At 54.8% G+C, this 57,671-nt stretch carries 53 protein-coding genes and 1 tRNA gene (1 of these 54 running past the window's edge); 30 read left to right on the top strand and 24 right to left on the bottom strand.

Annotated features, from left to right (window positions below; all coding sequences use genetic code 11):
* Positions 1-243, top strand: the end of a protein-coding gene (locus PGR91_RS10915; RefSeq protein WP_257937104.1) for a DUF5723 family protein. 1,149 nt of this gene lie to the left of the window's left edge; only the last 243 of its 1,392 coding nucleotides appear in the window; its start codon lies beyond the left edge, outside the window; the stop codon is at positions 241-243.
* A gap of 112 nt (positions 244-355) precedes the next feature.
* Positions 356-427, top strand: a tRNA-Thr gene (locus PGR91_RS10910).
* Positions 428-527: 100 nt separating this feature from the next.
* Here PGR91_RS10910 and PGR91_RS10905 read toward each other — a convergent pair.
* The gene (locus tag PGR91_RS10905) at positions 528-680 is read right to left on the bottom strand and encodes a hypothetical protein (protein ID WP_180951570.1); all 153 of its coding nucleotides are present in this window, start codon (positions 678-680) and stop codon (positions 528-530) included.
* A 474-nt stretch (positions 681-1,154) separates the two neighbouring features.
* Here PGR91_RS10905 and PGR91_RS10900 point away from each other — a divergent pair, with 474 nt between their 5' ends.
* Positions 1,155-3,425, top strand: a complete 2,271-nt coding sequence (locus PGR91_RS10900; RefSeq protein ID WP_259336737.1) for a GH92 family glycosyl hydrolase — start codon at positions 1,155-1,157, stop codon at positions 3,423-3,425.
* A gap of 473 nt (positions 3,426-3,898) precedes the next feature.
* A complete protein-coding gene (locus PGR91_RS10895) occupies positions 3,899-4,171 on the top strand; it encodes a hypothetical protein (protein ID WP_101573241.1) in 273 nt (90 codons plus the stop codon).
* A 25-nt stretch (positions 4,172-4,196) separates the two neighbouring features.
* Here the strand turns inward: PGR91_RS10895 and PGR91_RS10890 are convergent, their stop codons facing one another.
* A complete protein-coding gene (locus tag PGR91_RS10890) occupies positions 4,197-5,039 on the bottom strand; it encodes a S1 RNA-binding domain-containing protein (protein WP_118457262.1) in 843 nt (280 codons plus the stop codon).
* A gap of 167 nt (positions 5,040-5,206) precedes the next feature.
* Between PGR91_RS10890 and PGR91_RS10885 the strand changes: the two genes are divergently transcribed.
* Together PGR91_RS10885 and uvrA are read left to right on the top strand one after the other, a co-directional pair.
* Positions 5,207-6,109 (top strand): lytic transglycosylase domain-containing protein, encoded by a 903-nt coding sequence (locus PGR91_RS10885; RefSeq protein ID WP_101573237.1) that lies wholly within the window; start codon positions 5,207-5,209, stop codon positions 6,107-6,109.
* A 28-nt stretch (positions 6,110-6,137) separates the two neighbouring features.
* Positions 6,138-8,963 (top strand): excinuclease ABC subunit UvrA, encoded by a 2,826-nt coding sequence (gene uvrA / locus PGR91_RS10880; RefSeq protein WP_118656878.1) that lies wholly within the window; start codon positions 6,138-6,140, stop codon positions 8,961-8,963.
* Positions 8,964-9,147: 184 nt separating this feature from the next.
* Here the strand turns inward: uvrA and PGR91_RS10875 are convergent, their stop codons facing one another.
* The 5 genes from PGR91_RS10875 to PGR91_RS10855 form a co-directional block, all read right to left on the bottom strand.
* Positions 9,148-9,960, bottom strand: a complete 813-nt coding sequence (locus PGR91_RS10875) for an SDR family oxidoreductase (RefSeq protein WP_118656876.1) — start codon at positions 9,958-9,960, stop codon at positions 9,148-9,150.
* Between the two features lie 57 nt (positions 9,961-10,017).
* Positions 10,018-12,129: a B12-binding domain-containing radical SAM protein gene (locus PGR91_RS10870; RefSeq protein WP_118656874.1), complete on the bottom strand. Its 2,112-nt coding sequence runs from the start codon at positions 12,127-12,129 to the stop codon at positions 10,018-10,020.
* 4 nt (positions 12,130-12,133) lie between these two features.
* Complete coding sequence (locus PGR91_RS10865) at positions 12,134-12,907, bottom strand: MBL fold metallo-hydrolase (protein ID WP_153498401.1); 774 nt, start codon at positions 12,905-12,907, stop codon at positions 12,134-12,136.
* A gap of 127 nt (positions 12,908-13,034) precedes the next feature.
* Positions 13,035-14,345, bottom strand: coding sequence for an acetylxylan esterase (locus tag PGR91_RS10860; RefSeq protein ID WP_180951569.1), 1,311 nt, complete (start codon positions 14,343-14,345; stop codon positions 13,035-13,037).
* A 43-nt stretch (positions 14,346-14,388) separates the two neighbouring features.
* Entirely contained in the window at positions 14,389-15,912 is a 1,524-nt protein-coding gene (locus PGR91_RS10855) for a peptide MFS transporter (protein WP_055206335.1), read from the bottom strand.
* Positions 15,913-16,058: 146 nt separating this feature from the next.
* Between PGR91_RS10855 and PGR91_RS10850 the strand changes: the two genes are divergently transcribed.
* Genes PGR91_RS10850 through PGR91_RS10840 form a run of 3 tightly spaced genes read left to right on the top strand, consistent with a single transcriptional unit; the run spans position 16,059 to position 18,909 of the window.
* A complete protein-coding gene (locus tag PGR91_RS10850; protein ID WP_118457271.1) occupies positions 16,059-18,101 on the top strand; it encodes an alpha-amylase family glycosyl hydrolase in 2,043 nt (680 codons plus the stop codon).
* Between the two features lie 13 nt (positions 18,102-18,114).
* Positions 18,115-18,438, top strand: a complete 324-nt coding sequence (locus tag PGR91_RS10845) for a cupin domain-containing protein (RefSeq protein ID WP_101573225.1) — start codon at positions 18,115-18,117, stop codon at positions 18,436-18,438.
* An 18-nt stretch (positions 18,439-18,456) separates the two neighbouring features.
* The gene (locus PGR91_RS10840) at positions 18,457-18,909 is read left to right on the top strand and encodes a GNAT family N-acetyltransferase (protein ID WP_101573223.1); all 453 of its coding nucleotides are present in this window, start codon (positions 18,457-18,459) and stop codon (positions 18,907-18,909) included.
* A 59-nt stretch (positions 18,910-18,968) separates the two neighbouring features.
* Here the strand turns inward: PGR91_RS10840 and PGR91_RS10835 are convergent, their stop codons facing one another.
* From PGR91_RS10835 to PGR91_RS10825, 3 genes are all read right to left on the bottom strand, one after another.
* Positions 18,969-20,825, bottom strand: a complete 1,857-nt coding sequence (locus tag PGR91_RS10835) for a heparinase II/III domain-containing protein (RefSeq protein WP_118656872.1) — start codon at positions 20,823-20,825, stop codon at positions 18,969-18,971.
* Between the two features lie 18 nt (positions 20,826-20,843).
* Entirely contained in the window at positions 20,844-21,275 is a 432-nt protein-coding gene (locus PGR91_RS10830) for a hypothetical protein (protein WP_101573219.1), read from the bottom strand.
* A gap of 149 nt (positions 21,276-21,424) precedes the next feature.
* On the bottom strand, positions 21,425-22,654 hold the full coding sequence (locus PGR91_RS10825) for a glycoside hydrolase family 88 protein (RefSeq protein WP_118656870.1): 1,230 nt from the start codon (positions 22,652-22,654) through the stop codon (positions 21,425-21,427).
* 180 nt (positions 22,655-22,834) lie between these two features.
* Between PGR91_RS10825 and PGR91_RS10820 the strand changes: the two genes are divergently transcribed.
* The 5 genes from PGR91_RS10820 to PGR91_RS10800 all read left to right on the top strand — a co-directional run bounded on the left by PGR91_RS10820 (position 22,835) and on the right by PGR91_RS10800 (position 28,050).
* Positions 22,835-23,905 (top strand): LacI family DNA-binding transcriptional regulator, encoded by a 1,071-nt coding sequence (locus PGR91_RS10820; RefSeq protein ID WP_228385776.1) that lies wholly within the window; start codon positions 22,835-22,837, stop codon positions 23,903-23,905.
* Between the two features lie 24 nt (positions 23,906-23,929).
* Complete coding sequence (gene kduI, locus PGR91_RS10815) at positions 23,930-24,766, top strand: 5-dehydro-4-deoxy-D-glucuronate isomerase (RefSeq protein ID WP_055206364.1); 837 nt, start codon at positions 23,930-23,932, stop codon at positions 24,764-24,766.
* 7 nt (positions 24,767-24,773) lie between these two features.
* A complete protein-coding gene (locus tag PGR91_RS10810) occupies positions 24,774-25,568 on the top strand; it encodes a gluconate 5-dehydrogenase (RefSeq protein WP_101573215.1) in 795 nt (264 codons plus the stop codon).
* Positions 25,569-25,581: 13 nt separating this feature from the next.
* Entirely contained in the window at positions 25,582-26,679 is a 1,098-nt protein-coding gene (locus tag PGR91_RS10805; protein WP_172970814.1) for a DUF4861 family protein, read from the top strand.
* A gap of 135 nt (positions 26,680-26,814) precedes the next feature.
* Complete coding sequence (locus tag PGR91_RS10800) at positions 26,815-28,050, top strand: cellulase family glycosylhydrolase (RefSeq protein ID WP_118457276.1); 1,236 nt, start codon at positions 26,815-26,817, stop codon at positions 28,048-28,050.
* 71 nt (positions 28,051-28,121) lie between these two features.
* Here the strand turns inward: PGR91_RS10800 and PGR91_RS10795 are convergent, their stop codons facing one another.
* On the bottom strand, positions 28,122-28,559 hold the full coding sequence (locus PGR91_RS10795; RefSeq protein WP_101573208.1) for a DUF5606 domain-containing protein: 438 nt from the start codon (positions 28,557-28,559) through the stop codon (positions 28,122-28,124).
* Positions 28,560-28,965: 406 nt separating this feature from the next.
* Between PGR91_RS10795 and thrA the strand changes: the two genes are divergently transcribed.
* From thrA to thrC, 6 genes are read left to right on the top strand one after another with little or no spacing between them, the layout of a single operon-like run.
* Positions 28,966-31,401, top strand: a complete 2,436-nt coding sequence (thrA, locus tag PGR91_RS10790) for a bifunctional aspartate kinase/homoserine dehydrogenase I (RefSeq protein ID WP_055206317.1) — start codon at positions 28,966-28,968, stop codon at positions 31,399-31,401.
* 12 nt (positions 31,402-31,413) lie between these two features.
* Positions 31,414-32,709, top strand: coding sequence for a hypothetical protein (locus PGR91_RS10785; protein ID WP_118656866.1), 1,296 nt, complete (start codon positions 31,414-31,416; stop codon positions 32,707-32,709).
* 16 nt (positions 32,710-32,725) lie between these two features.
* On the top strand, positions 32,726-33,574 hold the full coding sequence (rhaD, locus tag PGR91_RS10780) for a rhamnulose-1-phosphate aldolase (protein WP_118656864.1): 849 nt from the start codon (positions 32,726-32,728) through the stop codon (positions 33,572-33,574).
* 26 nt (positions 33,575-33,600) lie between these two features.
* Positions 33,601-34,848: an alpha/beta hydrolase family protein gene (locus PGR91_RS10775; RefSeq protein ID WP_118656863.1), complete on the top strand. Its 1,248-nt coding sequence runs from the start codon at positions 33,601-33,603 to the stop codon at positions 34,846-34,848.
* Positions 34,849-34,871: 23 nt separating this feature from the next.
* Positions 34,872-36,083: a cofactor-independent phosphoglycerate mutase gene (locus PGR91_RS10770; RefSeq protein ID WP_101573200.1), complete on the top strand. Its 1,212-nt coding sequence runs from the start codon at positions 34,872-34,874 to the stop codon at positions 36,081-36,083.
* A 43-nt stretch (positions 36,084-36,126) separates the two neighbouring features.
* The gene (gene thrC / locus PGR91_RS10765) at positions 36,127-37,428 is read left to right on the top strand and encodes a threonine synthase (RefSeq protein WP_118656861.1); all 1,302 of its coding nucleotides are present in this window, start codon (positions 36,127-36,129) and stop codon (positions 37,426-37,428) included.
* A 135-nt stretch (positions 37,429-37,563) separates the two neighbouring features.
* Here thrC and secA read toward each other — a convergent pair whose 3' ends face one another.
* The 7 genes from secA to PGR91_RS10730 all read right to left on the bottom strand — a co-directional run bounded on the left by secA (position 37,564) and on the right by PGR91_RS10730 (position 45,994).
* A complete protein-coding gene (gene secA / locus PGR91_RS10760; RefSeq protein ID WP_055206305.1) occupies positions 37,564-40,860 on the bottom strand; it encodes a preprotein translocase subunit SecA in 3,297 nt (1,098 codons plus the stop codon).
* Between the two features lie 54 nt (positions 40,861-40,914).
* Entirely contained in the window at positions 40,915-42,189 is a 1,275-nt protein-coding gene (locus tag PGR91_RS10755; protein ID WP_118656859.1) for a DUF2851 family protein, read from the bottom strand.
* A 9-nt stretch (positions 42,190-42,198) separates the two neighbouring features.
* Complete coding sequence (locus PGR91_RS10750) at positions 42,199-42,522, bottom strand: iron-sulfur cluster assembly protein (RefSeq protein WP_055206301.1); 324 nt, start codon at positions 42,520-42,522, stop codon at positions 42,199-42,201.
* A 10-nt stretch (positions 42,523-42,532) separates the two neighbouring features.
* Positions 42,533-42,955: a SufE family protein gene (locus tag PGR91_RS10745; RefSeq protein ID WP_055206299.1), complete on the bottom strand. Its 423-nt coding sequence runs from the start codon at positions 42,953-42,955 to the stop codon at positions 42,533-42,535.
* Between the two features lie 9 nt (positions 42,956-42,964).
* Positions 42,965-44,593, bottom strand: coding sequence for an alkaline phosphatase family protein (locus PGR91_RS10740; protein ID WP_101573192.1), 1,629 nt, complete (start codon positions 44,591-44,593; stop codon positions 42,965-42,967).
* Between the two features lie 79 nt (positions 44,594-44,672).
* Complete coding sequence (locus PGR91_RS10735) at positions 44,673-45,032, bottom strand: hypothetical protein (RefSeq protein WP_055206295.1); 360 nt, start codon at positions 45,030-45,032, stop codon at positions 44,673-44,675.
* Entirely contained in the window at positions 45,029-45,994 is a 966-nt protein-coding gene (locus PGR91_RS10730; RefSeq protein WP_101573190.1) for a GSCFA domain-containing protein, read from the bottom strand. The genes PGR91_RS10735 and PGR91_RS10730 overlap by 4 nt, the downstream gene beginning before the upstream one ends.
* A 107-nt stretch (positions 45,995-46,101) precedes the next feature.
* On the opposite strand from PGR91_RS10730, the gene ispE reads away from it, so the two are divergent.
* The 3 genes from ispE (at position 46,102) to PGR91_RS10715 (ending at position 48,920) form a co-directional block, all read left to right on the top strand.
* Entirely contained in the window at positions 46,102-46,920 is an 819-nt protein-coding gene (ispE, locus tag PGR91_RS10725) for a 4-(cytidine 5'-diphospho)-2-C-methyl-D-erythritol kinase (RefSeq protein ID WP_101573188.1), read from the top strand.
* A 125-nt stretch (positions 46,921-47,045) separates the two neighbouring features.
* Entirely contained in the window at positions 47,046-48,593 is a 1,548-nt protein-coding gene (locus tag PGR91_RS10720; protein WP_055206289.1) for an acyl-CoA carboxylase subunit beta, read from the top strand.
* A 12-nt stretch (positions 48,594-48,605) separates the two neighbouring features.
* The gene (locus tag PGR91_RS10715; RefSeq protein ID WP_055206287.1) at positions 48,606-48,920 is read left to right on the top strand and encodes a biotin/lipoyl-containing protein; all 315 of its coding nucleotides are present in this window, start codon (positions 48,606-48,608) and stop codon (positions 48,918-48,920) included.
* Positions 48,921-49,098: 178 nt separating this feature from the next.
* Here the strand turns inward: PGR91_RS10715 and yajC are convergent, their stop codons facing one another.
* From yajC to PGR91_RS10700, 3 genes are all read right to left on the bottom strand, one after another.
* On the bottom strand, positions 49,099-49,419 hold the full coding sequence (gene yajC, locus PGR91_RS10710) for a preprotein translocase subunit YajC (protein WP_055206285.1): 321 nt from the start codon (positions 49,417-49,419) through the stop codon (positions 49,099-49,101).
* Between the two features lie 95 nt (positions 49,420-49,514).
* Positions 49,515-49,904 carry a DUF1573 domain-containing protein gene (locus PGR91_RS10705; protein ID WP_182424252.1) on the bottom strand — a complete coding sequence of 130 codons (390 nt, stop codon included), beginning with the start codon at positions 49,902-49,904 and terminating at the stop codon, positions 49,515-49,517.
* A gap of 73 nt (positions 49,905-49,977) precedes the next feature.
* Positions 49,978-50,922 carry a transcription antitermination protein NusB gene (locus tag PGR91_RS10700; protein WP_118457288.1) on the bottom strand — a complete coding sequence of 315 codons (945 nt, stop codon included), beginning with the start codon at positions 50,920-50,922 and terminating at the stop codon, positions 49,978-49,980.
* Positions 50,923-51,002: 80 nt separating this feature from the next.
* Here PGR91_RS10700 and PGR91_RS10695 point away from each other — a divergent pair, with 80 nt between their 5' ends.
* From PGR91_RS10695 to PGR91_RS10680, 4 genes are read left to right on the top strand one after another with little or no spacing between them, the layout of a single operon-like run.
* Positions 51,003-52,277 (top strand): NAD(P)/FAD-dependent oxidoreductase, encoded by a 1,275-nt coding sequence (locus PGR91_RS10695; RefSeq protein ID WP_118656926.1) that lies wholly within the window; start codon positions 51,003-51,005, stop codon positions 52,275-52,277.
* A gap of 5 nt (positions 52,278-52,282) precedes the next feature.
* On the top strand, positions 52,283-52,816 hold the full coding sequence (locus PGR91_RS10690) for a histidine kinase (RefSeq protein ID WP_101573184.1): 534 nt from the start codon (positions 52,283-52,285) through the stop codon (positions 52,814-52,816).
* 20 nt (positions 52,817-52,836) lie between these two features.
* On the top strand, positions 52,837-53,394 hold the full coding sequence (locus PGR91_RS10685; RefSeq protein WP_101573182.1) for a cob(I)yrinic acid a,c-diamide adenosyltransferase: 558 nt from the start codon (positions 52,837-52,839) through the stop codon (positions 53,392-53,394).
* Positions 53,395-53,452: 58 nt separating this feature from the next.
* Positions 53,453-53,674, top strand: coding sequence for a DUF2795 domain-containing protein (locus PGR91_RS10680; RefSeq protein ID WP_055206276.1), 222 nt, complete (start codon positions 53,453-53,455; stop codon positions 53,672-53,674).
* A 76-nt stretch (positions 53,675-53,750) separates the two neighbouring features.
* Here the strand turns inward: PGR91_RS10680 and PGR91_RS10675 are convergent, their stop codons facing one another.
* Genes PGR91_RS10675 through PGR91_RS10665 form a run of 3 tightly spaced genes read right to left on the bottom strand, consistent with a single transcriptional unit; the run spans position 53,751 to position 55,431 of the window.
* The gene (locus PGR91_RS10675) at positions 53,751-53,969 is read right to left on the bottom strand and encodes a hypothetical protein (RefSeq protein WP_270399345.1); all 219 of its coding nucleotides are present in this window, start codon (positions 53,967-53,969) and stop codon (positions 53,751-53,753) included.
* A 20-nt stretch (positions 53,970-53,989) separates the two neighbouring features.
* The gene (locus tag PGR91_RS10670) at positions 53,990-54,484 is read right to left on the bottom strand and encodes a response regulator transcription factor (protein WP_270399343.1); all 495 of its coding nucleotides are present in this window, start codon (positions 54,482-54,484) and stop codon (positions 53,990-53,992) included.
* A 5-nt stretch (positions 54,485-54,489) separates the two neighbouring features.
* Entirely contained in the window at positions 54,490-55,431 is a 942-nt protein-coding gene (locus PGR91_RS10665; protein ID WP_180951568.1) for a sensor histidine kinase, read from the bottom strand.
* Between the two features lie 536 nt (positions 55,432-55,967).
* Between PGR91_RS10665 and PGR91_RS13610 the strand changes: the two genes are divergently transcribed.
* The 3 genes from PGR91_RS13610 to PGR91_RS10655 all read left to right on the top strand — a co-directional run.
* Positions 55,968-56,210, top strand: coding sequence for an NVEALA domain-containing protein (locus PGR91_RS13610; protein WP_118656853.1), 243 nt, complete (start codon positions 55,968-55,970; stop codon positions 56,208-56,210).
* Between the two features lie 107 nt (positions 56,211-56,317).
* Complete coding sequence (locus tag PGR91_RS10660; RefSeq protein WP_182424251.1) at positions 56,318-57,250, top strand: BF3164 family lipoprotein; 933 nt, start codon at positions 56,318-56,320, stop codon at positions 57,248-57,250.
* Positions 57,251-57,435: 185 nt separating this feature from the next.
* The coding region (locus PGR91_RS10655; RefSeq protein WP_147387407.1) for a hypothetical protein at positions 57,436-57,671 on the top strand (236 nt) is incomplete at its 3' end.

Raw genomic sequence — 57,671 nt, 5'->3', positions numbered from 1 at the left:
TCGGTCAATTATCGTCCGATCGACTGGTTCGCCGCGACGGTCAGCTATTCGTTCGTTCACAGCGCTTTCAAGACGTTCGGTTTCGCGCTTAACTTCAGCCCGTCGTGGATCAACTTCTTTGTCGGCAGCGATTATATGTTTACCAAGGTGAATCCGCAGTTCATTCCGATCAAAGCTTCCGCGGCCAATCTGTACTTCGGGCTCAGCGTTCCGCTCCGGAAAGAACGGCAATGTCGGCGGTAATCGAATTTCTTCGTACATAATTCGGGCTAAGTTTTGGTATTTTAAAAATAAATATTACTTTTGTCCCCGCAAAACCAAAGGTGCCGCACCCGAGGTTTCGATATGAAATATTGCTGTTTTAGCTCAGTGGTAGAGCACTTCCTTGGTAAGGAAGAGGTCACGAGTTCAAGTCTCGTAAACAGCTCACGGTCATAAAAAGGACGCTTTTCAGCGTCCTTTTTACGTATTCCGTTCGACGGACGATTTTAGATTCGCTTCGTTTGCGAAAGGGCGATTCGGTAACATTATTTTTCAATCGACCGTTCCAGTTTTTTCGCCGGAACCGCCCAGGCGGTCGCTACGACGACGTAGCAGCCGATCGAGACCGCGATATGGACGAAGATCGCCGCGATACTGAGTTGGTAGAGCGCTTTTTTCCTGCCGTTGTTCAGCGTCACGGCGACCGGATCAGGGCGCGTTCCCGCATCCGGAAGGCAACGGCGCTCGCAAACAGCACCCCGCCGCTAAACGCTTCCTGTCTTCCTTTTTGCATCGAGTCGTTTTCGGTACGCCTGTGCAAATTATGTTCCGTACCGGCCGAATCCGCGATCCGTTTTCGTTTTTAAAGGGCGTAAAACGAGCCGTTCCGTAAAAAGGCAGAAAGATTTCGAACGACAGTCGGCCGTGTTCGATTGTGTTATTTCGGAAAAATATCCTATATTTGATACCGGCAGCAGACCGGAGTACGTAGCGCTCCGGTACGAAAAAGAAACTATCGTGCGCGAAGCGAATGCCGACGGCGTATTCAAAGACGAGATTGATGAGCCGGACGGACTGCGCCACGGCGACGTTTTCCGTGCCGGACAAAAAGTAATAACGATATGAAGATAACGAAGATATTGTGCCTCACGGCGACGGCCGTGCTTGTTACGATGCACACCCGTGGCGAGGAGCGCGCTTTCGATCCGGTAGAATACGCCAATCCGCTGATCGGAACGCAGTCTACTTACGAACTGTCGACCGGCAATACCTATCCGGCGATCGCCAGGCCGTGGGGCATGAACTTCTGGACGCCCCAGACCGGCAAAATGGGAAACGGCTGGATTTATGTTTACACGGCCGATAAGATCCGGGGATTCAAACAGACGCACCAGCCCAGTCCGTGGATCAACGATTACGGACAGTTCTCGCTGATGCCCCTGACCGGCCGCCCCGAATTCGATGAGAACAAACGGGCAAGCTGGTTTTCGCACAAAGCCGAAACGGCCAAGCCGTACTATTATAGCGTTTATCTGGCGGATTACGACGTAACGACGGAAATCACCCCGACCGACCGGGCCGCCATGTTCCGTTTTACGTTTCCGAAAGGGGACTCGTACGTAGTCGTCGATGCTTTCGACCGGGGTTCCTTCGTGCGCGTCATTCCCGAGGAGAACAAGATCATCGGCTATACGACCCGCAACAGCGGCGGCGTTCCGAAAAATTTCAAGAACTACTTTGTTATCGTTTTCGACAAGCCTTTCACGTTCTGCAAAACGGTCGTCAACGGTTCGATGACCGATGCTTCGGAGCAAACCGGTGATCATACGGGAGCCGTCATCGGATTCGGCACCCGGCGCGGAGAGGTCGTGCATGCGCGGGTAGCCTCTTCTTTTATCAGTTTCGAGCAAGCGCAGCTGAACCTGCAGGAACTCGGCCGTAACTCGTTCGACCGGATCGTCGCGCAGGGGAAATCGGCCTGGAACGAAGCGATGAGCCGCATATACGTAGAGGGCGGCAGCGACGACCAACTGAGCACGTTCTATTCCTGCCTGTACCGGTCGCTGCTGTTTCCGCGGAAATTTTACGAGATCGACGCGCGGGGAACGGTCGTTCATTACAGTCCGTACAACGGGAAGGTGTTGCCCGGCTACCTGTACACGGATACCGGTTTTTGGGATACGTTCCGCAGCCTGTTTCCGCTGCTGAACCTGATGTATCCGTCGCAGAGCCGGGAGATGCAGGAAGGATTGCTGAACACCTACCGCGAGAGCGGTTTTTTCCCGGAGTGGGCGAGTCCCGGTCACCGCGGCTGCATGGTGGGGAACAATTCGGCTTCCGTACTAACGGACGCTTACCTCAAAGGCGTGAAGGTCGGGGATGCGGAAATGCTGTACGAAGGGTTGGTGCATGGCACGCAGGCCGTTCATCCGAAAGTGTCTTCTACCGGACGCCTCGGATACGAATATTACAACCGCCTGGGATACGTTCCCTACGATGTCAAAATCAATGAAAGCGCCGCGCGCACGCTTGAATATGCTTACGACGACTGGTGCATTTCGCGACTGGCCGCAGCATTGGGAAAGCCCCGGTCAGAAGTCGAGTTGTACGAGAAGCGGGCGATGAATTACCGGAACCTGTTCGATCCGGAGACCCGTCTGATGCGCGGCCGCAACCGCAACGGGGCGTTTATGAGCCCGTTCTCGCCGCTGAAGTGGGGCGACGCTTTCACGGAAGGGAACAGTTGGCACTATACCTGGAGCGTTTTTCACGACCCGCAGGGGTTGGTCGATCTGATGGGCGGTCCGGACGGTTTCGTGCAGATGCTGGATTCGGTATTCAACGTTCCGCCGCTGTTCGACGACAGCTATTACGGCGGAATTATCCACGAGATCCGGGAGATGCAGGTGATGAATATGGGAAACTACGCTCACGGCAATCAGCCGGTGCAGCACATGATCTACCTGTACGATTATGCCGGCCAGCCGTGGAAGGCGCAGTACTGGCTCCGCGAGGTGATGAACCGTTTGTACAACAGCCGGGCGGACGGCTACTGCGGAGACGAGGATAACGGGCAAACTTCGGCTTGGTATGTCTTTTCCGCCCTCGGTTTTTATCCGGTCTGTCCGGGTACCGACCAGTATGTAATGGGAGCGCCGTTGTTCCGCAAGGCGGTGCTCCGATTCGAAAACGGGAAGTTGTTCACGATCGAGGCGCCGGAGAACGGCCCCGGGAACCGTTACATCCGTTCCGCGTCGCTGAACGGAGAAAAATATACGAAAAATCACCTTACCCACGGCAATCTGCTGCGGGGAGGTAAATTGCAGGTGAAGATGGATCGCGTTCCGAATAAAAAGCGGGGAATCGCCCCGGAAGATTTTCCGTATTCGTTTTCGACGGAAAGGAAGCATCCGGTATCGCCCGGGCAACCGGCTGACAAATAATACAATGAGGCCGTTGACTGGCGGGAAGAGCCGTTTCGGGAAAATCGAGGATTCAGTTTAACAAAATATCGGACAATATTTATTTAATTTACAATGATCTTATAAATATAAAATAGCGGATTTTTCGAAAGATTGTGCTATTTTTATTATAGCAACAGCCCAAAAAAAGGAATTTTGCACGGAGTGTTTGAAAAAAATGTTAATTTTGTCTCGTTGCTTTCGGGCGACGAGCTTGTTTGAACACGGAAAGTGTTAGGCTTTATTCTCGTTGATAGAATCTGGTAAATTCAAAAGAATGGAGAATAAGCAAAATTCTCTCACGTCCTATACTGTTAAGTATAGCGTGGGCTGTTGCTTATTTAACATTCGCAGGTTTGCCAGAACCTTATCAGCTTGAATAAGTCTACAGGCCCACGCTTTTCTTTTGTTGCAAAAAACCGGAGGGGCGCCGGTTGTAAATCGGTTTTGCGGTTATGGAAAGATATGTCATTTTGGAAATTTATCATTTGCCGTCCGGTAATGACATGGCGAGCGCCGTTATAGTCCGGGATGACGATCGCACGCTGAAGTACAACGTACTGCTGCAGTCTAAGCCGAATCCCGGAAACGACGGAAAAAAGCCTGTTATGGTGTGCAAATTCAACAAGGCGTGCAACAGCATCGAGACCCAGTTCATTTGTCATGCCTCCGACAATTCCGAATTATCCAAATGGACTAAAAATACCGTTATAATTAACGATTTTTAAAATAGATTTATTGTAAACCCGCCCGTCAGTCGGATTCGGTCAGACGGATCTGTTGTCCGTCCATGGCGATCTTCCCCTGTTTCATCAGGTAACCGGCGCTGCGCTTGAACGTTTTTTTGCTCATCTGAGTAAGTTGCCGGATCTTTTCGGGTTTACTGTCGTCATTCACCGGCAGCGCATTTCCGTTTTTACGCAGGATCTCCAACAGCCGCTCGGCCGATTTTTTAACTTCGTCGTACCCCTGGCCCTGCAAGGCGAGGTCAACCCGATTGTCGTCGGTAATGCGAACGATGTAAGCTTTCATTCGATCGCCGACCGCTACGGGCTGGAAAATCTGGTTGCGGTAGATCATACCCCAATGCCGGTCGTTGATCACGACGCGGAATCCGATCGGAGTCTCGGTGGCTATCAGGATATCGACTTCCTCGCGCGGGGATACCGTCAGCTCGACGTTGTTGATAAATCCTTTCAGGTAAGTCGTCGCAACGACGCGTCCGGTAATGTTGTCCGTATAGAGGTAGACCGGATACTTTTTCCCGATATCCAGGCGCGACGACTGATTCCGGTTGGGCAGGAACAGGTCTTTGGCCGGGAGCCCCCAGTCCAGAAATGCTCCGTGAACCGTTTTATCGACCACTTTCAGGCAGGCCGTCTGGCCGACCGTCGCCAGCGGGCGTTCGGTCGTAGCCACCAACCGGTCTTCCGAATCGTGGTAAACGAAAACTTCCAGCGAAATCCCGGGTTTGTAATCGACGGATACGTAACGATTCGGCAACAGCACTTCGTTCCCGTCTTCGTCCGCGAGATAGAGTCCGTAGTCCGAAATCCGATTGACTTTGAGCGTATAATAATGACCTGCTACCAACATGATGGAAATTATTTTTCGTAAAAATAAGTTATTTCCGGCACATATCATCTTTTTTAGCTCAATAAACTTGCCGGCGTTACCGTTAAATCGGGATTGCGCGGCTTCGCCGGGGCTTCCGGTAGCGAATATTTTCGTATCTTTGTACATTAATCAGAAATCGAACACCTATGAAATACGTTATCTGTACGCTCCTGCTGACGGTTTCCGTCGCGGCTTGCGCCCAACCTCCGCTGATGCCTGCGACGACCGATCCGTGCGCTCCGGTCGTCGTTCCGTCGCTTCCCCGCGAATTGAATTTTGCCGGCGAGCCGGTGCCGCTCGGAAATTACGATACCCGTGAGAGCCTGCTGCGCGAAGTGCTGACGACGATGTACCTGCACTCGCGGACGACGCAAACGCTGCTGGCGACGACGCGCTACTTTCCGGTGATCGAACCGATCCTGAAAAAATACGGTATCCCGGACGATTTCAAATACCTCTGCATGGCCGAAAGCGGACTGGATCCGGATGTCCGTTCCGGAGCCGGGGCCGCCGGACTGTGGCAATTGATGCCTCCTTATGCCAAATCGGCCGGACTGTTCATGTCCGGCGGCGTCGACGAACGTTACCATATCGAACGGGCGACCGAAGCCGCCTGCAAGTATTTGGCGGATGCGAAAGCCCGTCTCGGCAGTTGGACGCTGGCGGCGGCATCGTTCAACGCGGGGATAGCCGGCGTCTCCAGGCGTCTCGAAAAACAGGGCGTGAATTCCTATTACGACCTGTTTCTGCCCGACGAGACCATGCGGTATGTTTTCCGGGTACTCGCTTTCAAACTGATCGCTTCCGACCCGGAAACCTACGGATACCGGATCGCACGGGAGGACTATTATCAACCGTTGACCGATTACCACGAGGTCACCGTGGACAATGCGGCCATCGACTGGTCCGCCGTAGCGCGCAGCAACGGGACGACCTACAAGATGTTGCGGGAACTGAACCACTGGATACGCGATTACGATTACGATAATAAAGCGCGCCGCAGTTTCGTTATCAAGGTGCCCAACGGAGGATTCCGTACCGACGATTAATCCGGACGCGGGGCGTGAAGAAAATACAATGTCTGAGAACAATACGATAAAAATATACGGAGCGCGGGTACACAACCTGAAAAACGTGGATGTGGAGATTCCCCGCGATTCGCTGACCGTCATAACGGGGCTTTCGGGCTCAGGGAAATCGTCGCTGGCTTTCGATACGATCTATGCCGAAGGACAGCGCCGCTATCTGGAAACGCTGTCGACCTATGCGCGGCAGTTCGTCGGAACGATGGAGCGTCCCGATGTGGACAAGATCACCGGGCTGAGTCCCGTGATCTCCATCGAGCAAAAGACTACGAACAAAAATCCGCGTTCGACGGTCGGAACGGTAACCGAAATCAACGACTTCCTACGGCTGCTGTTCGCCCGCGCGTCGGATGCCTATTCTCCGGTAACGGGCGAAAAGATGGTACACCATACCGACGATCAGATCGGCAATCTGATCCTTCGGAACTTCGACGGTCGGAAAATCGCCTTGTTGACTCCGCTGGTGCGCGGTCGCAAAGGACATTACCGGGAATTGTTCGAAGGATTGGCTAAAAAAGGCTATCTGTATGCCCGGGTCGACGGCGAAATCCGAGAAATTTTCGCGGGGTTGCGACTCGATCGTTATAAGATCCACTACGTTGAACTGGTCGTCGACCGGCTCGTCGTGAAACCGGATGTCCGCAGCCGTTTGCTGAAAAGCTTGCAGGAGGCGATGCGGCAAGGGAAGGGCACGATGATGGTGTACGATTACGACGACGACAACGTCCGGTTTTACAGCCGGCACCTGATGTGCCCCACCAGCGGAATCGCGTTCAACGAGCCGGCTCCGCACTCTTTTTCGTTCAATTCGCCGCAAGGGGCCTGCCCGCACTGCAACGGGCTGGGCGAAGAGGCCGTGTTCGATATGGAGCGGATCGTTCCCGACGGCGGCAAATCGATCCGCGACGGCGGGGTCGAACCGTTGGGGCGCTACCGCAACAACCTGCTTTTCGCCGAATTGGAAGCCCTGGGACGGAAATACGACTTTACGATCGACGATCCGATCGAATCGCTGAACGAGGAGGCGTTGAATGCCGTGTTGTACGGAGACAGCGAACCGTTGCGAATCGATGCGCGCGAATTGGGCGGTACGGGCAATTACATGGTTTCGTGGGAAGGCGTAGCGGATTATATAGAGAAGCAGCGCGACGATTCTGCGTCCAGCAAAGGGGACAAATGGAAGGAACAATTCGTCGTCCGGCGCGTATGCAGCGTCTGCGGAGGCAGCCGGCTACGCAAGGAAGCGCTCTATTTCAAAATCGACGGAAAAAACATCGCCGAATTGTCGGCGCTCAGTATCGAGGAATTCGCCCTCTGGATGGAAGGCATCGAAAAACGCCTTTCGAAAAAACAGGAGCAGATCGCACACGAAATTCTGAAAGAGATCCGCGAACGACTTCGTTTTCTGCTGGACGTCGGACTGGGCTACCTGTCGCTGAACCGCAGCTCGCGTTCGCTGTCCGGCGGGGAGAGCCAGCGGATCCGGCTGGCGACTCAGATCGGGTCGAAACTGGTCAACGTGCTTTATATCCTCGACGAACCGAGCATCGGATTGCATCAGCGCGACAATATCAAACTGATCAACAGTCTGAAGGCATTGCGCGACGCGGGGAATTCGGTAATTGTCGTGGAACACGACGAAGACATGATCCGCAATGCCGACTGGGTCGTGGACGTAGGGCCGCGAGCCGGTGTCCGCGGCGGAGAGGTCGTGGTATCCGGAACGTTGCAACAGGTTATGGAGTCCGGCGGAATCACGGCCGATTACCTGACCGGCCGCCGGCGGATCGAACTGCCCGAAAAACGCCGCACGGGGAATGGAAAACACATCGTGGTACACGGGGCGAGGGGAAATAACCTGAAAAATATAACCGTCGATTTTCCGCTCGGCGAGATGATCTGCGTGACGGGGGTCAGCGGCAGCGGCAAATCCTCGCTGGTAAACGCCACGCTGCGGTATGCCATTGCCCGTGAACTCTACAACTCCTATGAACAGCCGCTCGAACACGACCGGATCGAGGGTATTGAGCACATCGACAAACTGATCGTCGTCGACCAATCGCCGATCGGGCGGACGCCGCGCAGCAATCCGGCGACCTATTCGAACGTCTTCGGCGATATCCGCAAATTGTTCGAATCGACTCCCGACGCCCAGATCCGCGGATTCAAAGCCGGACGTTTCTCGTTCAACGTGAAAGGGGGCCGTTGCGAAGCCTGCCGAGGAGCCGGCGTACAAACGATCGAGATGAATTTTCTGCCCGACGTCTACGTCAAGTGCAACGTCTGCGGCGGACACCGCTACAACCGCGAGACGCTCGAAGTAAAATATAAAGGGAAGAACATCGACGACGTGCTGAACATGACGATCAACCAGGCGGCCGCATTTTTCGAAGCGATCCCGTCGATTCACATGAAACTGAAAGCAATCCAGGACGTGGGCCTCGGATACCTGCGGCTCGGCCAGCCCTGTACGACGCTGTCCGGCGGCGAAAGCCAGCGGATCAAGCTGTCGACCGAACTGGCCAAACGCGATACCGGCCGGACGCTCTACATTCTGGACGAGCCGACTACCGGGCTTCATTTCGAAGATGTGCGCGTATTGCTGGACGTACTGAACAAGCTGGTAGACAAAGGGAACACCGTGATTGTGATCGAACATAACCTGGATGTGGTCAAGGTCTCGGACTACCTGATCGACATCGGCCAGGAGGGCGGTTCCGGAGGCGGGCGCCTGATCGCAACCGGAACGCCGGAACAGGTCGCCTCCGTTAAGAAAAGCTATACGGGACAATTCCTGAAACCGTTATTGAAACGTTAACCTTCTGTCGCTGTTGCGGACAATGCGATTCGCGGCTGTCCGCGATCCTATTCTCATTGTTGAAAACAAGTTGACAAACTATAAACAAAAGAGCGCTTTATGTTTATAAGCGCTCTTTTGTTGTTTGTAGTTTTATCGAAATCGGTCGACAGAATGTTTACAACCTGTCGATAACTACCGTCCGTCATTTGAACGGAGAGTCCGGCTCTTTGGCCATGTGGTTGTAATAGAGCTTATCCAGCAATCCGGGCGCAAATTTTTTAATCAACATCGTAGCCCTTCCGTTGAATTCCATCAACAGGGTGCGTTTGCGACGGCTGATTCCCCGAACGATCCGGTGCGCGACTTCGGCCGCGCTCATCATCTTCTCTTCCTCGCGCGGAGATTCGCCCTGAGCCGATCCGTCGGCCGTCAATGCCGAGAAGCGGACATTCGACGCCGTGAAGCCGGGGGCCGCGATCATTACGTGCACGCCTTTTTTCAGGTTTTCAATACGGATAGTCTCCATAAATCCCGTCATCGCGTATTTCGAAGCCGAATAGCCCGTGCGTCCCGGCAAACCGTGGATACCGGCCACCGACGATACGCCGACGATCGATCCCTTCGAGGCTTGCAGATAGGGTAGGGCATATTTGGTGCAGTAAACGGCTCCCCAAAAATTGACGTCCATCAGCTGACGAAGTACATCCAGGTCGACGTCGTCGAACAACGCGCGCATCGAGATCCCCGCATTACAGATCAAAATGTCGATCCGGCCGAATCGTTCGACCGTCCGTTCGATCAGCCGTCTGCAATCCGCTTCCCGGGTCACGTCGGTCGCCTCATAAACGGCTTCTGTTCCGCGCGTCTCCAAATCTTCGGCGATCCGGGCCAACTTCCCTTCCGATCTCGCTCCGAGCGCGATTTTTGCGCCGTGCGAAGCGAATTCATAAACCAGCGCATATCCGATTCCGGACGACGCCCCGGTAATAATTACTACTTTATCTTTAAAATTCATCGTATTAATCTATTTTACATAAACAAATTCTTTATATAAAAAAATGCCGTTTGCAATCTACACCTGAAGCAGTCCGAACGAGCGCAATATATCCCACTTTTTCGACAGGTAGAATGCGACGAACGATTCGTCGCTATACGTACCGAAAAGTTTGGAGGCCTGTCCGAACGTAACGGTCTGCGACAGATCTGCAGCAAGCGACATGATTCGCAACAGAAAAGCGGTCTCGTGCGGTTTGAACCGGACGACTTTGGCACCGGAGGCTCCGTACAGCGCAATCCCTTCTTCGCTGCGTTCCGGCGGCAGGCCGATCCAGATTATCCGCGCTTTTTCGTTGTATAGTCTGGCGGCGTCGGGTTTAATCAGTTGGTCGGCGACCAGGGTCGCGTCCACCGTCGCGGGAGGCACTTTCCCGGCAAACCATTTGTGCACCGGCCGGTCGATGCCGCTGCCGTACATGTAATTCGCCAACGCTTCATTCAGCGCTTCTCCTACCTGGCGGATGTTGTATCCCCGGTTTTCGACGAACGCCACTTCGTTATTGGCAAACAGATGCACATGGGCGTTGCGCCGTTTGACTCCGTACTCTTCGGGATTCCGCCCGCTCGGGCTGTGGACGGTCATCGCATAACGGTGCCAGAATGCCGAATGCACCAGTTCGGCGCGAAACAACTGCCGCACGACTTCCAGCGAATCGACGCTTTCCTGCAGTGTCTCGGTCGGGAAACCGTACATCAGGTACGTGTGCACCAGGATTCCTGCGTCGCATAAATTCCGCATGGCAAGGGTCGCCTGTTCGATATCGACGCCTTTGTTCATCATCTTCAGCAAACGGTTCGAAGCGACCTCCAGGCCGCCCGACACCGCGATGCAACCCGCTGAGGCCATCAGTTGGCACAGATCGCCGGTAAAACTCTTCTCGAAGCGCACGTTCGTCCACCAGACGACGTTCAGCCGCCTGCGCAGGATTTCGATCGAAATCTCTTTCAGCAACCGGGGCGGGGCGGCTTCGTCGACGAAATGGAAACCGCGACTGCCCGTCTGAGCGATTACCTGCTCCATCCAGTCCACGAAACATTCGGCCGGAACGCTGTCGTACCGGCGGATATAATCGAGCGAAGTATCGCAGAACGCACATTTCCCCCAATAACAACCGTGCGCGATCATCATTTTGTTCCAGCGGCCGTCGCTCCACAGACGATGCATCGGATTGGTCACCTCCAACAGCGACAGGTAACGGTCGTGCGGCAGGTCGGCAAAATCGGGACAACCGCGTTGCAGGTGCGTAATCGTTTCGTCTCCGTCGTGATACCCTTCTCTCGTATAAGTATGCAACAGCTCTCCGGAAACGAGGATTCTTTCGAGCGCCGCTTCCCCGTCGTCCAGAATCACATAATCGACGTAGTCGAAAATCTTTTTGTCGCTCATACTGCGCAGTTCGGTCGTCGGATATCCTCCGCCGACGATAATCCGGATCCCGGGATAGCGGTTGCGGATAAATTGGGCGCAGCGCAACGTGGCGAGCAGGCAACCTGGAAACGGCACCGTGAATCCGACGAAAGACGGTCGCAGGACTTCGATCCTCTCGCCTAATAATTCGTTCATCCGTTCTTCGATCGGATTCGGCGGAAGCGCCAGTTCGGCCTCCAATTGCGCGAACGATTCGATTGCCAGCGAAATCCGTTCGCCGTAACGGACGATCTCAAAATTTCCGGTAACCGTCGCGCGGATGAAGTCGCTGATATCCTGCATGTAAAGCGTACAAAGAAACCGGGCGCATTCGGTCGTGCCGAGCGTTCCGAAATAATCGCCGAGGTCCTCGACGGCCCCAAACCGGGCGGCTTGCGGCAGATACTCTCCGGTACAGATCCGGGTGGCCAGCGTGCCGTCCTTTCCCCGCAGAAAATCCGTTACGGCGTCCACGGTCGCCGTGTAGCGCTCCCGCATCCGGTAAATCAGCCGAATATTTTCGTCCTCGCTGCCGGGATAACGATCGAAAAGCCGTTGCAGGAATTCTTTCGTGAAGATCGCGCCGATCAGTTCGATCGACAGGTCGAACTGATCGACCGGGAAACCTTTCCGTTCCAGGTATCCTTTCAGGTAAGCCGTTGCCGGATAGGGACAGTTGACCTGGGTAAACGGCGGCGTAATCAATAACAGTCTTTCCATGCGGTTAATCGGGTATCTCGACCGTCAGTCCGTCGTAGGCGAAATGCACCCCTTCCGGCAATGCCCTTTCCTCGGTCGCATGACGGCCCATTTGGTGGGAAATATGGGTCAGGTAGGCGGCACGGGGCGACACCCGATAACAGATATGCAACGCTTCGTCCAGCGTGAAATGCGACAGGTGATGTTCTTTTCGCAGGGCGTTGATAACCAGCGTATCCACTCCTTCGATCTTTTTGAGCTCGCGGTCGTCGATGCGGTTCATGTCGGTCAGGTAGGCGAGCCGGCCGATCCGGAATCCGAAAACGGGCAACTTATAATGTATGCCGCGGATCGGAACGATTTCGGCGTCGCCGATCCGAAACGGAGCGTCCGGCAGAATCGTATGCAGCCGGATCTCGGGAACCCCCGGGTAGGGATTTTCGGAAAACGCATAGTCGAAATCCTGTTTCACCCGCCGTTGCACCCGCTCTTCGGCATAAATATCGACTGGCTTGCCGGTAACGTAATTGAAAGCGCGCACGTCGTCCAGCCCGGCTATATGATCTTTGTGTTCGTGTGTCAGCAGGATGCCGTCGAGCTTACCGACCGATTCGCGGAGCATCTGCTGCCGGAAATCCGGCCCAGCATCGATTAGCAGGGTAGTCCGGCCGGTTTCCACGAGGGCCGATGTTCTCAACCGTTTGTCGCGGCTGTCGTCGGAACGGCAGACCCAGCAGCCGCACGAAATAACCGGCACGCCCTGAGAAGTCCCCGTTCCTAAAAAAGTAAGTCTGATCATAAATCGTCTCGCAAATTTAACTTCAAAGATAGCAAAAAATTATCCCCGTCGAACGGGCGGCCGGCAAAACGGAAAAAGGCGCGGAGAATTTCCGTGCCTTTCCGATCGGTTTACAGTGACCGCATCCTTATTCGCGCTTCCTGCGGAGGAATTCCTGCATCGCCCTGCGCGAATTGTTCTCGCCCTCTCCGGATTGAACGTGTCCCAGAGGCAACTGCTGAATATGCCTGTCGCACGGCAGTTGGTTGAACATCGCATAAACCGTCGTCGGCGGACACACCGAATCGATCATGCCTACCGTCACGTACGTGGGAACCTTTACGTGACGAGCGAAGTTGACAAGGTCGTAATAGCGCGCCGCTTCCAGTCGTTTCGGATCGGGTTTCCCGTTCGGAGTATTCGTAACCAGCTTCGGCCAGCAACTGACCCGGCCGACCAGCATACCGGTATGGTCGCACATCCCCGGAATTTCAGAACAAACCAGGTCTACCCGGGGATCGAGGGCTCCGGCGATGATCGCCTGCGCTCCGCCCTGGCTGCAACCCTGCACGATCAGGTTCTCGCCGTCCCACTGCGGTTGGACGGTGATTACGTCGATGGCTCGCAGCAGACGCATGATCATTTCGTGGAAAAACATCGTATTGCGGTCGTCGCGTCCGAACAAAAAATAGTTATGCAATTCGCCGTCTTCCAATTGGCGGTAATAGGAGTCCGGCCGACCGTTCGGCAGCCCGTGCACGTTAAAGTCGAGGACGCACAACCCGTCCTTAGCCCAGTAGGCCGCCCAGTACAGCCGCGAGCTTTTCACTCCGGCCCCGTTCAGCGTGACCAGCGCGGGCAGGGATTTGTCCGCAGCCCCTTTCGGGTAAGCATAGCAGGCGGAAAAGTTTCCGGCCTGGCAGTCGGCCTGAATGTCGAACATTTCGACCGACGGATCCTCCGGATACGGCACCCGGGTCACCCGGATGTTCATCGGTATTTTGGCTTGCTTCTTTATCTCGCGTTTCCAATAGCTCATAAAATCCTTAGGCTCCGGCATACTGGGCGCGATCTGCTCCGGATCGACGGCCGCGCCGGCCATCGCATGCAGTTCGGTTCCCTGAGGCGTCGCGTAACGCGCCATGCACTGGAAAAAACCGGGTTCATGCAATACGTTGCCGCCCAGCACCGCTTTCCCGTCCCGCATCGCCACTTGTCCCTCGGTTTTCGGATCCCAGGTGTCTTTGGTGACGCACCACGCCACCCGGTCGCCGCTAACGGGAGCGCCGTCCTTTTCGAGCGTGACGATGAAACGGATCTCATCCCCCCGGGCATACAAGGCATCCGGGCGGTCGGTGACAACAATCAGCCGGTAACCGTCCGCCTCGTTCAGTTCCCATTGCGCGCAAAGCGGCGCTGTCGGCAGAATGCCGAGCAGCAGCGACAAATACTTTGTCATTTTCATGAGTTCGTAGCTTTATGGTTATTCGGAAGTTTAAACTCTATTGTTTGGTGATCCGGTTCAGCCATTTCAGCATCGAGAACATCACGATCATCGAGATCAGGCAAACGACCACGAACATTCCCCAGGTGAGCCAGATCGGGATCGTCTGGTAAAGAACGGCCCCGATAAACAGCAGTTGATTGCCTATGGCCGTGGCACCGAGCCACCCGCCCTGCATCAATCCCTGGTATTGCGGCGGAGCCACCTTCGACACGAACGATATGCCGAGCGGACTGATGAATAGTTCGGCGATCGTCAGTATCAGGTAAGTGCCGATCAGCAGAAACGGGGTGACGCTTTCCGAATCGGGCAGTCCTCCCATCGCTTCGACCTCGGCCGCCGACGGAAGATTCAGCGAGCCGAGCATCATGACCAGGTAGGCCGTTGCGGCGATTCCCATCCCGATGGCGATCTTAGCCGGCGTGGACGGTTCCCGGCCGTTGGCCCGCATCCATCCGAAAAACGCCAGCACCGCAGGCGTCAGAAATACGACGAAAAACGGATTCATCGACTGAAATATCTCTGCGGAAAGATCGAGCGAACCGATTTTCAGCAGCGTGTAATCTTTTGCGAAAAAAGTAAGCGTCAGCCCGTTCTGGTGAAAAGAGAACCAGAAGAAAATAACGACCGCATAAACGGCGATCAAAGCCCATATCCGTTTTTTCACTTCGGCGGCGGCCATACGCACCGTATGCGGGTCGGAAGTCGCTCCGGAAGCGGTCAATTTGCGGGGGTCGGGCAGCTTCCGTTTGTTGGCCAGGTAAATGACCAGCGAAATCAACATGGCGAAAATAGCGATCCCGAAAGCAAAATGGAATCCGGTGGCGAAAGCGCCCAGATACCCGTCGGCAAATGCGGTCATGTCGGTCGGAGCGCCGTTTTTGCTGACCGTTGCGGCGAGCTCCTGAAACCGCGCCGTAGCTTCCGGCGAAAGCGAGTTTCTCAGGAAACCGTGGCACAACTCCGGCAGATCCGGGTCGTACAGGAATCCCTGCGAGGACAACCAGCCGTTTCTCATGCCCACGGCGGCGAGCGGCGCGAAAATAGCTCCGACGTTGATAAACATGTAGAACAGCGAAAACCCCGAATCCCGCATTTTTTCGTATTTCTCGTTATCGTACATCTGTCCTACCAGAGCCTGTAAGTTGCCTTTGAACAGACCGTTGCCGAAGGCGATCGTAAACAGGCCGACACAGGTGACGGTCAGGAACAACGGTACGTTCCGGACCGGAGTCGGCGTAGGGACGGCGATCAGCAGGTATCCCAGCGCCATAACGATCAGCCCGACCAGAATGGTTCCCTTGTAATTCCGGGTCTTATCGGCGATCAGCCCGCCGACGAAGGCGAGAATGTAGATCGAAAAATAGAATACCGAGTAGATCAGTCCGGCATTGGTTTTGTCGAGTCCGAATTTGGACATCAAAAACAGCGTGAGGATCGCCATCATGGTATAAAATCCGAAGCGCTCGCCCATATTGGCCAGCGCAGCGGGAAGCAATCCCTTAGGGTGGTTTTTAAACATAATACATCAGTGGTTTAGGTTGGCGCCGGCAGCCCTGCCGGTCTCCGGAGCCGTATGTCCGGATACGCAAAGATAGGGCAAATTTTTCGTTTGATTTGCCCTTCGTCGGATTTTGATTAACTTTAACGTGGAAACAGACCGTAATTATGAAGACTGAAACCATAGCGCAATTACCGATCGTGAAAAAGGATCCGTGGCTTGAGCCCAATGCGGAGGATATGCTGCGGCGTTACGACCGTTACCGGGAGCGGCTGTCCGCCATCGGGAAGGAATGCGGTTCGCTGACCGAGTATGCCAACGGCTATTTTTATTTCGGATTTCAGTATGACGACGCGCTGCGGGGCTGGTGGTTCCGCGAATGGCTGCCCGGCGCGAAGGATGTGTACCTGTTCGGCGACTTCAACGGCTGGCAGCGCACGCAGTTACCGCTGAAAAAGGACGGCTGCGGCGTATGGAGCGTCTTTTTGCCGGACGAGACCTATGGGGAACGCCTGGTACACGGTTCGAAGGTCAAAATGCTGGTGCATGGCGACAACGGCTGGCTCGAACGCATTCCGTCGTACATCCGGCGGGTCGTGCAGGACGAACATACCAAAGATTACACGGGGCAATTATGGGCTCCCGCCGAGCCGTTCGACTGGCGCGGCGATTCGTTCGATATCGCCTCCGTAGGCAGTCTGCTGATTTACGAGTGCCATGTCGGGATGGCCCAGGAAAAGGAAGGAGTCGGCACATACTGCGAATTTATCAAAACGATCCTGCCGCATATCAAAAAAGCGGGCTACAACACGATTCAATTGATGGCGGTCGCCGAACACCCCTATTACGGCAGTTTCGGATACCATGTCAGCAATTTTTTCGCCCCGTCGTCGCGCTTCGGCACTCCGGAAGAACTGAAAGCCCTGGTGCGCAAGGCGCATACGATGGGGTTGGCGGTGATTATGGATCTGGTACATTCGCATTACGTGAAAAATATCAACGAAGGGCTAAACGAGCTCGACGGCACGGATCACCTCTATTCGCCGGCCGGCAAAGCCGGCGATCATCCGTACTGGGATTCGAAGCTGTTCGATTACGGCAAGGAGCAAGTGCGTCATTTCCTGCTCTCCAACATCAAATACTGGCTGACGGAGTTTCATTTCGACGGGTTCCGTTTCGACGGGGTCACGTCGATGATCTATTATCACCACGGTTATACGGAGTTCGACAGCCGCGAGAAATATTTCAGCCCGGAGGTCAACGAAGAGGCGCTATGTTACCTGACGCTGGCCAACCGGTTGATCCACGACCTGTATCCGCACGCCGTCACGATTGCCGAGGACGTCAGCGGTATGCCCGGCATGTGCGCCGCGGCCGAAGAGGGCGGGGTAGGGTTCGACTACCGGCTCGGCATGGCCGTGCCCGACTTCTGGATCAAACTGCTGAAAGAAGTGCCTGACGAACAGTGGGACATCTGGCAGATGTGGAACATGATGACCGACCGGCTGCCTTATGTCAAAACGGTGGCCTACTGCGAGTCGCACGACCAGGCATTGGTCGGCGACCAGACCATTGCGTTCCGGCTGATGAACAAGCAGATGTACACCGATATGAACCGCGCCGCACAGAACGTCGTGATCGACCGCGGCATGGCGCTGCACAAGATGATCCGGCTTTTTACGATCTCGCTGGCGGGACAGGCCTATTTGAATTTTATGGGCAACGAATTCGGACATCCCGAATGGATCGATTTCCCGCGTGAAGGGAACGGCTGGAGCTATGCTCACGCGCGGCGTCTGTGGAGTCTTGCCGAGAACGGATTTCTGCGTTACAGTTACTTGGGCGCTTTCGACCGGGCCATGCTGAAACTGGTGCGGAAATACGACATCCTCGGCAGCGGGTACGCTTATAACCACCTAATGGATACGGCGAACCAAACACTCGCATTCAGTCACGGGACAACGGTTTTCGTATTCAACTGGCACCCTCGGAACAGTATTCCCGACTATGCGATCCCGGTTCCGGAACCGGGCCGTTACCGGATCGTACTGACTTCCGACGCTCCCGAATTCGGCGGTTACGGCCGGATCGACCCGGCTGTGAAAGCGTTCAGTTTTTCGCAGACCGACAGCGACGGCAGTACGCGGCCATACATCCGCATCTACAACCTGTGCCGGTCGGCCCTCGTGCTGACCAGAATGAATCGTTAAATGAATCGAACTGATGGATTTCAATGATTTAAAAGATTTTATCACTCCTGCCGACCACCTTCTTTTCCGGGCGAAAAAACTGTTCGGCAGGGAAGGGAAAATAATCGACGCCGCGATCGCTTACCTCGAACCGGGCGGCGGAGGCCCCGTTGAAATGCATACTCATCGGCACGACCATCTGTTTATCGTAACCAGCGGTCAAGTCCGCATCCGATTGGGCGATTCCGAACGAATTCTGAATCCAACCGAATCGTGTCGGGTACCGGGCTGCATTGCGCACGCCGTCTGGAATCATACCGATCAAACGACCGTAATGATCGGCATTTCAGTCGAATAATCCAAACCGCATCTTCCGATGGATCCGACATTTTTTCGTCCCGCCGCCACCGATTTCGACGCCTTGACAGCACTCTGGGAAGCATCGGTGCGCGCTACGCATCACTTTTTGGACGAGGCGTATATCCGCTACCTGAAACCGCTGATCCGGAACGAATACCTGAAAAGCGTCGAACTGTACGGCTTGCGCGGGAACGACGGCGCGATCGTGGCTTTCATGGGGGTATCCGAACGTAAAATCGAAATGCTGTTCGTCGATCCCGCCTTCCGGGAGATGGGCCTGGGTCGGCATTTGGTAGAATATGCAATCGACCGCCTGCACGTTACCCGTGTGGACGTCAACGAGCAGAACGAACAGGCGGCGGGTTTTTACGCCCGCCTGGGATTCCGATACGTTTCCCGTAGCGAAACCGACGGTTCCGGCAGACCCTATCCGATCCTGCATCTGGAATTGCCGCATTCCGGAATGTAGTTGCGTCGCCTAACGTATCGGATTCGTTCGGATTGAATACAATGCTTATTTTCAGCAAACTATAAGACAGAAGTATATGCCGTCTCCTTCATTTCGCCGGGCATCAGAAACACGCATATCCGCTGTGCTTGCCGCAATGTCAGATCCGTATCGAATGCGACGATCGTAACACCCGGATTCGGAGAATCGTAAGTATTTTCCGAAACGGCCGGGCGGATTATCCACCGGACGGGCGTCTGCGAAGCGATCCGCACGTAGCACCGCTTCCCCCCCCTTTCCAGCAACAGAACGCTGTCCGACAAAATCCGGGGCGTGGCTTCCGTGACGAGCGTCCAGCGCATCCGGGTATAATAGAGTCCCGGCTCCACTCGGTCTTCGATAACCGCATAAGAGTCGTCCACCATCGCTACGGCCCGCTCCGCATACCGCACCTGGCCTTCGTAAACCGGGGTCAGATCCATCGCAACGTAACGGAGCCGGGTCGAATCGCGCCAATCCTTTATCTGCACTTTTCCTTTAATCGACTGCGGTTTATCATTAAACGTAAGCGTATTATGCGCTTTATTATTATATCTAAAAACTTCCCATCGCTGCGACCCTTGCGCTCCGTTCCACAGATCCACCCCGCGTTTTTCGAGCCGGTCGTAATCCTCTCCGCCCATATCGATCGCCCAGCGCACCCCGTCGGCCTCGAAAATAAAACTGCCGACATCCATGTGGGCATGACTGGCTCCCGGCGTTCCCATTTTAACCCCCACATACAGAGCGTCCGGATCGTTCCAGCCGGAACGCATTAAAAAAACGGGATTATCGCCGCCGCCTTTCCAATATAGGGTTTCCGGCACGGTCGGTTTGTCGAGCGACGCTCCCTGCCCCCAGACGAACAGCAACGGGAGCAGCCGGTCTTGCAGGTGATTTTTGCGGCTGTCCGCCTGTAATAACCAGCCCTGATTGCAAAGAATCGATGCGTCTCCCGTTTTTCGGTAAAACCAAAACAGAGCCGGGAGCAATCCTGCGTCGGTGCTGCAATCGGAATAACAGAACGAACGCAACTGCGGAGTGACCATGTGCAGCATGAATTTCCCGGACTCCAGAAAACCGGGAGCATCGCACAACCCGAAGTCCGTCCCGAAAGCATTCTCCATAGCGCTGATGAGCAATACATTGAAAGAAGTTCCGTATTCCCAGTAAGCGTATCCTTCCGGATAAGCCCCGTCCGGCGCGTAATGGCGCATCGGGATACGTACTTTTTCGACAGCGCGTTCGATCGTCCGCCGGGCCAGGTCGGGTTCCGTCTCGGCGACCGCCAGCGCCCCGTAAGCCATGCCGCAATGGCACACCTGATTCCAATTGGTCGGCGCGTTCAGGATCGCGTCGTGCTCTTTCCCGAACGAAGGTTTCAGTCCCTTTTCGAGAATTGCGGTACGGATCGTTCGCCGCGATGTTTCGGACAGTTTCGGATAGAGCCAGTCGTAACCGATCGCCAGGGCGGCGGTCATTTCGGCCACATCCAGAAAGTGGGACGGATTCCAGTCCGAGAATGAAGCCGCTTTCAGCATTTCGGCCTCGGCCCGGTCGGAATACCTCTTTTCACCGGTCATCCGGTAGGCAAATCCGAGGAAAAGGATGCGCCGCAGGTTTTCACGGGAGGTTGCCAGCAAACGCCGTCCCACGACGACCCGTTCGTTGACGGGAAGCCCGAGCATCGTATCGCATGCCTGCAAAATGGATTCGTACAACCCGTTCCATACCGGCAGTTTCGCTTGTTTTTTCAAAGCTTTCTCGGCCCCTTTGCATAACAGAATGCGCGGATGCGGAGGAAGTTTCCCGATATCTATCGAAACTTTATTATCGGCGCCGGATAACGTTGCAAAGAAAGAAATTACGACTACAAGTACGATACCTTTCGCATTCATTTTGGACGATTTTGAATTTTAACGAATTTTATAGAGCACCAACTCCGAAGGCAGCGGAATCGCCGCAGGCTTGCGGTCGTTGTTTGTCGGCGACGTCTCCCAGCGCAATAGGTGATTGTCGCGCAGAAGCGTATGTACCCGCATACCCGGGAACGAAGACGCGACGGCACGAAGTTGCGCCGAAACCCGATCCGAAACCTCCCGGGTTCCGACCGGCTGCAGGCTTTTCCCGTCGATCAGCACCCGGCTTTTCCTTTCCCGGATATGATCGTATCCGAAAGCGATTTTTCTGTCTTCGGCAACCTTCGGGGTGCCGATGCCCAGTTCGGTCGGCCTGGAATCCCAGCCCTGAATGTGCCAACGGCAATTCCAGCGGATCAGTCGCATCCGTTTCCAAACGCCGCCTTCGAACCGGGCAATAAAAAGTTGATTGTTACCGTCGTATTTCATGGTATCCGATCACAGGCCGGCGGTCGCTGCGATCGCGACGAACCACGCCAGCCATCGAGATTTTTTATTCATTAATTCCTGTTGTTTGTGTACCGGAACCGAATCTTCCGTAGGCGGAAAACCTGTCCCTAAACATTTACAAATGTCAATTATTTCCCCAAAGCAGGTAGGCGCCCGTCCCATAAATGCTTTTTCAACTTCTTGAACTGCCGGTGTCGGTAAATCGCTTCAAGATAATAATAATCAGCATAAACGATCGGAACATCTACCTCCGAATTTGCCGGTTTGCTACCCACCGAATGCATCAGGATAAAATTTCCGTTTTCCCCGACAGGGGCCGTATAACTGTCCGATGAGAGCGAAGCCAGCATCCGGTCGGCCGCGTCGGCATACTTCGGGTCGCTGTACAAAGCGAGTTCGTACAGAGCCGAAGCGGCGATGGCTCCGGCCGAAGCGTCGCGCGGTTCGTCCGGAATGTTCGGAGCGTCGAAATCCCAATAGGGGATCATGTCTTCCGGCAGGCGCGGATGATTCAGAATAAAGTCGGCAATCGCTTCTGCCTGCTGTAAATAACGTTCGTCTCCGGTGAACCGGTAGCAGGTCACGAATCCGTACAGTCCCCATGCCTGTCCGCGCGCCCAGGCCGAACCGTCGGCGTATCCCTGCGCCGTATTTTTCATCCGCACGGCTCCCGTCTGCGGATCGTAGTCGACGACGTGAAAAGAGCTGTGGTCGGCACGGTAGTGGTTTTCGAGCGTTTTATCGGCATGCGACACCGCAATTTTATAGAAACTCGAATCGCTGCTGTAAATCGCAGCGTTGAACAGCAGTTCGAGATTCATCATGTTATCGATGATAACCGGGCATTTCCAGCGTTTGTTCGGGTTCCACGACATAATCACGCCGGCCTCGGGTTGAAACCGCGTCGCCAGCGAACGCGCCGACTGAATCAGCACGTCCCGGTATGCCGGATCGCCGGTGATTCGGTAACCGTTGCCGTAACTGCATCCCATTCGGAATCCGATGTCGTGATCCGAAGTCAGGTTTTTGATCCGTTCGAGTCGTTCGGTCTGTTCCGACGCGCGCGTTTTCCACTGCGGATCACCGGTCAGCTCGTACAGAAACCACAGCGAACCGGGGAAGAAACCGCTGATCCACCCTTCGTAAGCGCAGTAACGGTTCACCCCGTTCTGGAAATTTTGCGGGGATTTGCGTTCGCCGGTAGCCATCAGTTTGTCATACAGTCCGGCCGTTTGCCGCGCCGCCGATTCCGTATATTTTTTCACATCGATTCGCGGCGATTTGCTTTTGCAGCATGCGCCATTCACCGACAGCAGAGCCGCGATGCCGAGCAGCGGCACCCATTTGTTCTTTTTCATAGTTTCAGGTCAGATTTTCGGTTTTACAACTGTTCGGCCGCCAATGCAACCGTTTGCACAAATGTAAAGCGTTTTTTCCGGAAAAGCAAACCGTTCCGGTAGGAAATATCGGGAAAGCATAGTAACAACAAAGCGTGTAGCGCAAATAAATTCGGGGAAAGATACGATCTGTAAAAAGGAATGATTATATTTGCAATCGGTTGCACGAAAGAAGCGAAGAAACCGTTTATGAAGACGAAAAAAATATCGATTTACGACATCGCGCGGAAGCTGGGGGTTTCGACTTCCACGGTATCGAGGGCGCTGCAGGATAACCCCGCGATCAGCGTCGAAATGCGCGACCGGATCCGGAAAACGGCCGAAGAAATGGGCTACAAACCCAATGTATTCGCCGTCAACTTGCAGCGGGGCAGCACCCGAACGATCGGGGTCGTGGTGCCGATGGTCAGCCGAAACTTTTTCTCCGTGGCGATCGACGGCATCGAGGAAGCCGCTTCGCAGCGGGGATACGACGTGATGATCTACCAGTCCCGGAACGATCCGGAACGGGAAGTGCGGATACTGAACAGTTTTCTGCACGGCAAGGTGGACGGCGTGATCGCCTCGTTGGCATCGGGCGCCGGGGATTATACGCATTACCGGGCATTATCCCGTTACGGTATGCCGCTGGTGCTTTTCGACCGTTACGCTCCCGGGCTGGACGCGGGCACCGTTTTGCTGGACGATTACAAAGGGGCCTTCGATACGGTCGAGCACTTGATCGGACAGGGATACCGCCGGATTTATCACTATGCCGGATCGCAACGCGTCAGCATTTGGAAAAACCGGAGGACGGGTTACGAGGACGCGCTGCGCCGTCACGGAATCGAACCGCTCTCCGACTGGATCGCCGAAGGTGCGACGACCGAAGAAGGAGGCTATAAAGCGATGGAACGACTGTTTGCCGCCGGGGAGACGCTGCCCGAAGCCGTCTTCTTCGCCGGCGATTATGCAGCTCTCGGGGCCTACCGGTCGCTGCGCGAACACGGACTCCGCGTCCCGGACGACATGGCGCTGGCCGGATTTGCCAACGAACCGTTCTGCGAGCTGATCACCCCCAGTTTCACTTCGGTCGAACAATTCGGTTACCGGATGGGAAGCGCCGCCGCGCAGATGCTGCTGGATAAACTCGACGGAGGGCCTTACATGGACATCGTGATTCCCCCTAAACTGATCGTCCGCGAATCCTCGCAACGGAAAAGAACCGAATAACAAATTTATTATTTGAAAAACGATATGCAATACGAAGAACGCTATGCCGCACACCCGGACGATGCGAAGGGGTACGACACCGACAGGCTCCGCAGGGAATTCCTGATCGAAAAACTGTTCGAACCGGACGATATCCGGCTCGTCTATTCGGCTTACGACCGACTGATCGTCGGAGGGATCATGCCAGTCGGCCGACCGCTCGAACTGACGCCGATCGACCCGCTGAAAGCTCCCTTTTTCCTGCATCGCCGTGAACTCGGGATCATCAACGTCGGCGGAAAAGGCACGGTACAAGCCGGCGACAACACGTTCGAACTGAATTACAAGGAGGCTCTCTACCTCGGCAGCGGCGACCGGACGGTAACGTTTCGTTCTGCGGACGCTTCCGCACCGGCCCTGTTCTACATCAATTCCGCACCGGCCCACCGGAACTATCCCGATCGGAAAGTAACCAAGTCCGACGCGGTCGTCGCCAAAATGGGCTCGCTCGAAGATTCGAACGCGCGTACGATCAATAAACTGATTGTCAAACAGGTGCTTCCGACCTGTCAGTTGCAAATGGGAATGACCGAACTCGAACCGGGCAGCGTGTGGAACACGATGCCGGCCCATACGCACAACCGGCGCATGGAAGCCTATTTTTATTTCGAACTTCCGGCGGACGCGGCCGTATGCCATTTTATGGGGCAGCCGCAACAGACCCGCCACATCTGGATGCGGAAGCACCAGGCGGTGATCTCCCCGGCCTGGTCGATCCATTCGGCCTGCGCGACCCATAACTATACGTTCATTTGGGGCATGGCCGGCGAAAACCTCGATTACGGGGATATGGACACCTGCGCCGTAACCGATCTAAAATAACGAAGCGATGGATATACGAAAACTTTTCTCCCTGGAAGGACGTGTGGCGCTGGTAACCGGAGCCACACACGGTCTTGGCATGGCAGTGGCGACGGCGCTGGCAGGAGCCGGGGCTACGCTGGCGGTCAACGGACATTCGGCCGACCGGCTCGACAAGGCGCTGAAAACATATGAGAACAAAGGAATCGACGCAAAAGGCTATTTGTTCGACGTGACCGACGAGCAGGCCGTCGCCGAAGGTGTCGCCCGGATCGAACGGGAAGCGGGCCCGATCGATATCCTGGTCAACAATGCGGGGATTATCAAGCGGATTCCGGCGCTGGAAATGACGTTGCCGGAGTGGAACGAGGTAATTGCGACCGACCTGACGTCGCCTTTTCTGATGTCGCGGGCGGTCGCCGCCGGAATGATCCGCCGCGGACACGGCAAGATCGTCAACATGTGTTCGATGATGAGCGAGGTCGGGCGCAGCAGCGTAACGGCTTACGCCGCGGCCAAAGGAGGATTGAAAATGCTGACGAAAAATCTGGCAACCGAATGGGCGAAACACAACATCCAGGTCAACGGCATCGGCCCCGGCTATTTCGCGACCGAACAGACGGCGCCGATCCGCGTGAACGGTAATCCGTTCAACGAATTCATCGTCAGCCGCACCCCGGCATCGCGCTGGGGCGATCCGGAGGACCTGGCCGGAGCGGCCGTGTTCCTCGCATCGCGGGCGTCGGATTTTGTAAATGGACACATTCTGTATGTCGACGGCGGTATCCTGGCTTCGCTGGGGCGGGCCGCCAATGAAAACTAAAATGATATCGCATATGAAACTGATTTTATTGGCTGTCGCATCGTGCGCGCTGACATGGGCGTCGTGCACGCGGGAATTGGTCGTCGAGGTAACGAATCCGACCGGTCTGGAACGAATTTACGAAACGGTGGAAATTCCCTGGGCAAAAGTCGAATCCGCGCTGCCGGGCGTCGCGCCGCAGGAAGTCGTGGTACTGACGCCCGACGGGGATACGCTGCCGTGCCAGGCCGTGACGCTCGGCGAAGAAACGCCGCAGAGCCTGATTTTCCAGATATCTCTGATCGGCGACGCTTCGGAAAAATACCAGATCCGCAAAGGTCGTCCGGCTCCGCCGACACCGCAGGTATTCGGGCGACTGGTGCCTGAACGAATGGACGATTTCGCCTGGGAAAACAACCTGATCGGTTTCCGTATGTACGGTCCGGCCCTGCAGGCAACCGGCGAGATCAGCAACGGGATCGACATCTGGCAAAAACGCACGCGCGACCTGGTCGTGGATAAATGGTATAAAAACGGCGATTACCACACCGACCACGGAGAAGGGCTCGACTGCTACAAAGTAGGCCGGACGCTCGGCGCCGGAGCGATGGCTCCTTACCTGAACGATACGGTCTGGCTCGGAAACAATTTCGTCGAATCCAGGATTCTGGACAACGGCCCGATCCGGATCACGTTCGAACTGACCTACGCTCCGTACCGGGTCGGCGACCGGCCGGTAACCGAAAAGCGGATCATCTCGCTGGATGCCAACACCCGCTTCAACCGGGTGACCGAGATCTACGACCGGTCGATGGAAGCGGCAGCGGGCATCGTACTGCGGGACGGAGGCGAACGGATGCAGGACGGACATTGCATCGCCTATTGGGAACCGGCGGCCGGTAACGACGGAAATACCGGCATCGGCGTAGTATTTCCCGAGGGCATCGCGCAGAGCGTCGAGAACTGCGGTCACTTGCTGGCGCTTACGTCCGTAAAAGCGAACGAACCGTTCACCTATTACACCGGCGCAGGCTGGAGCAAAGCCGGTACGGAAGATGCGAAAGCGTGGTTCGAAGAGGTGAAAAACGAATCCGCCAGACTCGCCGCTCCGCTGGTCGTCGACATCCGGTAACCGACCGGGATCATTCCGGACAAAACGTAAAGGCCGACGGTGCGAACCGCCGGCCTTTACCGGTAAAATACGGGTTAAATTTTTTATTTTCCGACCGGGATATTACTTTTGCCGGTGCAATCCAACCCCGAATTTATGAAACGATTTTTTCGATCCGCCCTACTGCTGCTGTCCGTACTGTCGACCGCAGGCTGCAATCGTCCGTCCGACAACGGAGCCGGTATTTCCGACCTGCAAACCCGTTACTGGAACAACGAAAGCGTCCGCAAAGGACTCTATGTAAAAAATGTGCCCGCAACGGGCGTAAATGCCGTTTCGGAAGCGGTCATTTGCCTGGCCGGCCGGGAATACCATGCTACCGGAGTGAACTGCTACGGCCTTTTTTCGTATTGCCTGAAAGACGGCGGAATCGACCTTACCGACGCCTACGCTTCGCTGGATATACTGAAAGAACAGGGCGTCGGCGTCGTCCGTTTCAATTGCGGCGTCTTTTACAGCGAGGAACTCCCCGCCTATACGGATCACCGGGACGACTACCTGGCTGCGCTTCGCAAAGTCGCCGCTTATGCCCAGCAGTGCGAAATCGGCCTGATCCCGAGCTTTTTCTGGAACTACTCGGCCGTTTCGCTCTACTACGGCGAACCTTACCGCTGCTGGGGAAAAGCAGGTAGCCGGACAGTCGGTTTCCTCATGCGGTACACCGAGGACGTCGTAACGGCTCTGCGGGAATACAAGAGTATTTTCGGTTGGGAATTCGGCAACGAACTGAATTTGCAGGCCGACCTGCCGAACTGGCAGGAGCGGTTCGATACGGAAGATCCCGCCAATTGGACGAAAGGGGACGACATTCATTTCGCATTCCGTACTTTCGCCGATATCGTCCGGGCGAAGGATCCCGACTCGCGGATGATCCTGTCGGGCAACGCGACCCTCAGGCCTTCCCAGTACCATCAGTACGTCGAAAACTCCTGGGATACGGACGATACCGGACAGTACCGTGCGATTACGAACCTGTTCAATCCGTATCCGATCAATACCGTAACCGAACACGTTTACGAAACCGGCCGAAAATTTTCCGACTGCGGAAAGGTGTCGCTCGACCGGCAGCTCCGGGAAGCGATGTATGCCGCACGAACGCTCAACAAAGCATATGTGGTCGGCGAATTCGCAGGCGTGTTGCAGTCCGAAGAGGCTTACCGCAAGTATTACGACGCTTTCCTGGACGCGGGAGTACAACTCACCCTGCTGTGGAATTTCGCGTTGAGAGGAGATGTCGAACATAGTTTCACGGCGACGGAGCCTCGGGGACAGTACCTATTCGGCCTGATCCGGGAATACAACGAAAAATATGCCCGAGAAACGGGGAAGTGAACACTCGACAAAAAACGAAAACGGATCTCGACGAGATCCGTTTTCGTTTTATAACATCCGGGTGTGCCGCGTTACGATTGTTGGCCGTTTTCGCCGGATTCTTCTTGAGACTCTTCGTTCCCGGTTTTGAATTCGGTCATTCCCGAAGCGACCAGCAGGTTATACCACGTCGCCATTTTTTTCATGTCGGAAACATGAACCCGGCTGCGATCGTATTCGGGCAGCACTTCGGCAAAATATTTTTTCAGCGCTTCGGCGGGAGACTTGGGATCGATCGTCTGCTTACCTTCGCATTTCTCATAAATCTTTTGGAAAACCTCGGCCAACGGCATGTCTTCCCCGTCGGTGAAAATAGCGATCTCTCCGAGCGAGCTGACCCTTGCGGTCGCCGGGGCGCAGGTGCGCGTTCCGTCGGCCAGCGATTCGACGATGATGCCGTTGCGGCTCTGCGCCACGAACTTGAACAATCCTCCCTGACCCGAGATGGCCAGAACATCTTTCAACTTCATAAAACTTGTTTTTGGTTTTGCGGTTCCAAAAGTACAATAAAAAACCGAAAATGCATTGCTTTTCGGAAATGTCGCACAAATTAAATATTCCGGTAACATCCGCTCGCTATAATTTGCATACCGGTTCGCAGCGACGGCTCCCGAGGCTTTCCCGGGGAACGCCGTTTCGTTGCGGAGCTGTCGCTGCAAACCGGAGCCCCAGTAAACGAGCCTTCGGCACACGAAACAAACCGATAAAATGCCCCCGGATCGGTGTCGAAATTAGGTTTTTGCGGTTTTTTTCCCTATTATTGCAGGTTGAAAAGCGCGGAGAAATTTTCCGCGCCGGAAGGCTCGCCGAACGGCAAAAAGGCGGATCGTCCGGTTGGTGCCGAAAGACTAAACGTAATTTATGAAAAATAAACCGATGAAAGTATTGAAATTTGGCGGGACTTCGGTCGGTTCCGAAAAAGGGCTATCGCAAGTAAAGAAAATCGTGGAATCCTGTTCCGAGGATGTGATCGTAGTGGTATCGGCCTTGGGAGGCATAACGGATCAACTGTTGCTTACGGCTCGTCTGGCTGCTGCCGGCGACGAAGCTTATATGCCCCAGTGTACGGCCATGATCGCCCGCCACAACGAACTCGTCGAAAAGATCGTGCTGCCCGAAAACCGGCCGGGAGTTCAAAACCGGCTGGATGAACTGCTGGACGAACTGAGCAATATTTTCAAAGGGGTTTACCTGATCCGGGATCTCTCCCCGAAAACGACCGACATGATCCTCAGCTACGGAGAACGGCTTTCGTCGGAGATCGTATGCGGCGCGGTTGCCGGTTCGGTTCGGTACGACGCGCGGGAATTCATCAAAACCAAACCGCTGTTCAACCGCCATGTGGTCGATTTCGCATCCACCGAAAAATTGATCGAACGCCGTTTCGAAAAGATGCCTCACGTGGCGATCGTCCCCGGTTTCATCGCAACCGACCTGGCCAACGGCGACGCGACGAATCTCGGCCGAGGCGGATCGGACTATACGGCAGCCATCCTCGCATCGACGCTGAAAGCGTCCGCGCTGGAGATATGGACGGACGTGGACGGCTTTATGACCGCCGACCCGAAGGTTATCAACGATGCGTACGTGATCGAACACCTGAGTTACGTCGAAGCGATGGAGCTATGCAATTTCGGAGCGAAGGTGATCTATCCGCCGACGATCTTCCCGGCTTACCACAAAAATATTCCGATCGTGATCCGCAATACGTTCAACCTGGATTCGAAAGGCACGGCCATTTCCCGGGAGTCGTCGGGGGATGCCAGCCGGGCGATCAAAGGAATCTCGTCGATCAACGACACCTGCCTGATCACGATCCAGGGCTTGGGCATGGTCGGCGTTATCGGCGTCAACTACCGGATTTTCAAAACGCTCGCCAAATCGGGAATCAGCGTATTCCTCGTCTCGCAGGCGGCGTCCGAAAATACGACCTCGATCGGCGTGCGCAACGACGACGCGGATCTCGCGATGGAAGTGCTGACTGAAGAGTTCGCGCAGGAAATCGCGCTGGGGGAAATCAATAAGATCAAAAAAGAACCGAATCTCGCCACGATCGCGATCGTCGGCGAAAATATGAAACACACGCCGGGTATCGCCGGAAAACTGTTCGGCACGCTCGGCCGTAGCGGGATCAATGTGATCGCCTGCGCGCAGGGGGCTTCGGAAACCAACATTTCGTTCGTGGTGTCGCTCGACAGCCTGCGCAAGACGTTGAACGTGCTTCACGATTCGTTCTTCCTGTCCGATTACCAGGTGTTGAATATCTTTATCGCCGGAGTGGGGCTGATCGGAAGCAACTTGCTGGAACAGATCCGCCTGCAGCAGGCCAAGCTGATGAAGGAAAATTCCTTGCAGATCCGGGTGGTCGGCGCGACCAACTCCAAACGGTATATCGTCGACCGCGACGGTCTCGACCTGAAGACCTATCGCGACGAACTCCGGCGTTCGGAAAACGTCTCGACGCCGGCGGCATTCCGGGATGCGATCCTGTCGATGAATATTTTCAACTCCGTTTTCGTGGACTGCACGGCCAGCGCCGAGGTTGCGGATATCTACAAGGATCTGCTGGAGCACAACGTTTCGGTCGTGGCCGCCAACAAGACCGCGGCGTCGTCCGAATACGACCGTTATCACGAACTCAAATCGATTGCCCGTAAACGGGGAGTCAAGTTCCTATTCGAAACGAATGTCGGAGCGGGCCTGCCGATCATCAATACGATCAGCGATCTGATCAACAGCGGCGACCGCATCCTGAAAATCGAAGCGGTGGTTTCCGGAACGCTAAATTATATTTTCAACGAGATGAGCGCGACCGTGCCGATGAGCAAAGCGATCAAAATGGCACAGGAAGCCGGTTATGCCGAACCCGACCCGCGGATCGACCTGAGCGGCATGGACGTAATCCGCAAACTGGTGATTCTCTCCCGCGAAGCCGGGTACCGAGTCGAACAAGCCGACGTGAAAAAGCACCTGTTCATCCCCGAAAAATATTTCGAAGGATCGGTCGAGGATTTCTGGCGTAAAATTCCCGAGATCGACGCCGAATTCGAACAGCGCCGCAAAAAGCTCGAAGCGAGCGGTAAGCGCTGGCGTTTCATCGCCACGATGGAAAACGGCAAGACCGAAGTGGGATTGCGCGAGGTAGACAGCGAAAGCCCGTTCTACCACCTGGCCGGCAGCAACAACGTAATCCTGCTGACAACCGAACGCTATAAGGAGTATCCGATGCAAATCAAAGGATACGGAGCCGGAGCCGGAGTGACTGCCGCAGGCGTCTTCGCGGACATTATCAGCATTGCGAATATCCGGTAAACAGAGCAACAGATGATGAGTAATTTCCGTTTTCTTTTATTCGTATGGGCGCTGATGCCGGGCGTTTCGTTCGGGCAGCATGCGGTGGCCACTTACCGGATGCCTATCGACGACCGGGGAATCCTTATTTCGCCGAGCGAGCCCGGCGAGCGGTATTACGAATCGGACGGTCGGGGTATGCGCGAACCCAATATCTACAAGGTCGGGGACACCTATTACCTGTTTTACGATGGGGCCGCTACGCACGAGGGACATCAGCCGGGCGATACGGATGCGGAGAATCACCTGTGGCGTACCCACCTGGCCAAAAGCAAGGATCTGAAAAACTGGGAACGGCTGGGGCCGAAACTCAAATGCGGCGTCGACGACGATCCGCAAGGCGCCGAAAAGGGCTACAAGGACTTTTGGAGCGCATCGAGCGCATGGCTCTATTACGACCGGGACACGAAGTATTGGTACGCCTACTACCTGGGGGCGGACGGAGCCGCCCCGATCGGGGACGACGTAGGGACGCCGGCCGTCTATTATTCGAGTTGTCTGGCGAAAGCCGAAACCAAAGGCCCGAAAGGAATCGAAGGCGAATGGAAACAAATCAACAGGGAACCGGGGAAAGAGAAATCGGTGCTTTTCTACAAAGGCACTAACGGCTCTTTCCCGCAGGGGATCACCGTTCCGGGCCCCGTGATCGTAAACCCGAAATGGCAGGGCAAAAAAGATACGGTCAACCTGAAATACATGATGTTCGCGACCTGCGGGGCGAATATCGCGATTGTCCGTTCGAACGACCTCGAAGCGGTGCAGGATTGGGATGGCGATCCGAATCCGCAAGGATGGCGGGTCGACAAGCCGATACTGGGACCCCTGATCGAGATCCCGGGCGGATTCGCCGGCGTGCCGGCGAGCTGGGAAAGGATTCCCAACGACCGTCAGAACAAGACGGCTCCGGAGAATGCGAATTACTATTTCGACCCCGTTTCGGGTTACCATTTCCTGTTCACCAACCAATTCAACCAGCAGTACAACGCGACCGATTGCAACGTCGTGTACTGGACGAAAGACGTCGATCACTGGGACGACCGCAACAGTGCCGTAGTCGTGGATGCAAAGTGCACCAAAGACGGATGGGCGACCGGAGCGATCGGTTTCCCTTCGGTGCTCAGGGTCGACGACGAAACCCTACTGCTGGTTTACGACGCCATCAAAGGAAATTCGATCGGGCATACGCCCCGGCACATCGGATACGGATATTGGAAAATACCGAAGTTCGACGAAACGGGCAAACCGGTTTCCGCAGTACTGAATAAATAGAAATACGAAGAATGATATGAAGACGACGAATGATCCGATATTCATAAAGGAAGCGATAAAAACCAGTTCCGACATGTGGTTTCTGGGCTGGTGCGAAGCCAACGGCGGCAATATCAGTCAGCGTCTGGAACCCGACAAGATGGCGGGCCTACCGCTCGCGGTCAAATCGGACTGGACCCCGGCGCGCGTTTCGCTGCCGAACCTGGCCGGCGAAAAATTCATGTTTTCGGGGACTACCCGTTTTTTGAGGAATATCAGCATCGCTCCCGAAAAAAACCTGGGCGTGATCGAAATGGATTCCAAGGGGGAGAACTACCGGGTACTGTGGGGATTCGAACCGGAAGGACGGCCCACCAGCGAACTGCCAGCCCACTTGAAATCGCACAGCGTAGCCAAAGAGGTCTCGGAGGGAGCGGATCACGTCGTGATCCATACTCACACGCCGAACCTGATCGCGCTCACTTACCTGCATGAGCTGACGACCCCGCTGCTCAGCAAACTGCTTTGGCAGTCGCATGTGGAGTGCGTCGTCGGATTTCCGCAGGGCATCGAATTCATCCCGTGGATGATGGCCGGCGGCGACGAAATCGCCGACGCTACGGCCGTAGCCTTCCGCAAACGGTCGATGGCCATGTGGCAGCATCACGGGGTATTCGCCCGGGGACGCAACCTGGACGCGGCGTTCGGCCTGATCCACATGGCCGACAAGGCGGCGGGTATCTACCTGAAGGCAATGGCCGCCGGCGGTATGCGCTGCGCGCCGTCTACGGATGTGGTGTGCCGGATCGCCGCCAATTTCCATGTAACTCCCGCCCCCGATTGCATCGATGCCGATACGTCGGCGTTAATGATACGCCGGGATTAAAACGATCACGAAAACGACGAGCCGACATGAAAGCGTTTTTTACCATATTGCTGCTGGGGTGCTTGAGCACGGGCCTTGCGGGGGGGAAAACGGTTCCTGTTATCGACAACGAACCGGTGGGCGAGGTTAACCGGCTGTGGGACCTCGCCCTGTTGAGTCGGGTTCCGCAAGCCGAGTGGCTGGACGATGCGCCCGGCGACGGGGTGCGTTCGTTGCTGTTGCGCAGCGTCGATTATCAGGGCAAACCGACCCGGGTTTTCGCTTATTACTCCGACCCCGATTTACTAGCGAACCGCCCGCACGGGAAAAAGAAGTATCCGGGCGTCGTACTGCTTCACGGAGGCGCCGGATGGGCTTTCCGGCAATGGGTCGAAAAATGGGCGGCCGAAGGGTATGCCGCCATTGCGATCGATCTGTGCGGCAACGGGCCGGAGATCCGGCCGCTGCCCGACGGAGGGCCGAATCTCGGCGACGACGAAGCCGTATTCATGCAGGCAGAAAACGGAGACATGAAACGTTCGTGGACTTATCACGCCGTCTCGTCCGCAATTCTGGCGCACTCGCTGCTACTTTCCATGAAACAGGTGGACGCGGACAAGACGTGCCTGACGGGCATCAGTTGGGGCGGTTACCTGACCTGTATCGTCGCCGCGCTCGATAACCGCTTCAAAGCCGCGGCGCCGGTGTACGGATGCGGATACATGGACGAACTGAAATTCTTCGACTACGGCATGAGCAAACTGTCGGCCGACGGAAAAGCACGGTGGATGCGCGATCTGGACCCGTCCGTGTATCTCCCGTACGTCGGCATCCCGATGCTGATGGTCAACGGAAACACCGATACCGCTTTCGATGTGCCCCAGTACCAGAAAAGCTGCCGCCTGATTCCGCAGCATTTCCGCGAAGTTTGCATCCGTCCCGGTATGCGGCACGGACATTACGAAGGGTGGGAACCGGCCGAAATCCGGTGTTTTTTCGAAAGCGCGGTCGGCGATGGATATCCGCCGATCCGGATAACGGACGTAAGCCTGGACGACAGTCTGCGGGTTTCGTTCCGCACAGGCATATTTCCCTATTCGGCCGAGTTTTACTATACGAACGATACGCTGTCGGACAACGCGCACCGGGTATGGCACACGGTCGGGGGGACGTTGAACCGCGAAAAGGGGACTTTCACGGCACCGCTGCCGCAGGAAGGGTTCCGGTTCGGATTCGTAACGCTGAAAGACGTCCGGTTGATGTCCGTTTCGACGGAGTTCATTAGCCCCGAATGATTTGAAATTTTAAAATACGACATATGAAATACATCATTGTCTTGGGCGACGGCATGGCCGACGAGCCGATCGAAGCCCTGGAAAACAAAACTCCGCTGCAAGCGGTTTCCAAACCGGCCATCGATTGGGTGGCGGCGCACGGTCGCAGCGGAATGCTCGCTACGGTTCCTGCCGGATTCGCTCCGGGCAGCGAAATCGCCAATTTGTCGGTACTCGGCTACGACGTTCCGAAAGTTTTCGAGGGACGCGGCTCGCTGGAAGCCGCCAGTATGGGAGTCAAGATCGAAGACGGGGAGATGGCGATGCGCTGCAACCTGATTACGATCGAGGACGGAAAAATCAAAAACCATTCGGCCGGACACATCTCGAATGCGGAAGCCGCCGAACTGATCGCCTTCCTGCAAAAAGAACTCGGCGGCGAGGACGTCAACTTCTTTCCGGGAGTTTCATATCGGCACCTGCTGAAAATCAAGGGAGGAAGCAAACGCATCGTTACGACGCCTCCGCACGACGTGCCGGGCACTCCTTACAAAGACGTTTTGGTCAGGGCCGCCGACACCGACGGAGAGCCGACCGCTCGGCAGTTGAACGAACTGATCGAACGTTCGATGACATTGCTGGAAAACCATCCGGTCAACCTGGCCCGCAAAGCGGCCGGAAAAGATCCGGCGAACAGCATCTGGCCATGGTCGCCGGGCTATCGCCCGCAGATGCAGACGCTGATGCAGCGTTACGGAATCGGCAGCGGCGTAGTGATTTCGGCGGTAGACCTGATTAAAGGAATCGGCGTCTATGCCGGCCTCGAATCGATCGATGTCGAAGGCGCTACGGGGCTTTACAATACGAATTACGAGGGGAAAGCGCAAGCTGCCATCGAAGCGCTCCGCACGCACGATTTCGTATTTTTGCACATCGAAGCCAGCGACGAAGCGGGGCACGAGGGCGATGTCGCGCTGAAGATGAAAACGATCGAATACCTCGACCGGCGCATCGTCAAACCGATCCTCGACGCCGTTTCGACCTGGGACGAGCCGGTTTCGATCGCCATCCTGCCGGATCACCCGACTCCGTGCGCGCTCCGCACCCACACGTCGAAACCGATCCCGTTCACGATCTACCGGACGAACGAACCGGGCGACGAGGTGCAGGCGTTCGACGAATTCGCAGCTCGGAAAGGCAGCTATGGCGACCTTTCGGGCGATCAGTTCATGGAACGATTCATTTTAAGAAAATAGTACGAAAAGCGGCCAGCGGGCCGTCGGTAAAAGCAAAAAAACGATGAAATATTACAGCACGAACCATACGGCGCCGGAAGTTGCGCTCGGCGAAGCGGTCGTCCGCGGCCTGGCTCCCGACAAGGGACTCTACATGCCCGAACGAATTGAAAAACTGCCCCGTTCGTTTTACGATGGAATCGCATCCATGTCGTTCCACGAGATCGCCTGCCGTGTAGCGGAGGCGTTTTTCGGAGACGACATCGAGCATGAAACGCTGCGAAAGATCGTCTGCGATACGTTGAGTTTCGAAACGCCGGTCGTCCGGGTCGAACCTGGAATTTATTCGCTCGAACTGTTTCACGGGCCGACTCTGGCATTCAAAGACGTCGGAGCCCGTTTCATGGCCCGAATGCTGTCCCACTTTATCGGTCGCGACAACGGTCGGGTGAGCGTGCTGGTCGCCACGTCGGGCGATACCGGCAGCGCCGTGGCCAACGGTTTCCTCGGCGTGGAGGGCATCGACGTCGTGGTGCTCTACCCGAAAGGCAAGGTCAGCGAGATCCAGGAAAAACAGTTTACGACGCTCGGCCGGAACATTACGGCCCTTGAGATCGACGGCACGTTCGACGACTGCCAACGGCTGGTCAAAAGCGCTTTCCTCGATCGGGAACTGAACGAACGTTTCCGGCTGACTTCGGCCAATTCGATCAACGTAGCCCGCTTCCTGCCGCAGGCATTCTACTACTTCAACGCTTACGCGCAGATGCGCAGGGCAGGGGAGAACGGGGAGATCGTAGTCAGCGTTCCGAGCGGTAATTTCGGCAACATCACGGCCGGCCTGTTCGCCAAACGGATGGGATTGCCGGTAAAACGTTTCATCGCGGCCAACAACAGCAACGACATTTTCCTGCAATACCTGATTACGGGCGTTTACACGCCGCGGCCGTCGGTCGCTACGCTGGCCAATGCGATGGACGTGGGCGATCCGAGTAATTTCGTGCGCGTGCTGGATCTGTACGGCCAGTCGATCGACGCGATCCGGGCCGACATCAGCGGCGCACGGTACAGCGACGACCGGATCCGTTCGATCCTGGCCGACACGCTGAAACGAACCGGATACCTGCTCGACCCGCACGGAGCCTGCGGTTATCAGGCATTGAAAGAGGGACTGCAAGCGGGCGAAACGGGCGTCTTCCTCGAAACGGCGCATCCGGCCAAATTCAAAGATACGGTAGAGCCGATCATCGGGCAGCCTGTTGCCGTTCCGCAGCGGCTGGCCGAATTCATGAAAGGGCAGAAACTATCGGTAAGACTTCCGTCCGACTTCGATACGTTCAAACGATTTTTATCGGACAGGCAATAACGAAACATACTTCGAAAACGGGCGGCCCCTTTTGTAAAGTGCCGCCCGTTTTGCGGGAAAACTTCCCGATTCGGCCATATAAAAGCAGAGACGACCCCAAAGGGGATCGTCTCTGTTCGTAATAAGGAAGCGCGCTTAGGCTTCCATCTTGCCGTGGCAGTGTTTGTATTTCTTCCCGCTGCCGCAGGGGCACGGATCGTTTCGTCCCACCTTCTTCTCGACATGCACGGGAGCAGGCTTGCTTTTCTCCCTGGAACCGGCGGCTGCGGCCGCCTCGTTCCGCGAGGTCTGCAACTGAGACAGATCCGTTTTGGGCTGCGGCATTTGCTGCTTGGTCACGTCCGGATTTTCCTTGACGGGAACGAAAGCTTTGAACAACGTCGAAAGAATTTCGCGATTCCCTTTTTCCAGCATCTTGCTGAACAAGTTGTAAGACTCGAACTTGTAGATCAACAACGGGTCTTTCTGCTCGTACGAAGCATTCCGGACGCTCTGGCGCAGATCGTCCATTTCGCGTAGGTGCTCTTTCCAGTCTTCGTCGATGATGACCAGCATGATCACCTTGCTGAAATGCTTGAATACCTCCTTGCCTTCGCTGTCATAAGCTTTTTTAAGGTCTACCGGCACATTGAACACACGACGTCCGTCGGACACCGGAACGTAGATATTCTCGTACTGAGCGGCGTTCTTTTCGTACACGTTTTTGATAACCGGATAGGTAGTCGCCGCAATGCTCGCCATGCGACGGGCATAGGCGTCCTGGAAATCCTTAACGACCATACCGGCCAACACCTCGCGCTTTTTCTTGGCCTCTTCGAACTCGTTCTCGTTGAACGAAGGCTGCACGGCCACCTGGCGGATCATCTCGAACTTGAAGTCCTCGTATTCGCCGTCGCCGTACGTCTCGACGAAACTTTCGGCGAAATCGACCATGATGTTGTTCAGATCGACCTCGATCCGCTCGCCGTAAACGGCATGGCGGCGGCGGGTATAAATCACTTCGCGCTGGGCGTTCATCACATCGTCGTATTCGAGCAGGTGCTTACGGATACCGAAGTTGTTCTCCTCTACCTTACGTTGCGCGCGTTCGATCGCCCGCGACATCATACCGGCTTGGATCACTTCGCCTTCCTTCAATCCCATTCTGTCCATCAGTCCGGCGATCCGTTCCGAACCGAACAGCCGCATCAGGTTATCTTCCAGCGATACGAAGAACAGCGACGAACCGGGGTCTCCCTGACGTCCGGCACGTCCGCGCAACTGACGGTCGACCCGGCGTGACTCGTGCCGTTCGGTACCGATGATTGCCAGACCGCCGGCGGCCTTCACTTCGTCGGTCAGCTTGATGTCGGTACCGCGACCGGCCATGTTGGTGGCGATGGTCACCTGTCCTTTGCGTCCGGCTTCGGCCACAACCTGCGCCTCAAGCTGGTGCTGCTTGGCATTTAGAACATTGTGCTTGATCCCGCGCAGTTTCAGCATACGGCTCAGCAACTCGGAAATCTCGACCGAAGTAGTGCCTACCAGCACCGGACGTCCGGCCTCGACCAATTTGGCTATCTCTTCGATAACGGCGGCATATTTCTCCCGCTTGGTTTTATAGATTACGTCGTCCTTGTCGTCGCGGATCACCGGACGGTTGGTCGGAATGACGATGACATCCAGCTTGTAGATATTCCAGAGTTCGCTGGCTTCGGTTTCGGCCGTACCGGTCATACCGGCCAACTTGTGGTACATACGGAAATAATTCTGCAACGTAACGGTCGCGAACGTCTGCGTGGCAGCTTCGACCTTCACGCGCTCTTTCGCTTCGATAGCTTGGTGCAGCCCGTCCGAATAACGGCGGCCTTCCATGATACGCCCCGTCTGTTCGTCGACGATCTTCACCTTGTTGTCGATCACCACGTATTCGACATCCTTTTCGAACATGCTGTAAGCCTTCAACAACTGACTGACCGTATGAAGACGTTCCGAACGGATCGCATAGTCGTTCAGCACCTCGTCCTTTTTCGCCGCCTTTTCTTCGGGGCTCATATCGCTTTTCTCGATGTCGGCGACGATGGAACCCATATCGGGCAGCACGAAGAATTTCTCCTCGTTGACGCTTTTCGACAGCACTTCCTGCCCCTTATCCTGCAGCTCGACCGAATTGAGTTTTTCGTCGATCACGAAAAACAAGTCGTCGACGATTTCCGGCATACGCCGGTTATTATCCTGCATGTAAATATTTTCAGTCTTCTGCATCAGCGCCTTGATACCGTGTTCGCTGAGGTATTTGATCAGCGGCTTGTACTTCGGCAGCGCTTTATGGGCCCGGTAAAGCAGAATACCCCCTTCTTCGGTTTTACCCTCCGCAATCAGCTTCTTCGCATCGGCGACGAGCTGAGTCACCTGATTCCGTTGCAGATTGAACAGGTTCTCGACCGCCCCGCGGTATTGCTCGAACATCTGGTCGTCTCCTTTGGGAACCGGCCCAGAAATGATCAGCGGCGTCCGCGCATCGTCGATCAACACCGAGTCGACCTCATCGACGATCGCATAGTGGTGCTTGCGCTGCACCAGGTCGTCCGGCGAGAACGCCATGTTGTCGCGCAGGTAGTCGAAACCGAACTCGTTGTTCGTCCCGAACGTAATATCGGACATATAAGCCTTGCGGCGCGCTTTCGAATTGGGCTGATGTCGGTCGATGCAATCCACCGACAATCCGTGGAACTGATACAGCGGCCCCATCCATTCGGAGTCGCGGCGCGCCAGGTAATCGTTGACGGTCACCACGTGCACGCCCTTCCCGGCCAGCGCGTTCAAGAACACGGGCAGCGTCGCCACCAGCGTCTTACCTTCGCCGGTCGCCATTTCGGCGATATTTCCTTTATGCAGCACGACGCCGCCGAAAAGCTGGCAATCGTAATGCACCATATCCCACACGATCTTGTTCCCTCCGGCTACCCACGAATTGCTGTAAACGGCCTTGTCGCCGTCGATCCGGATGAAATCCTTGCCGGCGGCGGCCAGCTCCCGGTCGAAATCGGTCGCCGTCACGACGATCTCCTCGTTCTCTTTGAACCGGCGGGCGGTCTCCTTCATAATGGAGAAAGCCTCCGGCATGATTTCGTCGAGTTTCTCCTCGATCTTGCGGTCGATCTCTTCGGTCAGCGTATCGATCTGTTTCGAGATGCGCTCCTTGTCGTCCAAAGAGGTGTCCAGGTTCTCAAGCTGCACTTTCAGTTCGGCGATCTGCTGTTCCTCTGCGCTGATATATTCGGCGATGGCGGCTTTCAGGCCGGCGCTTCTCGCTCGCAATTCATCGACGGTAAGTTGTTCGATGGACGGATATATCGCTTTGATCTTGTCTACATAGGGTTGAATCGCCTTGCGGTCTTTCTCGCTCTTCGTTCCGAAAAACAATTTAATTAATCCGGTTACTACACTCATATTCCTTTCTTATTGATTAAGACGTTGAAAAATAACGCGTAAATTTAATGTTTTTTATTGAGAACACAGCACGATTCTCCCGATATTACAGTACGCGCAACGTTTTTTCTCGCAATATTCCCGGGTCAGTTCGAGCAACCCCTGCGAGAAAAAAGCGTTGTCGGCGGCGATGCCGTGCGTTTTCCACTCCCTGACGATCCGGATATGGTTTTCTGCGCGGATCTCCTCCAGAATCCCGATCGCCCTCTCTTTCAGCTCTTCGTTTCCGGTGATTTTGCCGTATGCGAAAATCATCGGGACGACCAGATTGATGCCGAGGTTATCCAGCATCATATCGCCGAACCGTTTCACACTGCGTCCCGAAGGCTGCCCGAAACAGTAATGAGTCGTCCAGTATTCCGAAGCGGAGGCCGAAAAGACCTGCCGGATGTCGCGCTGCGTTTTGCAATTGACCAAACGGGAGAAAAAAAACTCGCCGGAAACCAGCAGCGCGGCCAGTTCGGCAATACGCAACACCGGTTTCTGATCGGGACGTCCCGAGCGGAGGTTCCATGCGTTGCGGTGCATCGGAACGATCCCGAAACGCCGGCTCAGATGTTTGAATTCGTATCGCAGTTTATCGGAATAGTCGTCCGAAGGCTCCGCCTCCAGCAATCCGGCCGCACCCAACAACAGGGCTTCGGCCGACGCGACGGACTCCCGCACCCGACAGATTTGCGTAAAAGATACCGTTCGCGCCAGTCGCTCATAGGATTCGCGGTTGGACCCGGCCCCGACCGCCCTGAACAGCGAAACGTAAAACGCTTCGTTCCAGTTGTTATCCGCCTGCCGGTAACGTTGCAGAAACTCGTCGTATTTACGCTCGAGACGCTCGCAGGTCAATTCCGTAAGCAGGTTGTACCGCTTTACCTCCGGCATTCCGGCCAACAAGGCGCCGCACCTGTATGAACCGCTTTCGCCAAGCAACCGTTCGTAGCGTTCGGCCAATTCCCGCGGGAAAACGATCGCCGCGTTGGGAATCACCGAACCGTCGGCGCGACAGATAACTGCGTCGTCGTGAACGACCAGGTTCAACACGCAGTGATCGTAACCGGGATCTTCGTGATGGGCATGCTTATACCAGTCCGAAGCGTATTCATGGATCGCTGCGGGACCACGATAAACCGTTCCGTCCAATTCGAACCGAACGTCCAGCAACTCCATCCCTTCGCCGGGATTGGCCCTGCCGTGCCCGATGACGCCGAACGCAGGCCCCCCGACGCCGGTGTAGAGCTGCCTGCACCAGACCAATCGGATCAGTTCTTCGATTTTGCCTGCGGACGATGCCATAACGCCGGTTTACATTAAGCCCAGATCGAGCAGGGTTTCTTCCGACATCATGCTGCGATCCCAAGGCGGATCGAACGTCAGAATGACGTTGACGGAAGTGATTCCTTCCACTTTGGCGACATTTTCATTGACCTCTTCGAGCAACTGATCCGCCATCGGACAGTTCGGAGCCGTCAGCGTCATTCGGATATTAGCCGTTCCGTCCGGCTCGACGTCGATTTCATAAACCAGCCCCAAGTCGTAAATGTTGACCGGGATTTCCGGATCGTAAATATTTTTCAGCGTCAGAACGATATCCTGTTCCATCCGCATGATATCCTGAGGTGTCGTCATAACGGTTGACTTACATTTTGCTTTTGTACGCCAGCGCGTACAGTTTCATCTGCTTTATCATCGCCAGCAACCCGTTCGCCCGGGTAGGAGACAGGTTCTCGCGCAACCCGATCCGGTCGATGAAATAAAGATCCGCGTCGATGATCTCATCCGGCGTCCGGCCGTTCATCACCCGGATCAGCAGCGCGATGATCCCTTTGGTAATAATCGCGTCGCTGTCGGCGGTGAAATAGATCCGTCCGTCGTCCTTCAACTCGGCGTCGACCCACACCCTGGATTGACATCCTTTTATCAGATACTGTTCGATCCGGTGCTTCTCGTCGATCGCCGGCAGCTCCCGACTCAGTTCGATCAGGTACTCGTATTTGTCGAGCCACTCGTCGAATACGGAAAACTCTTCGACGATCTCGTCCTGCATTTCGTTAATCGTCATCTCTTCAAACTATTTAACAACTTCTTCGAGCACTTTTCCCGTTACGGCGTCCGGAAGCGGAATTTGCATGATGCGTGCCAGGGTAGGCGCGACGTCGGACAACTCCACATCCCGTTCCACAGCCGCCGCCGGAACGCCGCTACCCAGAAACAGCAACGGAATGTGCGTATCGTATTCATAAAGCGATCCGGACAACGATACGGCGTGCTCGCGCTGTTCGATCCAGCCCGGCATCAAGTTGATCACAACGTCGCCCGACCGCTTCGGGTAGAAACTGTTCTGAATTTTTTCGCCGTATCCTCTCCCGAACGCGCCGCTCTGCAGATCGGTCGAGGTCAGCGCGCCGGATACGCCCCGGAACTGCAGGGCGAACGCTGCCGCGCGCGCCTGGACTTCCGCCAGATTGAATCCGTACTTATAGATCATTTCTCGATTCAGGTACAACTGCCTGCTGCTGTATCCGAGAATCCAGTTGCCCGGTTCGTACTGAGCGCTGAGGAAACCGTTCATGATCAGCTTGAACTGATCGACATTGAACTGTCCCCCGGGGATCCGGCTCTGCTCCCGGTAAGTATTGCTGCTCCCGTGGTCGGAAGTGAGCACCAGCACGACCTCTCCCGGCTTGAACTGCGCCTGTACGAAGCCCGTCAGTTCGCCGATTTCCCGGTCGAGCTTGTAATACATATCCTCCACTTCGATGGACTGCGGTCCGAAATACTCGCATATCAACCGGGGCGAATCGTAGCAAACGGTCAGCAGATCGGTATGGTCGTCCTTGCCCAGTTCTTCCAGGATGATCGCTTCGCGCGCGAAATCGGTCACCAACATGTTGCCGAACGGCGTATAGAGCAGCGAGGCCAGATCGTACTTTTCGGGTTCTTTTTTAAATATCTTCAAGATGCTGCGGAAGAAATTCTTGAAACCGGACGGCCGGGCGCTGAAATTGAGCACGGTCGTATCGGTATTCTTATATGCGGCGAACGATTTGTCGGGCACCCACTCCCGGTCGAGCAGGCTCGACGCGAAACGTTTTTCGTTGTATTTCTTGACCCAGAAAGGCAGGTTCTCGAAATAATAGCTGCTCGACACCCATTGCCCCTTTCCCGGATCGAGCCAGAAAGCGCTCCCGGTCGAACCGCCGCTGATTACGGCCGAATAAGGATCTTCGGCAACGGCCACGACTTTCGATTTCGGATCGCTTTCATGCAGGCGGTCTCCCAACGTGGCGGCAGTCAGGTTCAACGGAGAAAAGCGGTTTTCGCCCTCTTCGCAATCCAATCCCTTCACTTTGTCGTCCGCAATCAGGTTAATGCTGTCGTTGGTCGTATAGTTGTACCAACTTTCCGACGCGACTCCGTGCCCGGCCGGATTGGTGCCCGTCGAAAGCGTGGCGAGTCCGGCGACCGTATTGGTCTGCATGTAATTGCAACGGGCATTGGTGAAGTTGACCCCGCTGTCGAGGTAGGTGCGGAAGCCGTTTTCCGAGAAATTATCGCGGAAACGTTCCAGGTATTCGTACCGCATCTGGCTGATAACGATATTGATCACTAATTTGGGTTTTCCGACGCTCTGGGCGGCGGCACCGGTATGAACCAACAGGATCAGGCAGGCGGGAATAAAAAATCGGTTTAATTTCATCTCCGGAAAATCGTTTAGACTCACAAAAGTATAAAAAGTTTCCGAATCGGATACGCTGTCTTACGCACGAATGCGGCGTTTATTCGAAGCCGGACGCTTCGGAAGCATCAACACTCTGTTTTTCAATCGATTTAATCCTTCTTTTTATTTTGCGGATCATATATGCGCGGCGCAGGTGAAATGCGATAAAAATCCACAACGGAATCAGCAGCAGCGCGAAAAAAATCATTGAATAGATGCTGAATACGTATACCATCAGTTGTACGAGCGCCATGCTCAGGCTCAGCGAAACCGCCGACAGGATAGCGCCCGTCTTGTAACCGGTCTTGAACGGCAACCGGCACTGCCGGCAACGGAAAATTCCTTCGATCCCGATCGCCCAGAACCAGGGTATGCGCACCCTGGCGCCGCACTGCGGACATGTCAGGCTGCGTTTCATGATTCGAAAAAGTTTAATTCGCGGGAAAAATCGAGATCCGGATACGCCTGCTGCAATGCGCGGACTTCCGCGGCTTTCTGATGCCGGAAGGCTCGATAGGCCGGGCTTTCCGGGTTCAAGGGACGGTGTGCGAGCGCTCGATTCAGCGCATCGATCTTCCGGAACACCCCCGTGCAGGAAGGATCGAGCGCCGCGCAGCAGAACTGTTCCCAGATATAATCGACCGCTACTTCCGAAGGGTGGGCCATGTCCTTTTCATAAAAACGATAATCCCTCAGGTCGTCCGTCATGATTTCGAAAGCCGGAAAATAACAACACTGCGGATAACGTTCGATCAACCGGTGAATGGCCACGATCAGCGTCGATTTGCTCAGCGCGTTCTCAGGCAGGCCGTCTCCCAGATGACGCACCGGGCTGACCGTCCAGATTACCGGCTTGTCTTTCAAAGGCCCTTCCAGCAACGGGACGAACCCCCCGACCACTTCGTCGACCGACAATCGCCGCCGTAAAAATTCGCCGGACGGTCGTTTGTGACAGTTGCAAACGATTTCTCCGGTCTCCCGGAGTTGGTAAACCCATGCCGTACCCAACGTCAGGATCAGATATCCCGCCTCGCGCAGCGCCCGGGCGCCGGACTGTACCGCCTGATTGATCGTTTTCAACGCTTCGTCCCGGTCGACCGAAGCCAGCGAACCGTGATGATCGAAACTGACCCACAGGTCGCCGCTTCGGGTCAGGTCGTTCGCTTCGTAAAGCTTCCCCGAATCGAGACGGGTCAGCGTCCGGGCCACGGAAGCCGGATTGAACAGGATTCCGAACGGATTGAAGACGACGGGCAACTTATAACGTTTCATCCGCATCCCGATATTTTCCGCAAAACAGGAGCCGAGCAACAATCCCCGCTGCGCATACCCGATTCGGAAACCGCACGGTGTTATATTTATAGGTGTACGAAACTGCATAGTACGACAATCGTGTTACAAAGATAGCAAAATTCCGTAGGAAAAACGGCGGACGAAATGCCCGTTTCCGGATACTTTTCCCTATTTTTACCCCAAAATGTCTGGATATGCTACTTTTTCCGAACTGTAAGATCAACATCGGCCTGCGCGTCGTTGCGAAACGGACCGACGGCTATCACGATATCGAAACCGTCATGTACCCGGTGCGAGGACTGTGCGACGCCCTCGAAATACTGCCGGATGCGACGGACGACATTTCGTTCACTTCGTCGGGACTGGAAACGGGCGTCGATCCCGAACGCAATATCTGCGTCCGGGCTTACCGGGCATTCCGCGAAGCCTGTCCGATCGGCGGCGTGCGAATGCACCTACACAAGACGATCCCGATGGGAGCGGGTCTCGGCGGAGGTTCGGCCGACGCCGCTCTTACGATCAAAGGGCTGGCCGAACTGTTCGGCGTTCCGCTGACGGCCGAACAGATGATCCGTTTGGCGGCGCAGGTGGGAAGCGACGTTCCGTTCTTTATCGACGGCCGGCCGACGCTCGTTACCGGCCGGGGAGAAATCCTCGCTCCCGTAGCGGGTTCGCCGATCGGACACAGGCTGGTCATCGTCAAACCGGACGAATCGGTCAGTACGGCCGAAGCCTACGCAGGCGTCGCGCCCGCACGGCCCGAAAGCCGGCTCGGCGATTTGTTCGGGCTGCCGCTCCGGCAATGGAAAGGACGCATCGTCAACGACTTCGAGACATCCGTTTTCCGCATTCATCCGACGATCGCGGCGATCAAAGAAGAACTCTATCGGGCGGGGGCTCTTTATGCTTCCATGTCCGGTTCGGGATCTGCCGTCTACGGAATTTTCGAAGAGCGGACGCCGGATCTACCGGCATTCGAAGGAATGTTTGTATATCAGGAAGATATGATCTGAGCGAATGCGAAAAGCGGGGATAAGTTTTCGATTTGGGAAAAAAATTCGTAAACTTGCCACGCCCAAACATACGAATTGGTTTATTTTGAAAGAGACTTTACAGTATTAACCTAATCAATTATTCTATGTCAGTAGAGGATGAAAAAGTTCTCGAACTCCAGCATCGGAAAGAGAAAATTTTTTATGGCGGCGGAGCCAAAGCCATAGAAAAGCAAAAGGCGATGGGAAAACTCACCGCGCGTGAGCGTATCATCGCATTGCTGGACGAGGGATCGTTCCATGAATACGACATTTTCGTGGAACACGACGGCCGGGATTTCGGTATGCAGGACAAATCGCTTCCGGGTGACGGCGTGATTATCGGCACCGGAATGATCTGCGGCCAACCGATCGCCATATTCGCACAAGACTTTACGGTTGCCGGCGGTTCGCTCGGCTTCATGCATGCACGTAAGATCACCAAAATCATGGACTATGCCCTGAACATGCGCATTCCGTTGATCGGAATCAACGACTCCGGCGGAGCGCGTATTCAGGAAGGGGTCAACGCGCTGGCCGGCTATGGGGAGATTTTCTTCCGCAATACGCTGTCCAGCGGCGTGATCCCGCAGATTTCGGTGATCCTGGGTCCCTGCGCCGGCGGCGCCGTTTATTCGCCCGCGCTGACCGACTTCGTATTCGTGGTCGAAAACATTTCGAAAATGTTTATCACCGGCCCCGAAGTAATCAAAACCGTACTCGGCGAAGAGATCTCGATGGAGGAACTCGGCGGCGCACGCGTACACAGCGAAATGACTGGCAACGCTCATTTTTTCGCCACGAGCGAGGAAGAGTGCTTCGTCCAGATCCGCAAGCTGATCTCGATGATCCCGATGAACAACACGACCAAAGCCGAAAAGATCGCTCCGGCGGCTCCGCTGCCGCAGTACGACATCACGTCGATCGTTCCGAACGACCCGACCGTACCGTACGACGTGCGCGACGTAATCAAGGCGTTGGTCGACGAGAGCGAATTCCTCGAAGTGATGGAACTATTCGCAGCCAACATCGTGGTCGGTTTCGGACGCGTCGCCGGCGAAACGGTCGGTTTCATCGCAAACCAGCCGCTGGTGATGGCCGGCGTGCTCGACTGCGACTCTTCGGACAAGGCCGCCCGCTTTATCCGTTTCTGCGACTGCTTCAATATTCCGATCGTAACGCTCGAAGACCTGCCGGGCTACCTGCCGGGTGTGGACCAGGAGCATGCCGGCGTAATCCGCCACGGCGCCAAGATGCTGTACGCGTACAGCGAGGCGACCGTTCCGTCGATCACCGTCGTGCTACGTAAAGCCTACGGCGGCGGTTATATCGCCATGGGGTCGCGCCACCTGCGCGCCGACTTCGTATTCGCATGGCCGCTGGCCGAAATCGCCGTGATGGGTCCCGAAGGCGCCGCCAACATCATCTTCAAGAAAGACATCGTCGGCGCCGAAAATCCGGCCGAAATGCGTAAACTGAAAATTCAGGAATATAAGGAGAAATTCGCCAATCCGTACGTTGCGGCGGCAAAGGGCTACATCGACTCGGTGATCGCCCCGGCCGAAACCCGCATGTTCATCGAACACGCGTTGAAGGTATCGGCTCATAAGAACCGTTCGCAGCCCAACAAAAAGCACGGCAATCCTCCGTTCTAAACCCCGGTAAGTATGGAAAAAAATCATTACGATACGTTGGAAACCATGCACGGAACGTTCCAGACGACGCTTACCAAAAAGCATCTGGCACGTAAGCCGTGGGAGCCGGAGAACCCGAAGCACATCAAATCCTCCATCCCGGGAACGGTCGTGAAGGTATGCGTAGCCGAGGGACAGGCAGTGAAAGTCGGCGATCTGCTGATCGTTTTCAAAGCAATGAAAATGAACAACAACATCAAAGCCACTTTCGCCGGCAAAGTGAAAAAGATCGACGTGAAGGAAGGAGACAATATTCCGAATCACGCGCTGATGATCGAAATGGAATAGGATTTCGAAATCTGCTTTTCAGGGAGGCAACGAACGGTTGCCTCCCTGTTTTTATTGGCTGGACAACGGCAGGCGATCGCATGAAACGCCCCTTCGCAAGAATTACGGTTCCGTCATCGCTCTTTACAAAAAAAGCAGGGAATCCCCTGCTTTTTTGTATTTTATACGGAAAACCCGCTTATTTGCCCTGCTGAGCCAGATCGGCCGGATCGCGCATCACCATATTTTTGTCGACGCGAATCGTCACGTTGTTGTCGACTTCGACCAACACATATACGTCTTTCACCTCCTTGACCGTACCGTAGATTCCGCCGGCGGTGATGATTTTTTGTCCTTTTTCGAGTGCGTTACGGAATTTCACCAGCTCTTTCTGCCGTTTCTGCTGCGGACGTATCATGAAAAAATACATCACCGCAAAAATCAGCACCATCATAATCAGCAGAGACGCGCCCGATCCTCCGGCAGCCGGAGCCTGGAGCATAATTGTTGTCAAATTCATAATAATCAATATTAAAAGTTTTCTGCAAAGTTAACGGATTCTCGGAATTTCGCAACCTTATTCCGGAACAAATTCAGCTTTATTTATCCGGAAAATCATTCGACTTCCCCGATGACGACCAGCGTAAAAGGCTGTTTGGACAGCGTGGTACGCAGGGTGATGTGTTTGAGCTGGTATCCGGAGAAGCCTTTGCTGTCGAATTCGAAAACGAATCCCGCCTCCGCGCCGGGCTGCACCGGTTCCCGTTCGAAATCAACCGTCGTGCATCCGCAGTTGGTCGCCGCCGACAGAATGATCATCGGACGATCGCTCCCGTTACGCAGCGACAAATCCCTGCGGATAACTTCTCCGGCGTGAATCCGCCCCAAATCGACCGTATCCGTTCTTACGGAATCGGTCAACGCGATCACAGTCGCACCGGCTTTGTCCGGGACGACCTTCTTGCCGCCCGTTCCGCAGGAACAGGCGAAGCATAACAAACCCATGATCAAAAACTGTTTTTCCACGACGATCGGTTTCCGCATGAGAACGGAAGCAATATGAGTGCCATTCTTACGGCTATTTGTCCAGCAATCCGCGTCCCGTCTTTTGGATGCGCTTTTCGGCCGTAAGCGCTTCGACCACCTTGTCCAGCACGCCGTTGATGAACGTACTGCTGCCCGGCGTACTGTAATATTTGGCTATTTCGATGAATTCGTCCAGGGTAACCTTTACGGGAATCGACGGGAAAGCGATCAGCTCGGACATCGCGGCCACCATGATCACGTTGTCCATGAATGCGATCCGCTCCACTTCCCAATTGCTGGTATAACGGCCGATGTATTCGGCGTATTCCCTGAAGTGCACCAGCGCATGTCGGAAAAGCTCCCGGACGTACTCCCTGTCGTCGTCGCTCTTATACTGGGGTAGCAACGGCAGTTCCTGCCGGCCCTCCCGCATGTCCGACAACGTGCGCAGCACCATGATCGTCGCAAAATCGACATCGTCCGTCCAGAAAATAGATTGCTCCTCGATCACCTCTTCCAGCGCCTCGCACTCGCAAACGATCCGGGTATAAAACTTTTCGACCAGAGCGGCGTCTCCTTTGAAAGACCCCGTCGAACCGTTCATGTACTGTCGGTAGAAATCGCTGTCGATCAACAGTATATAGAGCTTCTTGATCAGTTCGGGATACTGCACCCATCCCAGCTTTTTACGTTGCAGGTAATCGGTCAGCTCTTCGCTGTCCCGGATCGCCGCGATCACGCGGTTATCGACGAATCGGGTATTCGGATTCAATTCTTCGGGGGTAGGCAGTTTTTTGCGGCGCCCGAGTTCGATCCGGTTTTCGGCGTAATTCGCCACGTCTACGACGAGCCACAGCAACTGATGGTAAAGCTCGTAGGTCTTATCGATGCTGAACAGCAGATTTTTTTCCGAAACGATCAGGGAGTCCGACTCCGACTTAAAATGCGAATAAAGAGCTTTGACAATCTTAATCCTTAATAATCTTCTGCTTAACATCTTCCTTAGAGCTATTGGGGATCGCAAATCTACGGATTTTTTCGGGAACCGGAAAGAAACACTCCGAAATTTTTATCTTTGTGGAAAATTTTACGGAATTGAGGAATTTCGACCTTATCATAGCGGGCGGAGGGGCCGCCGGGATCATGGCTGCGGGGATAGCCGCACAGGCCGGATTCAGCGTCCTGGTCTGCGAAAAGATGGAAAAGCCGCAGCGGAAAGTCCGGATCACCGGCAAAGGCCGCTGCAACCTGACCAACATGCGGCGGCCGGAGGAATTCCTGCAAAAAGTCCGCAGCTCTTCCGACTTTTTCGCCCCTGCGCTGGCACGGTTCGGCAACCGGGAAACGGTCTCTTTTTTCGAACGGATCGGCGTTCCGCTGACCATCGAACGCGGAGAACGAGTTTTCCCCGCCAGCGGACGCGCCTGGGACATTGCCGACGCCCATGTGCGGTGGAGCAGGGAACAGGGAGCGCAGATCGTATGCCATACCCGGGTGACCGAAGTGCACACCGCGGGAGGCCGGGTTTCGGGAGTTACGCTAAGCACGGCCCGAAACGACTCGGAACGGGTGACGGCCTCCTGCGTATTGCTCGCCACGGGAGGCGCTTCTTATCCGGCTACCGGCTCCACGGGCGACGGCTACCTGCTGGCGCACCGGCTCGGCCACGCCATCGTCGAAATCCGGCCGTCGCTGACTCCGCTCGAAACGTCGCTCCCGTTTGCGGAGAGTCTGAAAGGTTTGCGCCTGAAAAACATATCCGCCCGCCTGGCAATCGACGACCGCTACGTTCAACAGGAATTCGGCGAACTCGAATTCACCCCTTTCGTCAGCGGCCCTGTGACCCTGCGGATGAGCCGTCAGGCCGTGGACGCGCTAATCGACGGACAGCGAGTCGCCGTCGACCTCGATCTGAAACCGGCGCTGAACCCGACCCAGTTGAGAGAACGGATCGCCCGGGAAACCGAAACACTCGGCCCGCAGGCGCTGCTGAGCAGTCTGTTGCGCAAATTGCTTCCCGCACAATTGATCCGTCCGTTCGCAGCCAGTCTGCAAATACCCGAACGGCTGCCGCTAAATGCCGTAAAAGCTCCGGAACTCGATAAAATCGTCGGACAACTGAAACTTTTCCGGCTGCCGATCAGCGACTATCGCCCGTTCGAGGAGGCCATTGTCACCGCCGGCGGCGTCTCGACCGCAGAGGTCGATCCGCAAACGATGCAATCGCGTCTGGTAAAAGGGCTCTATTTCGCGGGCGAATTACTCGACATCGACGCCGATACGGGCGGATACAACCTGCAGATCGCCTATTCGACCGGACATCTGGCCGGACAGATGCTCGGAAATAAATAAAGGCTATGAACGGTATTAAAAAGATAAAACAACGCCTTTTCAGAGGCTACTTCCGGGTCAGGGCGCACATCCATGTCCGCCATTGGCGAGGACACGGCATCCATTCGCCGTTCATGTACGGCATTGTCCGGAACGTATTTATGAAAGACCGGATTACCGGTTGCGATACGACGCTTTACGACGCGCTGCGCAGCAAGCGGGTAGGGCACCGGCACGCGGTGAAAATCCAGAACCTTTACACGCATTGCCGGCTGGACAGTTTTACGCTGATCCCGAACGTAGGCCCTCCGAAACCGGCATCCGGGCGCAACCTTTGCATACTGCTTCCGGACGTGACGTTGGAAACCATCGCGGCGACGGCGCACCGGGTCTCGGAAGACAAAGGTTGCATGATCATCCTGTCTCCGCACCGGAGCGCGCGCCACTGGCGCTTCGCGCAACAGATCTGGCAGCATTACCCGTGCGTCAGCGTAGACCGGCGCGTCATGACGATTTACTTTTTCAACCCCAAACTTCCGCCCCAACATTACCGCATATAACCTATTAAACATTCCGAACGATGAAAGTGTACACGAAAAAAGGAGACAAAGGAACCACTTCCCTGGTCGGAGGCCAACGGGTTCCCAAAAACCACCCCCGTCTCGAGGCATACGGCACCGTGGACGAACTGATGTCCTTTACCGCCTACCTGCGCGACAACCTGGACGACACGCCCCGCCTGTCGCCTTACCGGGACGATCTGCTGGCGGTGCTCGACCATCTGATGCGGGCTGCCTCTCACCTGGCGACCGAAGGCGAAGCGCCTAAATACCTGCCGGAATTCGGCCCCGAAAAAGCGCTGTTTCTCGAAAACCGGATCGACGCCATGCAGTCTACGCTGCCGGCGATCGCGAAATTCACGCTGCCCGGCGGACACCCGGCCGTATCGCTGTGCCACATTTGCCGCACGATTTGCCGCCGAACGGAACGGATCGTCCTGACCCTGTCTGAACAATACACTGTGAACGAATACATTAGACAGTATATCAATCGTTTATCGGACTACTTTTACGTCCTCGGCCGCAGGCTCACCGAAGATTTTAACGTAAAAGAAATACTCTGGGTGTACGATAAATGAATTTTTTTTTAATTTTGCAAACTAAAATCCGAATATATAACCAAAAACTCATACGATCATGTACTGGACATTAGAATTGGCGTCGAAACTGGAAGATGCTCCGTGGCCTGCCACTAAAGACGAATTGATCGATTACGCTACGCGTTCGGGTGCCCCGCTGGAAGTCATCGAAAATCTCGAAGAGATCGAGGACGAAGGCGAGATCTACGAAAGCATCGAAGATATCTGGCCCGATTACCCGAGCAAAGACGACTTTTTCTTCAACGAAGAGGAATATTAAACCGAACGATTCGAAATAAACGATACGGACGACCGCGCGGTCGTCCGTATCGTTTATTTTTATATCCGCAAGCCGATCACTCCTGTAGACAACCTTCCTGCTTTTCCTCCGTCTCTTCGGAATCCTTGATGCAAAACATCACGCCGGCCCGGTTGTAAGTAATTATCTGGATCGCATCGTCGCGGCGCAGAATCCCGCGGACGCTCGAAATGCATTTATTCAGGTAATTGTTTCCGTTCGTATTTCCCGGCCACAGCAGATCTTCCAACGCCGGTCTTTCGTGAATCACGTTCATGTGATGGCAGAAGTGGTAAATCAACTCGTATTCTTTCTGGTCAGCTTGTGAACGGCGCCGTCGATGGTAATCTCGTGACTGATCGTATTGAGCGTCGTGCGCGGTGTGATATCGAGAATCCGTTTCAACTTCGGACGCTGGTTCCGCAGTTTCGAAATCAGACGGGCTTTCAATTCCTCCACCGCAACGCTCTTGCGGATGTAATCGTCTGCGCCGACGCTCAATCCCTTGATCGCATCTTTCGGATCGGACAGAACGGTCAGGAACAAAATCGGCACTCCGGGGTCTTCCTTCCGGATTTCCTTGGCGACCTCGTATCCGTCCAGTCCGGGCATTCGTATGTCGAGCAAAATGATGTCGGGATGCAACCGTCTGTATTTGGCCAGCGCATCGAAACCGTCGTGAGCATAGATCACTTCATACCCGTCCTTTTGCAAACTGGCGATAATCGGTTCCGCCAACCATTGGTCGTCTTCCGCATACAATAACGAATAACTGGCAATTTGAGAATCCATAATCCTTATCTATTTTTGGGTATCGATAGCGTAAAGGTACTACCTTTTTTGTAAATACTGCTGACCGTGATCTTACCTTTGTGGGCTTTGGCGATCATCTTAATGTAGCTCAGGCCGATACCGAATCCGGTGCACCGTACCGTCTTGCCTTTCGGGATGCGGAACTCGCGCCGGAAGATCCGTTTGAGGTATTTCTTCGGAATGCCGACGCCGTGATCGGTCACCGAAACGCACAAGTAATCGCCGGCCGTGAAGCACCGCACGAATATGTCGGGAGCTCCCGACGAATACTTGATCGCATTGTCCACCAGATTGACGATCGCGTTCAGAAAACACAGTTTGTCGGCAGTGATCAACTCCTGCGTCGTCTCGTACTCCAACTTGATTTTGCCGGTCGGTTCCAGCATCAGTTCGTACTGCATCATCACGTTGTCGAGCAACTGCCGGACGCTGAACTCTTCGGGATGTATGTCGATTCTCGCTTTCTTGATCGTCAACAACTTATCGAGCATTAGATTGGCCAGCGTGATTTTGAATTCGCCGACCTTCACGAGCCTGCTCCGCCGCTGGGCATCGGGCAGCGAATCCAGCACCCGCTGTAAGAACGCAATCGGATTCCTCATCTCGTGCGACATGTTCTTGAGTTGTTCGGACACCCGTTTCTGATAAAATATCGTATAGATCAAGAAGTACAGGATCAGAATGAGAATTACGACGATCTCGATGGACGACACCAGAAAACGCTGCATATGGCGGAACATCGCCGAATACGAATTGTCGAAACGGACGACCAACGCGGCCTTGCCGTCGATCCCCAACGGCAGCGAATCGGTCACGAGCCCGTAATTCTTGCTGACCTCCCGACTGACAGTCGCCCCGATAGGCTTCTGCGTCGCACAGTCTATCTTTTCGATAACATACGGCAGTTTGATATCGTACTTTGCCAAATGTTTTGCATAGGCAGAATCCAATCGAGAAAGGTTCATTCCGCTGAAATGGTATCTGGCTAAATTCCATCGCTGAAAACGAAAAAACTCATCTCTCGAATCATACTTTTTTCTGATTTTAGGAAACCCTTCTCGAATCACAACAATTTCCAAACCCTCAATATCATAAGAAATCGTAGAATGAGGAAGGGTTTTGCCTCTGTCAAAATACCGTTTTTGCCATTCAAGACTGCTTGTTACAAGTTCATCTGCCATTACAACATCCAACACGGAGAGTGCTGTAATTCGAATACGATTTTGTTCAATCAAATATAACTTTTGAATCCAAACATATTGCAGGTACAGTAATCCCACAACGGCAATAATAGCCACGACTAAACTTATTCCTAATCTTATTTTCATATATTTAAGTTATTAGATAGTATCTGTGGAGACAAATGTAATAATATAAATTCTGAACGGCATAAAAAAGGAACAAAAAAGGAATAAAAAAGATCAGAGTCTTAGGCACTTTTGTAGTGCAATTTTAATAAAAAATGAAAAAAACTTGGTATTTAGCTATCGTTAGTTTGTTCTTAGTAGTATCCGTCGTATCCTATTTCGTTTTTTCGTCGGATGAGAGCACGGAAACAGTTAATCTGCTCCATAAAAATATAGAGGCTTTGGCCGATTCGGAGAGCGGTGGTTCCGGAGAATGTGAAAATGTGTCTGGTTATTGCATAATACATGGGACAGGAAGTGAACCGGATTCAGCTACAGAAGGCATGCGAAACAAATGATCACCCTGCGCACCCTCGTCTGCGCCGGTCTGTGCGCATCCTTATTTTCCGCCTGTCAAAACGATAAAAGGCTTCCGGGAAGCCCCGTCGAGTATTTCGGTTCCGTCATGCCGATTACAGGAACCGAAGTGCTCGATTTGGATAGCAGCGAGGCTTTCCTGCCGAAAGCCATCGCCGTACGGGATTCGGTGGTTTTCGTACAGTGCCAGGGGTCGAAGGACGTCGTTATTTCGGTCGATCTGAGAGACAACACTCGGAAAGTGCTGCTGCGGAAAGGCAATGGGCCGGGCGAAGTACTGCAAATGTCGGCTTTCTCTCCATCCGGAGACGGGAAAATTACGGCCGTCGAAAGCAACAAGCGTTATGTGATCGAAATCTCGTCAAACGGAGATTCCGTCCAGCGTTTTTTCCCTGCTCCGAAAGAATACGGTCCCTATATTTCAGCCGTCGGGGGCGACCGGTGCGTTATCTTCACGGGATGTGTCGACGGCGGAATGTACCTGTATTATAATACGGCCGACAGCAGCGTCCGGTTTTTCGGCGAATACCCGGTGCGGGAAGAGTACCGAAAACTGGACAACCACATCAAAAGCAGGATCTGTCTCAGCGGTCGGCTCGCCATCAGCCCCGACCACCGGCGCCTCGTCTACGTCAACTACAACGGCGGGCTGATCGACATCAGCGCGATCCGCAACGACTCGATCGTCAACGTATGCAGCCTCGATTTCCATTATGCGGACGTCGTGATCGAAGGCGAGGTAGTCAGCATACGCCGCACCAACAAAAACGGATTTTACGACGTATCGGCGGGGAACGACCGTTTCTGCGCCATCTATTCGGGTAAATCCATTGAGAAACACCGGGCCGGCGTCGACGACTGCGACTACCTGATGGTCTTCGACTGGAACGGCAATCCGGTCGCCTGCTACGAATCGGACAAACCGTTGACCAAAATCTATTATCAAGAAGACGAGAATGTCGTCTACGGCGTCAGCATCGCCGACGACGGCGCAAAACTCTACAAATTCCAACTGCTTTAACCCGGCTTATAACGTCCGCCGATAGTTTATCTGTTCGGGAACAGGGCCTGCATGTGCGATTCATGCAGGCTTTTTTTGTTTATACAGCACCCTCGTGTCGAAATACGCAATTTAATAGAAGCGCTTTGCAATATTCGGTAATATTAATTAACTTCACTATGAATATAAAAATAATTATGCGAAATATGAAAACAACTCTCCGATATTTCTTAATTTTATTATCGATTCTTTCGTCGATCCCGTTGCGGGCCGTCGATCCGACAGAGATTCCGTTTCGTATCGTCGATTTTCTCCAGGCGGAGCGTGCCCGCCATCAGGAGAAGTTGTGGCTTCATCTGGACAAACCCTACTACGGGGCCGGTGACAAAATTTGGTTCAAGGCATACCTCGTGGATGCGACCGAGCACAGGACGGACACCCT

It is taken from the genome of Candidatus Alistipes pullistercoris (assembly GCF_027665465.1).
GTDB lineage: Bacteria > Bacteroidota > Bacteroidia > Bacteroidales > Rikenellaceae > Alistipes_A > Alistipes_A hominis.
Note: the sequence above shows the minus strand (reverse complement) of the source record. Positions and strands in the feature narration are given on the sequence as shown.

What these genes read in the sequence shown, in the direction of transcription:
- PGR91_RS10825 (WP_118656870.1), bottom strand. Translation starts at nt 22,654, where the DNA reads ATGAAAAAGAACAAATGGGTGCCGCTGCTCGGCATCGCGGCTCTGCTG.
- PGR91_RS10660 (WP_182424251.1), top strand. Translation starts at nt 56,318, where the DNA reads ATGCCGATTACAGGAACCGAAGTGCTCGATTTGGATAGCAGCGAGGCT.
- PGR91_RS10830 (WP_101573219.1), bottom strand. Translation starts at nt 21,275, where the DNA reads ATGAAATACGACGGTAACAATCAACTTTTTATTGCCCGGTTCGAAGGC.
- PGR91_RS10860 (WP_180951569.1), bottom strand. Translation starts at nt 14,345, where the DNA reads ATGACAAAGTATTTGTCGCTGCTGCTCGGCATTCTGCCGACAGCGCCG.
- PGR91_RS13610 (WP_118656853.1), top strand. Translation starts at nt 55,968, where the DNA reads ATGAAAAAAACTTGGTATTTAGCTATCGTTAGTTTGTTCTTAGTAGTA.
- ispE (WP_101573188.1), top strand. Translation starts at nt 46,102, where the DNA reads ATGCTACTTTTTCCGAACTGTAAGATCAACATCGGCCTGCGCGTCGTT.
- PGR91_RS10740 (WP_101573192.1), bottom strand. Translation starts at nt 44,593, where the DNA reads ATGAAATTAAACCGATTTTTTATTCCCGCCTGCCTGATCCTGTTGGTT.
- uvrA (WP_118656878.1), top strand. Translation starts at nt 6,138, where the DNA reads ATGTCTGAGAACAATACGATAAAAATATACGGAGCGCGGGTACACAAC.
- yajC (WP_055206285.1), bottom strand. Translation starts at nt 49,419, where the DNA reads ATGAATTTGACAACAATTATGCTCCAGGCTCCGGCTGCCGGAGGATCG.
- rhaD (WP_118656864.1), top strand. Translation starts at nt 32,726, where the DNA reads ATGAAGACGACGAATGATCCGATATTCATAAAGGAAGCGATAAAAACC.
- PGR91_RS10835 (WP_118656872.1), bottom strand. Translation starts at nt 20,825, where the DNA reads ATGAATGCGAAAGGTATCGTACTTGTAGTCGTAATTTCTTTCTTTGCA.
- PGR91_RS10850 (WP_118457271.1), top strand. Translation starts at nt 16,059, where the DNA reads ATGAAGACTGAAACCATAGCGCAATTACCGATCGTGAAAAAGGATCCG.
- PGR91_RS10800 (WP_118457276.1), top strand. Translation starts at nt 26,815, where the DNA reads ATGAAACGATTTTTTCGATCCGCCCTACTGCTGCTGTCCGTACTGTCG.
- PGR91_RS10840 (WP_101573223.1), top strand. Translation starts at nt 18,457, where the DNA reads ATGGATCCGACATTTTTTCGTCCCGCCGCCACCGATTTCGACGCCTTG.
- PGR91_RS10745 (WP_055206299.1), bottom strand. Translation starts at nt 42,955, where the DNA reads ATGACGATTAACGAAATGCAGGACGAGATCGTCGAAGAGTTTTCCGTA.
- PGR91_RS10670 (WP_270399343.1), bottom strand. Translation starts at nt 54,484, where the DNA reads ATGGATTCTCAAATTGCCAGTTATTCGTTATTGTATGCGGAAGACGAC.
- thrC (WP_118656861.1), top strand. Translation starts at nt 36,127, where the DNA reads ATGAAATATTACAGCACGAACCATACGGCGCCGGAAGTTGCGCTCGGC.
- PGR91_RS10845 (WP_101573225.1), top strand. Translation starts at nt 18,115, where the DNA reads ATGGATTTCAATGATTTAAAAGATTTTATCACTCCTGCCGACCACCTT.
- thrA (WP_055206317.1), top strand. Translation starts at nt 28,966, where the DNA reads ATGAAAGTATTGAAATTTGGCGGGACTTCGGTCGGTTCCGAAAAAGGG.
- PGR91_RS10675 (WP_270399345.1), bottom strand. Translation starts at nt 53,969, where the DNA reads ATGAACGTGATTCACGAAAGACCGGCGTTGGAAGATCTGCTGTGGCCG.
- PGR91_RS10735 (WP_055206295.1), bottom strand. Translation starts at nt 45,032, where the DNA reads ATGAAACGCAGCCTGACATGTCCGCAGTGCGGCGCCAGGGTGCGCATA.
- PGR91_RS10900 (WP_259336737.1), top strand. Translation starts at nt 1,155, where the DNA reads ATGCACACCCGTGGCGAGGAGCGCGCTTTCGATCCGGTAGAATACGCC.
- PGR91_RS10690 (WP_101573184.1), top strand. Translation starts at nt 52,283, where the DNA reads ATGAACGGTATTAAAAAGATAAAACAACGCCTTTTCAGAGGCTACTTC.
- PGR91_RS10785 (WP_118656866.1), top strand. Translation starts at nt 31,414, where the DNA reads ATGATGAGTAATTTCCGTTTTCTTTTATTCGTATGGGCGCTGATGCCG.
- PGR91_RS10820 (WP_228385776.1), top strand. Translation starts at nt 22,835, where the DNA reads ATGATTATATTTGCAATCGGTTGCACGAAAGAAGCGAAGAAACCGTTT.
- PGR91_RS10700 (WP_118457288.1), bottom strand. Translation starts at nt 50,922, where the DNA reads ATGTTAAGCAGAAGATTATTAAGGATTAAGATTGTCAAAGCTCTTTAT.
- PGR91_RS10720 (WP_055206289.1), top strand. Translation starts at nt 47,046, where the DNA reads ATGTCAGTAGAGGATGAAAAAGTTCTCGAACTCCAGCATCGGAAAGAG.
- PGR91_RS10755 (WP_118656859.1), bottom strand. Translation starts at nt 42,189, where the DNA reads ATGGCATCGTCCGCAGGCAAAATCGAAGAACTGATCCGATTGGTCTGG.
- PGR91_RS10895 (WP_101573241.1), top strand. Translation starts at nt 3,899, where the DNA reads ATGGAAAGATATGTCATTTTGGAAATTTATCATTTGCCGTCCGGTAAT.
- PGR91_RS10870 (WP_118656874.1), bottom strand. Translation starts at nt 12,129, where the DNA reads ATGGAAAGACTGTTATTGATTACGCCGCCGTTTACCCAGGTCAACTGT.
- PGR91_RS10685 (WP_101573182.1), top strand. Translation starts at nt 52,837, where the DNA reads ATGAAAGTGTACACGAAAAAAGGAGACAAAGGAACCACTTCCCTGGTC.
- PGR91_RS10715 (WP_055206287.1), top strand. Translation starts at nt 48,606, where the DNA reads ATGGAAAAAAATCATTACGATACGTTGGAAACCATGCACGGAACGTTC.
- kduI (WP_055206364.1), top strand. Translation starts at nt 23,930, where the DNA reads ATGCAATACGAAGAACGCTATGCCGCACACCCGGACGATGCGAAGGGG.
- PGR91_RS10730 (WP_101573190.1), bottom strand. Translation starts at nt 45,994, where the DNA reads ATGCAGTTTCGTACACCTATAAATATAACACCGTGCGGTTTCCGAATC.
- PGR91_RS10680 (WP_055206276.1), top strand. Translation starts at nt 53,453, where the DNA reads ATGTACTGGACATTAGAATTGGCGTCGAAACTGGAAGATGCTCCGTGG.
- PGR91_RS10865 (WP_153498401.1), bottom strand. Translation starts at nt 12,907, where the DNA reads ATGATCAGACTTACTTTTTTAGGAACGGGGACTTCTCAGGGCGTGCCG.
- PGR91_RS10705 (WP_182424252.1), bottom strand. Translation starts at nt 49,904, where the DNA reads ATGGGTTTGTTATGCTTCGCCTGTTCCTGCGGAACGGGCGGCAAGAAG.
- PGR91_RS10795 (WP_101573208.1), bottom strand. Translation starts at nt 28,559, where the DNA reads ATGAAGTTGAAAGATGTTCTGGCCATCTCGGGTCAGGGAGGATTGTTC.
- secA (WP_055206305.1), bottom strand. Translation starts at nt 40,860, where the DNA reads ATGAGTGTAGTAACCGGATTAATTAAATTGTTTTTCGGAACGAAGAGC.
- PGR91_RS10875 (WP_118656876.1), bottom strand. Translation starts at nt 9,960, where the DNA reads ATGAATTTTAAAGATAAAGTAGTAATTATTACCGGGGCGTCGTCCGGA.
- PGR91_RS10805 (WP_172970814.1), top strand. Translation starts at nt 25,582, where the DNA reads ATGAAACTGATTTTATTGGCTGTCGCATCGTGCGCGCTGACATGGGCG.
- PGR91_RS10810 (WP_101573215.1), top strand. Translation starts at nt 24,774, where the DNA reads ATGGATATACGAAAACTTTTCTCCCTGGAAGGACGTGTGGCGCTGGTA.
- PGR91_RS10885 (WP_101573237.1), top strand. Translation starts at nt 5,207, where the DNA reads ATGAAATACGTTATCTGTACGCTCCTGCTGACGGTTTCCGTCGCGGCT.
- PGR91_RS10750 (WP_055206301.1), bottom strand. Translation starts at nt 42,522, where the DNA reads ATGACGACACCTCAGGATATCATGCGGATGGAACAGGATATCGTTCTG.
- PGR91_RS10855 (WP_055206335.1), bottom strand. Translation starts at nt 15,912, where the DNA reads ATGTTTAAAAACCACCCTAAGGGATTGCTTCCCGCTGCGCTGGCCAAT.
- PGR91_RS10770 (WP_101573200.1), top strand. Translation starts at nt 34,872, where the DNA reads ATGAAATACATCATTGTCTTGGGCGACGGCATGGCCGACGAGCCGATC.
- PGR91_RS10775 (WP_118656863.1), top strand. Translation starts at nt 33,601, where the DNA reads ATGAAAGCGTTTTTTACCATATTGCTGCTGGGGTGCTTGAGCACGGGC.
- PGR91_RS10890 (WP_118457262.1), bottom strand. Translation starts at nt 5,039, where the DNA reads ATGTTGGTAGCAGGTCATTATTATACGCTCAAAGTCAATCGGATTTCG.